Source organism: Cellulomonas sp. APG4, assembly GCF_009996735.1.
Lineage (GTDB): Bacteria > Actinomycetota > Actinomycetes > Actinomycetales > Cellulomonadaceae > Actinotalea.
Genome location: NZ_JAACYI010000011.1, coordinates 1 through 57,671 on the forward strand (window position 1 = coordinate 1; position 57,671 = coordinate 57,671).

General features: G+C 73.5%; 47 protein-coding genes and 1 pseudogene (1 of these 48 running past the window's edge). 26 read left to right on the top strand and 22 right to left on the bottom strand.

Going from position 1 to position 57,671, the window contains the following annotated elements; translation table 11 throughout:
* Positions 1–560: hypothetical protein (locus tag GXB85_RS09575; RefSeq protein ID WP_161917433.1), on the bottom strand; the 560-nt coding region annotated here is incomplete at its 3' end.
* Positions 561–663: 103 nt separating this feature from the next.
* Positions 664–1,455, bottom strand: a complete 792-nt coding sequence (locus GXB85_RS09580; protein WP_370524127.1) for an IclR family transcriptional regulator — start codon at positions 1,453–1,455, stop codon at positions 664–666.
* 83 nt (positions 1,456–1,538) lie between these two features.
* Here GXB85_RS09580 and GXB85_RS09585 point away from each other — a divergent pair, with 83 nt between their 5' ends.
* Both GXB85_RS09585 and GXB85_RS09590 read left to right on the top strand, forming a co-directional pair.
* Complete coding sequence (locus GXB85_RS09585; protein WP_161917434.1) at positions 1,539–2,348, top strand: alpha/beta fold hydrolase; 810 nt, start codon at positions 1,539–1,541, stop codon at positions 2,346–2,348.
* A 17-nt stretch (positions 2,349–2,365) separates the two neighbouring features.
* Positions 2,366–3,400 (top strand): LacI family DNA-binding transcriptional regulator, encoded by a 1,035-nt coding sequence (locus tag GXB85_RS09590; RefSeq protein ID WP_161917435.1) that lies wholly within the window; start codon positions 2,366–2,368, stop codon positions 3,398–3,400.
* A 100-nt stretch (positions 3,401–3,500) separates the two neighbouring features.
* Here the strand turns inward: GXB85_RS09590 and GXB85_RS09595 are convergent, their stop codons facing one another.
* The 4 genes from GXB85_RS09595 to GXB85_RS09610 all read right to left on the bottom strand — a co-directional run bounded on the left by GXB85_RS09595 (position 3,501) and on the right by GXB85_RS09610 (position 8,491).
* Positions 3,501–4,862, bottom strand: coding sequence for a Gfo/Idh/MocA family protein (locus GXB85_RS09595; RefSeq protein WP_370524128.1), 1,362 nt, complete (start codon positions 4,860–4,862; stop codon positions 3,501–3,503).
* 118 nt (positions 4,863–4,980) lie between these two features.
* Positions 4,981–6,330 (bottom strand): ABC transporter substrate-binding protein, encoded by a 1,350-nt coding sequence (locus GXB85_RS09600; RefSeq protein WP_202627792.1) that lies wholly within the window; start codon positions 6,328–6,330, stop codon positions 4,981–4,983.
* Between the two features lie 198 nt (positions 6,331–6,528).
* Positions 6,529–7,557, bottom strand: coding sequence for a carbohydrate ABC transporter permease (locus GXB85_RS09605; RefSeq protein WP_237728141.1), 1,029 nt, complete (start codon positions 7,555–7,557; stop codon positions 6,529–6,531).
* The gene (locus GXB85_RS09610) at positions 7,550–8,491 is read right to left on the bottom strand and encodes a carbohydrate ABC transporter permease (protein WP_370524146.1); all 942 of its coding nucleotides are present in this window, start codon (positions 8,489–8,491) and stop codon (positions 7,550–7,552) included. Before GXB85_RS09610 ends, GXB85_RS09605 begins: the two co-directional genes overlap by 8 nt.
* 282 nt (positions 8,492–8,773) lie before the next feature.
* Here GXB85_RS09610 and GXB85_RS09615 point away from each other — a divergent pair, with 282 nt between their 5' ends.
* Positions 8,774–11,035 (top strand): DUF6807 family protein, encoded by a 2,262-nt coding sequence (locus GXB85_RS09615; protein WP_370524129.1) that lies wholly within the window; start codon positions 8,774–8,776, stop codon positions 11,033–11,035.
* Positions 11,032–12,615 carry a UxaA family hydrolase gene (locus GXB85_RS09620; RefSeq protein ID WP_237728142.1) on the top strand — a complete coding sequence of 528 codons (1,584 nt, stop codon included), beginning with the start codon at positions 11,032–11,034 and terminating at the stop codon, positions 12,613–12,615. Before GXB85_RS09615 ends, GXB85_RS09620 begins: the two co-directional genes overlap by 4 nt.
* A gap of 270 nt (positions 12,616–12,885) precedes the next feature.
* Here the strand turns inward: GXB85_RS09620 and uxaC are convergent, their stop codons facing one another.
* Positions 12,886–14,328 carry a glucuronate isomerase gene (uxaC, locus tag GXB85_RS09625; protein ID WP_161917437.1) on the bottom strand — a complete coding sequence of 481 codons (1,443 nt, stop codon included), beginning with the start codon at positions 14,326–14,328 and terminating at the stop codon, positions 12,886–12,888.
* A gap of 175 nt (positions 14,329–14,503) precedes the next feature.
* Here uxaC and GXB85_RS09630 point away from each other — a divergent pair, with 175 nt between their 5' ends.
* From GXB85_RS09630 to GXB85_RS18210, 5 genes and pseudogenes are all read left to right on the top strand, one after another.
* The gene (locus GXB85_RS09630) at positions 14,504–15,520 is read left to right on the top strand and encodes a LacI family DNA-binding transcriptional regulator (RefSeq protein WP_161917438.1); all 1,017 of its coding nucleotides are present in this window, start codon (positions 14,504–14,506) and stop codon (positions 15,518–15,520) included.
* A 46-nt stretch (positions 15,521–15,566) separates the two neighbouring features.
* Positions 15,567–17,069 carry a mannitol dehydrogenase family protein gene (locus GXB85_RS09635; RefSeq protein ID WP_161917439.1) on the top strand — a complete coding sequence of 501 codons (1,503 nt, stop codon included), beginning with the start codon at positions 15,567–15,569 and terminating at the stop codon, positions 17,067–17,069.
* 156 nt (positions 17,070–17,225) lie between these two features.
* Positions 17,226–18,389 carry a Gfo/Idh/MocA family protein gene (locus GXB85_RS09640; RefSeq protein WP_161917440.1) on the top strand — a complete coding sequence of 388 codons (1,164 nt, stop codon included), beginning with the start codon at positions 17,226–17,228 and terminating at the stop codon, positions 18,387–18,389.
* Positions 18,386–19,324, top strand: a pseudogene (locus GXB85_RS09645) (sugar phosphate isomerase/epimerase family protein); the annotation flags it as partial. The gene GXB85_RS09640 and the pseudogene GXB85_RS09645, both read left to right, overlap by 4 nt.
* Positions 19,325–19,390: 66 nt before the next feature.
* A complete protein-coding gene (locus GXB85_RS18210; RefSeq protein WP_370524147.1) occupies positions 19,391–19,735 on the top strand; it encodes a VOC family protein in 345 nt (114 codons plus the stop codon).
* A 26-nt stretch (positions 19,736–19,761) separates the two neighbouring features.
* Here GXB85_RS18210 and GXB85_RS09650 read toward each other — a convergent pair whose 3' ends face one another.
* Positions 19,762–20,523 (bottom strand): deoxyribonuclease IV, encoded by a 762-nt coding sequence (locus tag GXB85_RS09650; RefSeq protein ID WP_202627793.1) that lies wholly within the window; start codon positions 20,521–20,523, stop codon positions 19,762–19,764.
* A 126-nt stretch (positions 20,524–20,649) separates the two neighbouring features.
* Between GXB85_RS09650 and GXB85_RS09655 the strand changes: the two genes are divergently transcribed.
* The gene (locus GXB85_RS09655) at positions 20,650–21,441 is read left to right on the top strand and encodes a hypothetical protein (protein WP_161917442.1); all 792 of its coding nucleotides are present in this window, start codon (positions 20,650–20,652) and stop codon (positions 21,439–21,441) included.
* Here GXB85_RS09655 and GXB85_RS09660 read toward each other — a convergent pair.
* Genes GXB85_RS09660 through GXB85_RS09670 form a run of 3 tightly spaced genes read right to left on the bottom strand, consistent with a single transcriptional unit; the run spans position 21,428 to position 25,657 of the window.
* Positions 21,428–22,621 carry a GDSL-type esterase/lipase family protein gene (locus GXB85_RS09660; protein ID WP_161917443.1) on the bottom strand — a complete coding sequence of 398 codons (1,194 nt, stop codon included), beginning with the start codon at positions 22,619–22,621 and terminating at the stop codon, positions 21,428–21,430. The two genes, GXB85_RS09655 and GXB85_RS09660, sit on opposite strands and share 14 nt — an antisense overlap.
* 49 nt (positions 22,622–22,670) lie before the next feature.
* The gene (locus tag GXB85_RS09665) at positions 22,671–24,824 is read right to left on the bottom strand and encodes an FAD-binding protein (RefSeq protein WP_161917444.1); all 2,154 of its coding nucleotides are present in this window, start codon (positions 24,822–24,824) and stop codon (positions 22,671–22,673) included.
* 41 nt (positions 24,825–24,865) lie between these two features.
* Positions 24,866–25,657: a 3-ketoacyl-ACP reductase gene (locus GXB85_RS09670; RefSeq protein ID WP_161917445.1), complete on the bottom strand. Its 792-nt coding sequence runs from the start codon at positions 25,655–25,657 to the stop codon at positions 24,866–24,868.
* A 146-nt stretch (positions 25,658–25,803) separates the two neighbouring features.
* Between GXB85_RS09670 and GXB85_RS09675 the strand changes: the two genes are divergently transcribed.
* The 8 genes from GXB85_RS09675 (at position 25,804) to GXB85_RS09710 (ending at position 36,450) form a co-directional block, all read left to right on the top strand.
* Positions 25,804–26,751 carry an AEC family transporter gene (locus GXB85_RS09675; RefSeq protein WP_161917446.1) on the top strand — a complete coding sequence of 316 codons (948 nt, stop codon included), beginning with the start codon at positions 25,804–25,806 and terminating at the stop codon, positions 26,749–26,751.
* 136 nt (positions 26,752–26,887) lie between these two features.
* Positions 26,888–28,876, top strand: a complete 1,989-nt coding sequence (locus tag GXB85_RS09680; RefSeq protein ID WP_161917447.1) for a DUF1349 domain-containing protein — start codon at positions 26,888–26,890, stop codon at positions 28,874–28,876.
* 160 nt (positions 28,877–29,036) lie between these two features.
* Positions 29,037–30,125 (top strand): LacI family DNA-binding transcriptional regulator, encoded by a 1,089-nt coding sequence (locus tag GXB85_RS09685; RefSeq protein ID WP_161917448.1) that lies wholly within the window; start codon positions 29,037–29,039, stop codon positions 30,123–30,125.
* A 54-nt stretch (positions 30,126–30,179) separates the two neighbouring features.
* Positions 30,180–31,805, top strand: coding sequence for an FAD-dependent oxidoreductase (locus GXB85_RS09690; RefSeq protein ID WP_370524130.1), 1,626 nt, complete (start codon positions 30,180–30,182; stop codon positions 31,803–31,805).
* 102 nt (positions 31,806–31,907) lie between these two features.
* Entirely contained in the window at positions 31,908–33,218 is a 1,311-nt protein-coding gene (locus GXB85_RS09695; RefSeq protein ID WP_161917449.1) for a sugar ABC transporter substrate-binding protein, read from the top strand.
* Positions 33,218–34,153 (top strand): carbohydrate ABC transporter permease, encoded by a 936-nt coding sequence (locus GXB85_RS09700; protein WP_161917450.1) that lies wholly within the window; start codon positions 33,218–33,220, stop codon positions 34,151–34,153. The genes GXB85_RS09695 and GXB85_RS09700 overlap by 1 nt, the downstream gene beginning before the upstream one ends.
* A complete protein-coding gene (locus tag GXB85_RS09705) occupies positions 34,143–35,087 on the top strand; it encodes a carbohydrate ABC transporter permease (RefSeq protein ID WP_161917451.1) in 945 nt (314 codons plus the stop codon). The genes GXB85_RS09700 and GXB85_RS09705 overlap by 11 nt, the downstream gene beginning before the upstream one ends.
* Positions 35,088–35,205: 118 nt before the next feature.
* Complete coding sequence (locus tag GXB85_RS09710) at positions 35,206–36,450, top strand: ATP-binding protein (protein ID WP_161917452.1); 1,245 nt, start codon at positions 35,206–35,208, stop codon at positions 36,448–36,450.
* A 22-nt stretch (positions 36,451–36,472) separates the two neighbouring features.
* On the opposite strand, the gene GXB85_RS09715 is transcribed toward GXB85_RS09710, so the two are convergent.
* The 4 genes from GXB85_RS09715 to GXB85_RS09730 form a co-directional block, all read right to left on the bottom strand.
* Positions 36,473–37,816 (bottom strand): Gfo/Idh/MocA family protein, encoded by a 1,344-nt coding sequence (locus GXB85_RS09715; protein ID WP_161917453.1) that lies wholly within the window; start codon positions 37,814–37,816, stop codon positions 36,473–36,475.
* A 114-nt stretch (positions 37,817–37,930) separates the two neighbouring features.
* Positions 37,931–40,207, bottom strand: a complete 2,277-nt coding sequence (locus GXB85_RS09720) for a hypothetical protein (RefSeq protein WP_161917454.1) — start codon at positions 40,205–40,207, stop codon at positions 37,931–37,933.
* A gap of 84 nt (positions 40,208–40,291) precedes the next feature.
* Entirely contained in the window at positions 40,292–41,641 is a 1,350-nt protein-coding gene (locus tag GXB85_RS09725) for an ABC transporter substrate-binding protein (RefSeq protein ID WP_161917455.1), read from the bottom strand.
* Positions 41,642–41,879: 238 nt separating this feature from the next.
* Complete coding sequence (locus GXB85_RS09730; protein ID WP_370524131.1) at positions 41,880–42,902, bottom strand: LacI family DNA-binding transcriptional regulator; 1,023 nt, start codon at positions 42,900–42,902, stop codon at positions 41,880–41,882.
* A 238-nt stretch (positions 42,903–43,140) separates the two neighbouring features.
* Here GXB85_RS09730 and GXB85_RS09735 point away from each other — a divergent pair, with 238 nt between their 5' ends.
* The 5 genes from GXB85_RS09735 (at position 43,141) to GXB85_RS09755 (ending at position 47,411) form a co-directional block, all read left to right on the top strand.
* Positions 43,141–44,523 (top strand): glycoside hydrolase family 5 protein, encoded by a 1,383-nt coding sequence (locus GXB85_RS09735; protein WP_161917456.1) that lies wholly within the window; start codon positions 43,141–43,143, stop codon positions 44,521–44,523.
* 293 nt (positions 44,524–44,816) lie between these two features.
* Positions 44,817–45,173, top strand: coding sequence for a PQ-loop repeat-containing protein (locus GXB85_RS09740; RefSeq protein ID WP_161917457.1), 357 nt, complete (start codon positions 44,817–44,819; stop codon positions 45,171–45,173).
* A gap of 147 nt (positions 45,174–45,320) precedes the next feature.
* A complete protein-coding gene (locus GXB85_RS09745) occupies positions 45,321–45,761 on the top strand; it encodes a hypothetical protein (RefSeq protein ID WP_161917458.1) in 441 nt (146 codons plus the stop codon).
* Positions 45,762–45,892: 131 nt separating this feature from the next.
* A complete protein-coding gene (locus tag GXB85_RS09750) occupies positions 45,893–46,675 on the top strand; it encodes a DUF899 family protein (protein ID WP_161917459.1) in 783 nt (260 codons plus the stop codon).
* Positions 46,676–46,850: 175 nt separating this feature from the next.
* A complete protein-coding gene (locus GXB85_RS09755) occupies positions 46,851–47,411 on the top strand; it encodes a DoxX family protein (protein WP_202627794.1) in 561 nt (186 codons plus the stop codon).
* 83 nt (positions 47,412–47,494) lie between these two features.
* On the opposite strand, the gene GXB85_RS09760 is transcribed toward GXB85_RS09755, so the two are convergent.
* Positions 47,495–48,136, bottom strand: a complete 642-nt coding sequence (locus GXB85_RS09760) for a hypothetical protein (protein ID WP_161917460.1) — start codon at positions 48,134–48,136, stop codon at positions 47,495–47,497.
* Positions 48,137–48,145: 9 nt separating this feature from the next.
* Complete coding sequence (locus tag GXB85_RS09765) at positions 48,146–49,117, bottom strand: NAD-dependent epimerase/dehydratase family protein (protein ID WP_161917461.1); 972 nt, start codon at positions 49,115–49,117, stop codon at positions 48,146–48,148.
* Between the two features lie 116 nt (positions 49,118–49,233).
* Between GXB85_RS09765 and GXB85_RS09770 the strand changes: the two genes are divergently transcribed.
* Positions 49,234–49,488, top strand: coding sequence for a hypothetical protein (locus tag GXB85_RS09770; protein ID WP_161917462.1), 255 nt, complete (start codon positions 49,234–49,236; stop codon positions 49,486–49,488).
* A gap of 21 nt (positions 49,489–49,509) precedes the next feature.
* On the opposite strand, the gene GXB85_RS09775 is transcribed toward GXB85_RS09770, so the two are convergent.
* The 3 genes from GXB85_RS09775 to rhaI are packed head-to-tail and all read right to left on the bottom strand — an operon-like array spanning position 49,510 to position 54,273.
* Positions 49,510–51,021, bottom strand: a complete 1,512-nt coding sequence (locus tag GXB85_RS09775; RefSeq protein ID WP_161917463.1) for a rhamnulokinase family protein — start codon at positions 51,019–51,021, stop codon at positions 49,510–49,512.
* Positions 51,021–53,075: a bifunctional aldolase/short-chain dehydrogenase gene (locus GXB85_RS09780; protein ID WP_161917464.1), complete on the bottom strand. Its 2,055-nt coding sequence runs from the start codon at positions 53,073–53,075 to the stop codon at positions 51,021–51,023. The genes GXB85_RS09775 and GXB85_RS09780 overlap by 1 nt, the downstream gene beginning before the upstream one ends.
* Before the next feature lie 4 nt (positions 53,076–53,079).
* A complete protein-coding gene (gene rhaI, locus GXB85_RS09785) occupies positions 53,080–54,273 on the bottom strand; it encodes an L-rhamnose isomerase (protein ID WP_370524132.1) in 1,194 nt (397 codons plus the stop codon).
* Positions 54,274–54,491: 218 nt separating this feature from the next.
* Between rhaI and GXB85_RS09790 the strand changes: the two genes are divergently transcribed.
* Positions 54,492–55,535 carry a LacI family DNA-binding transcriptional regulator gene (locus tag GXB85_RS09790; protein WP_161917465.1) on the top strand — a complete coding sequence of 348 codons (1,044 nt, stop codon included), beginning with the start codon at positions 54,492–54,494 and terminating at the stop codon, positions 55,533–55,535.
* Positions 55,532–56,566, top strand: a complete 1,035-nt coding sequence (locus GXB85_RS09795; RefSeq protein WP_202627795.1) for a hypothetical protein — start codon at positions 55,532–55,534, stop codon at positions 56,564–56,566. The genes GXB85_RS09790 and GXB85_RS09795 overlap by 4 nt, the downstream gene beginning before the upstream one ends.
* Here the strand turns inward: GXB85_RS09795 and GXB85_RS09800 are convergent.
* Both GXB85_RS09800 and GXB85_RS09805 read right to left on the bottom strand, forming a co-directional pair.
* Entirely contained in the window at positions 56,515–56,706 is a 192-nt protein-coding gene (locus GXB85_RS09800) for a hypothetical protein (RefSeq protein WP_161917466.1), read from the bottom strand. The genes GXB85_RS09795 and GXB85_RS09800 overlap by 52 nt on opposite strands.
* A gap of 108 nt (positions 56,707–56,814) precedes the next feature.
* Positions 56,815–57,671: the 3' portion of a Gfo/Idh/MocA family protein gene (locus GXB85_RS09805; RefSeq protein ID WP_161917467.1), read on the bottom strand. 268 nt of this gene lie beyond the right edge of the window; only the last 857 of its 1,125 coding nucleotides appear in the window; its start codon lies beyond the right edge, outside the window — the gene reads right to left on this strand; it ends in the stop codon at positions 56,815–56,817.

Genomic DNA, 57,671 nt, shown 5'->3' on the forward strand with positions numbered 1-57,671 from the left:
TCGAGGGCCTGGCTCACGTGGTCACGCAGCGCGACGACGGCGGGGGCGACCACCTGCTCGACCATCGCCTCCTCGAACGCGGCGACGGCCTCGTCGACGATCCCCAAGCCGGCCTGCACCCCGGGGGGTACGGTCGTGGGCGAGTGACGCTGCACCACCGCGCGGGCGGTCCGCCCGCCCCCGGGCACGGGCCCCACCCCGGGGACGTCCCGCAGCGGCGCCGTCGGCCACGCCGCGGCCTCCCGCACGACGAGTCGCACGACGTCGCGCACGCCGCCCAGGCCGGTGCGAGCCAGGGTCGAGGCCCGCGGGAGGGCGCCCGGGGCGGCGCTCAGCAGGGTGTCCACCGTCGACGGCGTGGCGGCGTCGACCTCCGTCGCGACCTCCCACGCGCGCTCGACGGCACGCGCGTCGTCGTCGAGCGCGTGCAGACCCAGCACCGTGGCCTCGGCGTCGTCGAGCCGGAACACGCGACCGAGCGTGCCCAGCAGCTCGACCGCGCGCACGCGGCACGCGGCATCGACCACCAGGGCCGTGGGTGAGGTCAGGGTGTAGGGCACACCGGGCTCCTCCCGCTCCGTCCACCGACCATAACCGGACGGATCGCCCACGTCGCCGCGGGTCACCCGCACGAGCGACAAGGCGACCCCGGGTCGCGCCGGTTCAGCCGGGCAGGGTGAGGCCGTCCGGCAGCAGCGGGGGCAGCACCCGGCGCATCACCGCGTGCAGCTCGTCGCGGCGTTCGGGCGTCATGCGCTCGGCGGGCGCCGTGACGCTCACCGCCGCGATCGCCGAGCCCGACCGGAGCAGGGGGACGGCGACGCAGCTGATGCCGCCCTCGTTCTCCTCGTCCTCCGTCGCGTAGCCCGTGGCGCGCGCGTGCTCGAGCACCGACCACACGTGCTCGCCGTCGACGGGCCGGTCCCCGACGGCGCCCACGTAGCCCGCGAGCATCGCGCGGTCCGTGCCGCGGTACGCGAGCAGGGCCCGCCCGAGCGCCGTCGTGACCGCCGGGCTGCGTCGACCGATCGCCGACCACACACGCACCGACCGCTCGGGCTCGACCTTGTCGAGGTAGACGACGTGGCCGCCGCTCAGCACGCCCAGGTGCACGAGCTCACCGGCCACCGCGCACAGCGCGACCAGGGCCGGGTGCAGCAGGACCGGAAGGTTCTCCTCGCCGAGGAAGTCGTCGGCGAGCCGGGTCGCGGCGCCTCCCAGCAGGTACGCGCCCGTCGTCGGGTCCTGCGCGACGAAGCCGCGGTGGCGCAGCGCCGCGAGCACGCGGTGCAGCGTCGTCTTGTGCAGGTCGAGCCTCGAGGCGAGCTCGGCGAGACCCATGCCGCGCGGACCGGCCGGTGCGAGCGCCTCGAGCACGAGCAGCGCGCGATCGACCGCCTCGATCGGCGAGCCCGCCGCTCGCGTCGTCTGCTCCGCCGTCGTCCGCTCCGCCACGGTGCCCAGCGTAGGCACCAGCGCCCGGGGGGGGGCGGGGACGCGCAGGTGGGCGCAGCGAGCCGCGCCTAGGCTGGGTGACCGTGAGCGACGCGCCCGTGACCCTGCACACGACCACGGTCGGCGACGACGACGCCGTCCCGACCGTCGTTTTCCTGCACGGCCTGTTCGGGCAGGGGCGCAACTTCACCCAGATCGCGAAGGCCCTCACCCCGCAGGCCCGTTCGCTGCTCGTCGACCTGCCGGACCACGGCCGCTCGGGCTGGACCGAGCGCTTCGACTACACCCGCGTCGCCGACCTGGTCGCGGCCGAGCTGCGCGAGGGGGTCGCGGCCGAGCGCCCCGTGCACGTCGTCGGGCACTCGATGGGCGGGAAGGTCGCGATGGTGCTCGCGCTGCGCCATCCCGACCTCGTCGACCGCCTCGTCGTGGCCGACATCGCGCCGGCCGCGGGCGGCTCGACGGGCGAGTTCGCGTACCTGCTCGACAGCCTCGCGGCCCTCGACCTCGAGAGCATCGCGCGCCGCTCCGACGCTGACGAGCAGCTCGCCGAGCGGGTCGACGACGCGCGCGTACGGGGCTTTCTGCTGCAGAACCTCCGGGCCGACGGCGACGCGTTCCGCTGGCAGGCGAACCTCGCGCTGCTGCGCCGCGACCTCGCGCAGATCGGCGACTTCCCCGACGTCGGCGACGCGACGTTCGACCACCCGGTGCTGTGGGTCGCCGGCGACCGCTCGGACTACATCCGTGACGAGCACGACCCGGTGATGCGGGGCCTCTTCCCGCGCACCACGCTCGTCACCATCAAGGGCGCAGGCCACTGGGTGCACTCCGAGCAGCCCGAGGCGTTCGTCTCGACGCTCCGCACGTTCCTCGGCCTGGGCGAGGGCTGAGGCCCTACCCTGGCGCCGTGCCCGCACGAGGTCCCGTCACCCTGAGCCAGGTCGCCCGCGAGGCGGGCGTGTCGCTCGCGACGGCGTCGCGTGCGATCAACGGCAGCGCGACCCGCACGGTGCGGGCCGACCTGCGCGACCGCGTGCTCGAGGCCGCCGAGCGCCTGCGCTACTCCCCCGACGCCAACGCCCAGGCGATGGCCCGCGGCCGGACGACGTCGCTCGGGCTCATCGTGCACGACATCGCCGACCCCTACTTCTCGTCGATCGCGTCGGGTGTGACCCTCGCGGCCGAGCGTGCGTCGCTCGTGGTCACGCTCGCGAGCACCCAGCACGACCCGTCGCGCGAGCCCGCGTTCGTCGAGCTGCTCCGCCGTCAGCGGGCCCGGGCCGTGATCGTCGCGGGCGGTCGGCGCGACGACGACGCGCTCAACGCCGAGATGCGCGCGGCCCTCGAGGACTTCGAGCGCTCGGGCGGGTCCGTCGCGGTGATCGGCCAGCCCCTGCTGGACGTCGACACCGTGGTGATCGCGAACCGCAGCGGCTCGGCCGCGCTCGCGCGGGCGCTGCACGGCCGCGGGTACCGGCGGTTCGGCGTGCTGGCCGGTCCCGTGGACCACCTGACGGCCCGCGACCGGCGCGAGGGCTTCGCCGAGGCGCTCGCCGAGCTCGGCTGCCCCGCGGCCCCGGACGCGTTCGTGACCTGCGGGTTCACGCGTGACGGCGGCTACGAGGGCATGACGCGTCTGCTCAAGGACGGCCCCGACGTCGAGGTGGTGTTCGCCGTCAACGACGTCATGGCCGTCGGCGCGATCGCGGCGGCACGCGACCTCGCACGGAGCGTCCCGCACGACGTCGGCGTCGCGGGCTTCGACGACATCACGACCCTGCGCGACGTCACCCCTGCCCTCACGACCGTCCGGATCCCGCTCGTCGACGTCGGCATCGCCGCGACCGAGCTCGCGCTCGCCCGCCCGGCCGACGAGCCCCGCCTGGTCCACGTCGAGGGCAGCGTCGTGCTCCGCGAGTCCACCCCGGGCCCGCACACCTGACCCCCCACCCCCCACCGCTGAGATCGCACTCCCGCGCCGAGATCGCACGTCCAGCAGTGCGATCTCGGCGCAGAAGTGCGATCTCGTCGATGCGGAGCGGTCAGGCGAGCCCCAGGCGGAGGTCGGCGGTGCGGACCGGGAGGCCCGTCTCGAGCGAGGTGTTGCCCGCGATCCCGACGACCACGGACCGGACGCCGTCGAGCAGGCCCGCCGCTCGGCCGAGCGGGTCGTGGCCCGGGCCGCGGAACACGTCCGCGAGCATCCTGTCGTCGCCGCCGCCGTGGGCGCCCGAGCCCTCGGGGATCTCGACCTCGCGCGCGGCGCCCCAGTGCTGCTGCACCACGAGCCGCTGCCCGCGCGGCCGCACCGCGTCGTCGTCGTCGGCCTCGACCAGGCTCGGGTCGAGCACCGGGCGACCGTCCTTGCCGAGCACGACGGCGCCCCGCTCGACCACCTCGAGCTCGGCCCGCCCCCCGGTGCCGTTGACGCTCACGCGGTAGCCCTCCCAGGGGCTGTGCGCGTTGAGCGAGTAGGTCAGGGTCGCGCCGCGCGCGTAGTCGACGACCACCGCGAGGTTGTCCTCGATCGTGATGCCGCTCGTGAACACGTCGCGGTCGCGCAGGTACCCGTCGTGCTCCTCGGCCTGGAGGTAGAGCCGCTCGAGCCGCGGGTCGTCGCGCAGGTCGAGCGAGAACGGGTCCGGCCTGCCCGTGCGGCCCGTGCCGCGCGCCGGCCTGCGGATGAGGCCACGACGGCGTGCGTTCGCGGCTCCGTAGAACCGCAGCGCGCCGCTCGCGTACACCCGTGAGGGGAGGTCCGCGAGCCACCAGTTCACGAGGTCGAAGTGGTGGCTCGCCTTGTGCACCAGGAGGCCGCCCGACAGGTCCTTGCGTCGGTGCCAGCGCCGGAAGTAGTCGGCGCCGTGCATCGTGTCCAGCACCCACTCGAAGTGCACCGACGTGACCTCGCCGATCTCACCCGACGCGATCACCTCCTTGAGGGCGCTGTTGCGCGGCGAGTACCGGTAGTTGAAGGTCAGCACGATCGAGCGCCCGGTGCGCTCGGCCGCGTCGACGATGCGCCGCGTACCCGCGAGATCGGTCGTCATGGGCTTCTCGAGCACGACGTCGGCCCCCGCCGCCATGGCACGCGCCACGACGTCGGCGTGCGTGTGGTCGGGGCTCGTGACCACCACGGTCTGCACACCCTCGACGTCGATCATCTTCTCGAGCTGGTCGGGCTCGTAGCGCGCGGGGGCGTCGGCACCCGGCCGGGCCGCCGCCACCAGCTCGTCGTAGTACGCGGCCCGCGCCGGGTTGGGCTCGCACCAGGCGGCGATCTCACCGACGTCGGCGTGCGGCCCGAGCAGTGCCTCGATGTACATCTGGGCGCGGTGGCCCGTCCCGACGACGGCGTACCGCCTCAGGTCCGTGCCGCCGGTTCCGCCCGTCGTGTGCGCCACGCGCGCTCCTTCGTCCGCGCGGGTCGTCGTCGACCCGCGACCGTGGTCCACATGCTGCCGTGCCGTGCGGCGGTCCCGCGGGGCCGGTCGTCCCGTGACCGGCCCCGCGGAGCCGCGCTCAGCCCTGCGTCGCCGTCTCGACCTCGGCGATGAACTGCTCGGCCGCGTCCATCGGGCTCAGGCGCCCGAACAGGACCTCGGCGTTGATGCGCCGCGTGATCTCGGCGACCTCACCCGCACCGACCGGCGGCACGGGGAGCCCGTCGACGATCTCGTCCTCGAGGTCCGTCAGGAACTCGGCCGAGTACTGGTCGACCTCGGCGAACTGGTCCTGCACCTCGGCGCGGACCTCGGTGTTGGCCGGCAGGCCGCGGTCGGACAGCAGCAGCTCGGCCGCGGCCGGGTCGTTGAGCAGGTAGTCCACGAGCGTCGCGGCCGCCTCGGGGTACTCGCTCGTCGCGGAGATCGAGTAGAACATCGCGGGCTTGAAGTACATGCCGGTGCGCTCGTGCTCGGACTCGCCCGGGTGGCGGAGCAGCACGAGGTCGCGGCCCGCCGCATTGGTGATCGCACCCAGCTGGTTGGTCCAGAAGAACGACATCGCGCCCTGGTTGAGGCCCACGAGCGACTGCTCGGGCCCACCCGCGTCGATCTCGACCGTCTCGGCCGCCGACGGCGTGCCCCCGGTCTCCTGGAGACGCAGCGAGATCTCCCACCACTCGGCGAGCGTCTCGGGGCTGAAGCCGAGCGAGCCGTCCTCGTTGTAGAGGGCCTCACCGCGCTGCCGCGCGAAGATCGCGAAGCCCGGCTCGTTGAAGCCGTAGTCCTGCGCGCCGTAGACGCCGTCGGGCGTGTTCGCCGAGATCTCCGCGGCGATCTCGACGTAGTCGTCCCAGGTCCACGTGGAGTCGTCGGGCATCTCGACGCCCGCGTCGGCGAACACCTGCGGGTCGGCGACGATCGCGTACGCGTTGATGCCGGTGGGCACGCCGTACTGGCCACCCTCCATCTGGCCCGAGGCGAGGATCGACTCGTCGATGTTGCTCAGGTCGAGGGTGTCGCCGAACTCGCTGAGGTCGGCGAGGACCCCGCGGGTGGCGTAGTCACGCAGGTAGCGCTCCTCCTGCGTGATCACGTCGGGGGCGTCGCCGCCCGCGACGGTGGTCGCGAGCTTGTCCCAGTAGCCGCCCCAGTCGGTGAAGTCGGGCACCACGGTGATGTCCGGGTGCTCCTCCATGAAGTTGTCGAGCACCTCCTGGGTGAGCTCGTGGCGGGTGTCCGAGCCCCACCACGAGAACTTGATGGTGGCCTCGCCCTCCTCGCCCTCGGCGGGCTGCTCGGCCTCGGGCGTGTTGTCCACGGGATCCTGCGCGCAGGCGGTCAGCGCCATGACTGCTGCGGCGCCGAGCGCGACCACGCGCAGCGTGCCGCGTGCGGGCCGGGAGTGGGTACGGGTGCGGTGAGTCATCGTGCTCCTCGATGGTGGGTCGACGGGGCGGTGACCCGCGGGCCGGCAGCCTGCGGGGTGGTGCGCCGACCTGGCCGGTGGTGCGGCCGGTCGGTCGTGCGGACGGGTGCGCTCGTCGGTGGGCGCTTCCCGGGGATGACGTCGGTCCTTTCCCTTCCGCGAGACCCGGGGGCCGCCGACGTCGTCGGCCCCCGGACCTCACTTGATGCCGGTGGTGGCGATGCCCTTGACCAGGTACTTCTGGCCGAAGAGGAAGACGAGGAAGATCGGGACGAGCGACACGATCGACATCGCGAAGAGCGAGCCCCACGAGCTCGCACCCGTCGAGTCGACGAACGTACGCAGCGCGACCGGGACCGTGTACATGTCCGGGTTGGTCAGGAAGATCAGCTGGCTGAAGAAGTCGTTCCACGTCCAGATGAACGTGAAGATCGCCGTCGTCGCCAGCGCGGGCGTCGCGAGCGGCAGCATGATGCGGAAGAAGATCCGCGCGTGGCCCGCGCCGTCGATGTGCGCGGCCTCGTCGAGCTCGCGCGGGATCCCGCGGAAGAACTGGACCATCAGGAACACGAAGAACGCGTCCGTGGCCAGCAGCTTGGGCACCACGAGCGGGAGGTAGGTGTTGATCCAGTCCAGCTGGGAGAACAGGATGTACTGCGGCACGATCACCACGTGGATCGGCAGCATGATCGACATCAGCATGATCGCGAACCACAGCTTGCGACCGCGGAAGTTGAGCCGCGCGAACGCGTACGCCGCCATCGAGCACGAGATCAGGTTCCCGAGCACCGCACCGGCCACGATGATGAACGAGTTCATCAGGTAGTGGCTGAACGGGTGCAGCAGCGCGTCCCAGCCCACGGTGTAGTTCGACAGGTCGATCTCGCTCGGGATGAGCGCGGGGTCGCGGAAGATCAGCGCATTCGGCTTGAACGAGCTCGCGAGCATCCAGAGCAGCGGGTACAGCATCACGAAGCCGACGGCGATGAGCATGCCGTGCTTGACCAGGCTGCGGGCCCGGCTCGCCCACGGCGACCGGCCGGCCGCACGGCGCGTGCCGCGACCGCCCGTGTCGTCCGCGGCCGGCGGGACGGGGACGGCCGGGGCCGCCGGGTCCTGGAGCGCGGCGACGGCGGACGGTGCCGGTGCGGGGCGCTGGTCGACGCCTGCGACGGAGCCGTCGCGGCCTGCGGAGGAGGGGCTCGTGCCCTCGGTGCGCTCAGTCATTGTAGAAGACCCAGTACTTGGAGAGCAGGAAGTTGACCGCGGTCATCGCCGCGACGATCGCCAGGAGCAGCCAGGCCATGCCCGAGGCGTACCCCATCCGGAAGTTCTCGAAGCCCTCCTTGTAGAGGTACAGCGTGTAGAACATCGTCGAGTCGACCGGCCCGCCGGTGCCGCCGCTGACGACGAACGCCTGGGTGAACGACTGGAACGCGCCGATCACCTGCAGCACCAGGTTGAAGAAGATGATCGGCGTGAGCAGCGGCACCGTGATGCTCACGAACTGCCGCAGCTTGCCCGCACCGTCGATCGACGCCGCCTCGTAGTACATGTCCGGGATCTGCCGCAGGCCCGCGAGGAAGATGATCATCGGGGAGCCGAAGGTCCACACGTTGAGGATCACGAGCGTCCCGAGGGCGTAGTCCGGGTGCGAGACCCAGCCCTGACCCTGGATGCCGAAGAACCCGAGCACCTGGTTGATGAGGCCGTCGGTGCCGAAGATCTGCCGCCACAGGATCGCGATCGCGACGCTGCCGCCGAGCAGCGACGGCAGGTAGTAGACCGAGCGGTAGATGGCGAGCCCTCGCAGCCCGCGGTCGAGCAGGAGCGCGAGCCCGAGCGCCGCGGCGAGCTGCAGCGGGACCGAGACGAAGACGTAGGTGAACGTCACGCGCAGCGAGTTGTGCAGCCGCGTGTCCCCGAGCATCCGCTCGTAGTTCTCGAAGCCGATCCAGTTGGGCGGCTGCAGCAGGCTGTAGTCGGTGAACGACAGGTAGAGCGAGGCGATGAGCGGGCCGGCCGTGATGAGGAAGAGGCCGATGAACCACGGCGCCATGAAGAACAGGGCCGCCTTGTTGTCACCCCGCTCGACGGGAGCAGGGGTCGCCTTGACGCCCTTGCTCCTGCGCAGGGACGCGAGCTCGCCGAGGGCGGCCACGGTCACCGCCCCCCGGAGGGTCGGGGTGGTGTCGCGCGTCCTGCCGCGACGTGCCTGCTGAAGGACATCCGGTGCTCCTCGTGATCGCCCTTGATCGGTGGTGGCTGCCGTGCCGCCAGAGTCCGGCCGGCGCGACCCTCGTCGCCGTTCCCGAGGACCGAGATCCCTGCGGCGCGAAGGTGGAAAGCGCTATCCATCTTCTGATACAACTTTGGTACCAGGCGCCGAGAAGTGATGTCAACCACATCGGCGCCCCGGAGCACCTCGAGGGAGCGGAGCACCGTGAGCAGCACAGGACCCGCGGACGACGTCGCGGCGCAGCCCCTACCGGGCGGGACGCCGGTCGCGTCGACCCCACCCACGATCGCCGTCGTCGGCGTGCACGGGCACGGCCGCACGCACCTGCGCAACGCGCTGCGCCTCGAGGCTCAGGGGCGTGCGCGCCTCGCCGCCGTCGTCGACCCGCGCTCCCTCGACGAGGCCGACCTGGCCTGGCTCGAGCGCGACCTGGGCACCCACGGCGCGGTGCCCGACGTCGCCGCGGCCCTCGCGCGCCTCGCGGAGGTACCGCACCACGGCGACCTCGCCGCCCTGCTCGCGACCCGCCCGCCGTCGGTCGTCGTGCTCAGCACCCCCATCCACACCCACCACGACCTCGCGGTCGAGGCGCTGCGCGCCGGCTGCGACGTGCTGCTCGAGAAGCCGCCGACGGCGTCCCTGACCGAGCTCGACCAGCTGCTCGCCGTCGAGGCCGCCTCCGCCGGAACCGTCCAGGTGGGCTTCCAGACGTTCGGCTCGGGCGCCCTCGACCGGATCGCCGAGGTGCTCGCCTCGGGTCGGCTGGGCGAGGTCACGGCCGTCGAGGCGCTCGGCACCTGGGTGCGCCCGGTCGGCTACTGGACGCGCTCGGCATGGGCCGGGCGCCGCACGCTCGGCGGCCGCGCGGTGGTCGACGGCGTCGTCACCAACCCGCTCGCGCACGCGGTCGCGACTGCCCTGCGCATCGCGGGGGCGCGGACCACGGACGACGTCGCGTCGGTCGAGCTCGACCAGTACCGCGTCAACGACATCGAGGCCGACGACACGTCCGTGGTGCGCGTGCGGACCGCCGACGGCGTGCCCGTCACGGCCGCCCTCACCCTGTGCGCCGCGACCCACGAGCTGCCCACCGTGACGGTGCGCGGCACGCGCGGCCACCTGGTGCTCGACTACTACGCGGACGCCGTCGAGGTGGTCACCGACGCCGGGACGGAGCGGCTCGCGGCCGATCGCACCGACCTGCTCGAGGACCTGCTCCGCCACCGCGCGGCGGGCACCCCGCTGCTCAGTCCCCTGCGGGAGGCCGGGGCCTTCACACGCGTGCTCGACGCAGTGCGCACCGCACCGGACCCGCGGCCCGTGGATCCAGCCCACGTGGACCGCGTGACCGACGACGCCGGGACCCACCTGGTGCTGCGCGGTGTCGAGGAGTGGTGCCGGCGCGCGGTCCGCGAGGGCCGGACGTTCGCCGAGCTCGGTGCGCCGTGGGCCACCACGTCCGCGTCGAGGGCGGCAGACCCGAGCACCGCGACAGTCGCCCCGCGCGACCGCGCCGTCCCCGATCCCCCGGTGAAGACCCCGCCGTGGGACCCCCGACCCGAGCGCGGCGAGCACGGGACCCTGCTGCGCGTCCAGCTGGGCAGCACCGAGGTGGCGCGCTACGTCGACGGCACGGGCAGTCCCGCCTTCGACAGCCCCCGACCGCACCTGCACCCGGTCACCACGTGCCGGGGGACGGTCGTGACCGCCGCGTCCCCCGCCGACCACACCTGGCACCTCGGCCTCGGCATCGGGGTGCAGGACGTCGCGGGGCACAACCTGTGGGGTGGGCGCACCTACCTGCGCGACGGCGGGTACACGTGGCGCCGCGACCACGGGCGCATCGAGCACCGCACCTGGACCACCCGCACGCCCGGCACCGTGCGGCACCGGCTCGCATGGCTCGGGTCGGGCGGCGAGGAGCTGCTGCGCGAGGAGCGCGAGCTCGCGTGGTCCGTGCTCGACGACGGGGCGTGGCGACTCGACCTCACCTTCACGCTCACCGTGCCCGACGACGTGCCAGACTGCCCAGACGTGCCGCTGGGCAGCCCGGGGTCGAACGGCCGCGAGGCAGGCGGCTACGGCGGGGCGTTCTGGCGCCTCGCGGACTGCGACGACGTCGACGTGCGCACACCGGTGGGCCGCGGCGAGGAAGCCGTGCACGGCAGCGTGCCGGCCGACGGCGCGGCCTGGCTCGCGTGGTCCGCGACGGCGCGCTCCGGGGATGACTTCACGATCGCCGTCGTGCCGGGGGATGCGCGCACCGCCAAGGACCCGTGGTTCGTGCGGGCCGCGGGGTACCCGGGCATCGGCTCGGCGCTCGCGTGGGACCGGCCGCTCGTGGTGCGACGAGGTCACCCCGAGCGACGCGCCCTCACCTGGGTGATCGCCGACGGCCGCTGGGAGGACGGGCGCGTGGCGTCGGCGGTCGAGGGCATGCTGGACGACGGGGAGGTGCGGGGATGAGCGTCGCGCGGAGGGGCACGCCGGGTACGGGCTCCGCGGGGACTGGCATGGCGCTCGCCGAGTGCACGCTGCGGCTGCGCGCGGACGACGACGTCGCGGTCGCGACGCGCGACCTGCAGTCCGGGACGGTGCTGCACACGGACGGCGCGGCGACGCTCGAGGTGACCCAGAGCGTGCCGCGCGGCCACAAGCTCGCCGTCCGCCCGGTCGCCGTCGGGCAGCCCGTGCGCAAGTACGGCCAGGTGATCGGGCGCGCGACGGTGCCGATCGCCGCGGGCGACCACGTGCACACGCACAACCTGGGCATGGACGACGTCGCGCACGACTACGAGTTCGGCACGGCGCGCGTGCGCCCGCCCGCGCCCGAGGGGCCGCGGCCCACGTTCCGCGGCTACCGCAGGGCGGACGGCCGGGTGGGCACGCGCAACTACGTCGCGATCCTGACGTCGGTGAACTGCTCGGCGAGCTCGGCCAAGCTCATCGCCGACCAGTTCCGCGGGCCCGTGCTCGACGCCTACCCGCACGTCGACGGCGTCGTCGCGCTCACGCACACGAGCGGCTGCGGCCTGGTACCCACGAGCGAGGGCGGGCAGATGCTGCTGCGCACGCTGCGCGGCTACGCGACCCACCCGAACGTCGCGGGCCTGCTGGTGCTGGGCCTGGGCTGCGAGATGATCCAGGTGGACCAGGTGCTGGACGGGCTCGAGCTGCCGGCCGACACGCTGCTCGAGCAGCTCACCGTGCAGGAGTCGGGTGGGATCCGGCGCACGGTGCGCGCGGGCGTCGAGGCGATCGAGCGGATGCTGCCTGCGATCGATGCGCGCCGCCGCGAGGAGTGCGACGTGAGCGAGCTGGTGCTCGGTCTCAACTGCGGCGGGTCGGACGGGTACTCGGGCATCACCGCCAACCCGGCCCTGGGGCATGCGTCGGACGCGCTGGTCGCCTACGGCGCGCGGTCCGTGCTCGCCGAGACGCCCGAGGTGTATGGCGCCGAGCACCTGCTCACCCGGCGGGCCGTGAGCCCCGAGGTGGGGCAGCGGCTCCTCGACCGGATCACGTGGTGGCGGCGCTACGCCGAGGAGGGGCAGGGCACCCTCGACAACAACCCGTCGCCGGGCAACAAGGCCGGCGGCCTCACGACGATCCTCGAGAAGTCGCTGGGTGCCGTCGCGAAGGGCGGCGCAGCCGAGCTCTCGGCGGTCTACCACTACGCCGAGCCCATCGACACGCCGGGCTTCGGGTTCATGGACACGCCGGGCTACGACCCGGTGTCGGTGACCGGGCTCATCGCGGGCGGAGCGAACGTCGTCGTCTTCACCACGGGTCGGGGCTCGGTGCTGGGCGGCAAGCCGACCCCGGTGATCAAGGTCGCGACCAACACGCCGATGTACCTGCGCATGGCGGAGGACATGGACCTCAACGCGGGCCGCATCGTCGACGGGGAGGCGACGCTCGAGCAGGTGGGCGAGGAGATCCTCACGAAGATCCTCGCCGTGGCGTCGGGCGAGCAGACCGTGAGCGAGGAGCTCGACCTGGGTCAGGACGAGTTCATCCCCTGGCAGCTCGGCACCGTCACCTGACCCGTCCCCGCCCCGTCCCCGGCCCAAACGTTCGAATGCGTACGTGTGCGCAGATGGGCTCGTCCAGTACGGCCCACTGCGCACGTGAGTTCGCATCTGGGCGACGCCCGGCTTCGCTCGACGGCCGGCTGCGACCAACGCCGCCGCAGACGCGAACCTCTGCGCGAAGATGGGCGTTCAGTACGTCCCAACATGTGCACATGTTCGCTTTCGAACGTTTGGGCCCCGCTGGGCCCTGCCCGGGCCCTGCCGGGCCTGCGGGGTGGCCCGTCAGCGGGGGGCGGGGTAGGCCGCCTTGGGGAGCTCGTAGGCGAGGTCGACGGCGGTCTCGACGGCCTCGTCGAGCGTGAGGCGGTGCTCGGCGACCAGTCGCGCGAGGTGGCCCGCGTCGATGCGGCGCGAGAGGTCGTGCCGCGCCGGGATCGAGAAGTACGCGCGCGTGTCGTCGACGAACCCCGTCGTGTTGTAGAAGCCCGCGGTGTCCGTCACCGCCTCGCGGAAGCGCCGCATGCCGTCGGGCGTGTCGAGGAACCACCACGGCGCACCGAGCTTCATCGCCGGGTAGACTCCCGCGAGCGGCGCGAGCTCACGGGAGAAGATCGTCTCGTCGACGGTGAACACGATGAACCGCAGGTCGGGGTGGTGGCCGAACGCCTCGAGCAGCGGCCGCAGCGAGCGCGTGTACTCGGTCGCCACGGGGATGTCGTAGCCGACGTCCGGGCCGCGCTGGGCGAACACGTCGGCGCTGTGGTTGCGCAGCACACCCGGGTGCAGCTGCATCGTCAGACCGTCCTGGGTGGACATGCGCGCCATCTCGAAGAGCATGTGCCCGCTGAACGCGCGCGCCTCATCCGTCGACGCCTCGCCACGCAGCGCCGCGGCGTAGATCCGCGCGGCCTCGTCCCGCCCGAGCGGCGTGGTGTCCGCGCTCAGGTGCCCGTGGTCGGTGGCCCGCGCGCCCGCCGCCACGAACGTGCGCCGTCGGGCCTCGAGCGCCGCGACGAAGCCGTCGTACGTATCCGTCGCGACATCGGCGCGCTCGGCCAGCAGCGCGACGTCGTCCACCCAGCCGTCGCGGTCCACGTGCAGCAGCGCGTCCGGCCGGAACGTCGGGACCACGCGCTCGCCCCAGCCGCGCGCGGCGAGCGCGGCATGGTGCTCGAGCGTGTCCGTGGCGGCGTCGGTGGTCGCGAGGATCTCGAGGCCGAAGCGCTCGAACAGCGCGAGCGGCCGGTACTCGTCGGTCGCGAGGCGGGCCGAGATCTCGTCGAACAGCTGGTCGGCGGTCTCGGCCGACGGCTGCACGGTCAGCCCGAGCTCGGCGACGAACACGTGCTCGAGCCAGTAGCGCGTCGGTGTGCCGCGGAACAGCTTCCAGTGCGCGCAGAACGTGCGCCACACCTCGCGCGGGTCGGTCTCGACCGGCCCGCCGTCACGGCGCGGGACCCCGAGCGCGCCGTGCGGCACGCCCTGGGACACGAGCATGCGGACGAGGTAGTGGTCGGGCACGACGAACAGCTGCGCCGGGTCGGGGAAGGGAGCATCGGCGGCGAGCATCCCGACGTCGACGTGACCGTGCATCGAGACCACCGGCAGGTCGCGGGTCGCGCCGTACACCGCGCGGGCGATCTCGCGGGTTTCCGGATCCGCCGGGAGCGCCCGGTCGGGGTGCAGCGTCCAGGGGCGACCGTCGCTGCTCGCCGGCTCACTCATCGATGTACCTCCGTGTGAAACAGATGAAACGCACGTCTCCGCACATGGTCGCGTCCGGGCGCGCTCGTGGCAAGCGCGTTCCACATCACGACAACCCCCACCCGACCCCCTTGATGAATCACGATGAGACGTGGTGCAATGCGATCCCCCGTCTCAGCAACGTGAGAGGCCAGCCATGGTCACCCTGCGCGACGTCGCACGCGCCGCCGGCGTCTCCCCCGCGACCGCGTCGCGGGCCCTCGCCCAACCCGCCCGCGTGAGCCCCGAGCGGCGCCGGCGGGTCGAGCGGGCAGCGGTCGAGCTCGGCTACTCGCCGACGACGGCGTCGGCCGAGCCGGTCGCCGGCCGCACGATCGGGCTCGTGGTCCCGGACATGCAGAACCCGTTCTTCGCGGGCATCGCCAAGGGGGTGCAGCACCGTGCCCGCTCGGCCGGGATCTCGGTGGTGGTCGCGGACTCGGACGAGGACCCGAGGCTCGAGAACGAGATCCTCCACCAGATGACCGCGCAGGTGAGCGGGATCGTGCTGTGCTCGGCCCGCATGTCCGACCAGGCGCTCGCCGCACTGCTCGAGACCCCGGAGATCGTGCTCGTCAACCGCGAGTCCGAGCACCTGCGCTCGGTGATCATCGACAACGACGACGGTGTGCGCCAGGCCGTGACCCACCTGCACGCGCTGGGCCACCGCCGCATCGCCTACGCCGGCGGCCAGTGGGGCTCGTGGTCCGACCGCGAGCGGCGTCGCGGCCTCGAGGCCGCCGCGCACGCGCTGCCCGACGTCGAGCTGGTCCAGCTGGGCCACTTCCCCACGATCTTCGCGGGCGGTGTGGCCGCCGCCGATCTCGTCTCCGCGAGCGGTGCGACCGCGGTGATCGCCCACAACGACCTCATCGCCCTGGGCATCCTCGACCGCCTCCGGGCACGGGGCACGCGCGTGCCCGACGACGTCTCGGTGGTGGGCTTCGACGACATCCCGGGCGCCACCCACGTGAGCCCCACGCTGACGACGGTCTCGGTGCCGCTGCGCCTCCTGGGACGCACGGCCGTGGACCTGCTGCTCGACCCCGAGCACCTGGTGCCCGAACCACCGGCCGCCGCCGTCGGCCTCGACGAGGACGACGAGGTGCCGCGCACGCAGACGATGCCGGTCTCGCTCGTGGTGCGCGACTCGACCGGTCCCGCCCCCACCTGACCCGACCCACCCCCGGCCGAAGCCGCCGTCCGACCGAAGGAAGCCGATGTCCGTGCCTCGCCTGTCCCTGCAGACCCTCGACCAGCGGGGCGCGGAGGTACGCGGTCCGGCGGTCGACCCGCGCGAGACCCAGGTCGGCATCGTCCACCTGGGCGTCGGGGCGTTCCACCGCGCGCACCAGGCCGTCTTCACCGAGGACGCCGCGGGCGCGACGGGCGAGACGCGCTGGGGGATCCTCGGCGTGACCCAGCGCAGCCCGCGCGTCGCCGAGCAGCTGCGCCCGCAGGACGGCCTGTACGGCGTGCTGACCAAGGGGCGTGACGCCACGTCGCTGCGCGTGATCGGGTCGATGCGCGGCGCGGCGTTCCTGCGCGTGGACGTGGACGTGCTCGAGGCGATCGCGGCACCGACCACGCACGTGGTCAGCTCGACGGTCTCCGAGAAGGGGTACCGGCGCACGTCGTCGGGCAGGCCAGACCTGGGTGACGACGACCTCTCGGCCGACGTCGCGACCCTGTGGCGCGAGCTCGACGGCGACCGTCCCGAGGACGCGCCCGCGCGGACGCCCGTCGGCGCCCTCGCACGCGGGCTGTTCCGGCGTCGGCGCGCCCACGGTGCCCCGCTGACCGTCGTCTGCTGCGACAACATGGTCGACAACGGCCGGGTGGTGGCTGCCCTGCTCGACGACGTGCTCGAGGCCGTGGGCACGAGGGCCGACGCGCTGCGCGCCTGGGTCGAGCAGAGCGTGCGGTTCCCCGTGACGATGGTCGACCGCATCACGCCCGCCACGACCGACGCGCACCGTGCCGAGGCCCAGGCGCTGCTCGGGCTGCGCGACGACGCGCTCGTGGTGGCCGAGCCGTTCTCCCAGTGGGTGATCGAGGACGACTTCGCGGGGCCGCGGCCGGCGTGGGAGCGCGCGGGCGCGACGCTGACCGCCGACGTCGCGCCGTGGGAGCGGGCGAAGCTGCGCATGCTCAACGGCGCGCACTCGACGGTCGCGTACCTCGGGGCGTTGCGCGGTCATCGGATGATCGACCAGGCGGTCACCGACCCGGCGATCGAGGCGGTGGTGCGCCGCCTCATGGACGACGAGGTGGCGCCCACCCTCACGCCGCCGCCGGGCCTCGACCTCGCGGTCTACCGCGACTCGGTGATCGAGCGTTTCGCCAACCCCGCCACCGGCTACACGACGCTCCAGGTGGCCGGCGACGGGTCGCAGAAGCTGCCGATCCGCCTGCTCGGCACGGTCGCGGACAGGCTCGCGGCGGGCGCGGTCCCCGAGGCCGCGACGCTCGCGACGGCGGCCTGGATGGTGTTCGTGGCGCGTGGCCAGGACGCCCGCGGTGACGCGCTGCCGCTCGACGACCCGCTCGCCGACCGGCTGCGTCGCGCCGCCGACGGCCCCGAGGCCTCGCTCGTGGACCGCATGCTCGACGTGCACGAGGTCTTCGCCGAGCCGCTGCGCGAGCACGACGGCTTCCGCACGCGCCTGCGCGCCGACGTCGCGCAGCTCCTCGCGGAGGTGGGCGCGCGCGCGACGGTCTGAGCGCCTGCCGGACCGGTGGCGTCCGACGCGCCGCTCGTCGGTGCGACTCGTTCGCGTGCGGCGAGGCGGCCCTCACCGCGCGCACGCGTCCTTGACGGCGACGTCGGGCCTCCGTACGCTCGCGGAAAGCGCTTCCCCACTACTTCAGGAGTCCGCATGGCGCCCCAGGTCCTCCGCATCGCGATGAACGGCATCACCGGACGCATGGGGTACCGCCAGCACCTCGTCCGCTCGATCCTGCCCATCCGCGACGCGGGCGGCGTCGAGCTCGAGGACGGCACGCGCGTGCAGGTCGAGCCAGTGCTCGTCGGCCGTCGCGAGGCCGCGGTGCGGGAGATCGCCGAGCGGCACGGCGTCGAGCACTGGACCACGGACGCGGAGTCGGTGCTGACCGACCCGTCGATCGACGTCTACTTCGACGCGCAGGTCACCTCGCGACGCGCCGCCGCGCTCACGGCCGCGATGAAGGCCGGCAAGCACGTCTACACCGAGAAGCCGACGGCCGAGACGCTGACCGAGGCCGTCGAGCTCGCCCGCATCGCGCGCGACGCCGGCATCACCGCGGGCGTGGTGCACGACAAGCTCTACCTGCCGGGCCTGGTCAAGCTGCGGCGACTCGTCGACGAGGGCTTCTTCGGCCGGATCCTGTCGCTGCGCGGCGAGTTCGGCTACTGGGTGTTCGAGGGCGACGTGCAGCCCGCCCAGCGCCCCTCGTGGAACTACCGGTCCGAGGACGGCGGCGGCATCACCGTCGACATGTTCTGCCACTGGAACTACGTGCTCGAGGGGGTCCTGGGCACCGTCCGCACCGTCAACGCGCAGGTCGCGACCCACATCCCGACGCGGTGGGACGAGCAGGGCCGCGAGTACCGCGCGACCGCCGACGACGCCGCGTACGGGATCTTCGAGATCGAGACGCCCGACGGCGACCCGGTGGTCGCGCAGATCAACTCCTCCTGGGCGGTGCGGGTGTACCGCGACGAGCTGGTCGAGTTCCAGGTGGACGGCACGCACGGCTCGGCCGTCGCAGGGCTCAACACGTGCGTCGCGCAGCAGCGCGCCCACACGCCCAAGCCCGTGTGGAACCCTGATCTGCCGGTCACCGAGTCGTTCCGCGACCAGTGGCTCGAGGTCCCCGCCAACGCCGACCTCGACAACGGCTTCAAGCTCCAGTGGGAGGACTACGTGCGCGACGTCGTCGCGGGGCGCGAGCACCGCTACGGGCTGCTGTCGGCCGCGCGCGGGGTCCAGCTCGCGGAGCTCGGCCTGCGCTCCTCGGCCGAGGGCCGCCGGCTCGAGGTCCCCGAGATCTCGCTGTGACCGCCTGCACGCCCGACCCCGCGGCGCCGTCGCCGTCGGACCTCGCGCGGCTGTCGCTCAACACCGCGACCACCAAGGCGTGGACGCTGCGCGAGGCGGTCGAGGGTGCCGTGCGCGCCGGCATCCCGGCGATCGGCCTGTGGCGCGACCGCGTGCACGAGGCCGGGCTCGACGAGTCCGCGCGGATCGTGCGCGAGGCCGGCCTGCGTGTCTCGTCGCTGTGCCGCGGCGGCTTCCTCACGGCCGACGACGCCGCGGGGGTCGCGGCCGCGCTCGAGGACAACCGGGCCGCGATCGTCGAGGCCGCGACGCTCGGCACGCGCGAGCTGGTGCTCGTGGTCGGCGGCCTGCCCGCCGCGAGCGCGCCGGGCGGGCCGGCCCTCCCGTACCCGGGTGCGCCGTCGGGCGCCGAGGGCCTGCGCGACCCGGCACGGGACGTCGTCGCAACGCGGCAGCGCGTGGCCGACCGGCTGGGCGAGCTCGCGCCGTTCGCGGCCGAGCACGACGTGCGGCTCGTGCTCGAGCCGCTGCACCCGATCTTCGCGGCCGACCGCGCGGTGATCTCGACGCTCGGCCAGGCGCTCGACCTCGCAGCGCCGTTCCCGGCCGAGACGGTGGGCGTCGTCATCGACACGTACCACGTGTGGTGGGACCCGGACCTCGAGCGCCAGATCGCGCGCGCGGGCGCGGAGGGGCGGATCGCCGGCTACCAGGTGTGCGACTGGGTGCTGCCGCTCGCGGCCGACCCGCTGCTGTCCCGCGGGCACGTGGGCGACGGCTACGTCGACGTCGCGACGATCACCCGCTGGGTGGCGCAGGCCGGGTACACCGGCGACGTCGAGGTCGAGATCTTCAACCGGCAGATCTGGGACACCCCGGGCGACGAGACCCTCGCGACGCTCCGCGACCGCTACCTCCGCCACGTCCTCCCGTTCCTCGCAGCCGGCGGCACCCCGAGCGCGTCAGGGCGCACGTCGCCCCGGCCGATCGGCCACCTCGACATCGCCTCGACGGACCCCGGAACCACGTCGAGGTTCTTCCGCGAGCTGCTGGGCTGGGAGATCGCCGAGCGGGCGAACGGCTACACCTCGTTCACGGACGGCAGGCTCACGGGCGGCTTCCCGGACCTCGTGCACGGCTTCGCGCCGGTCCGCAGGGTGCTGGCCGCGGGCGACGTCGTCCCCTACGTCGAGACCGACGACCTCGATGACGCGCTGGTGCGCGCACGCGGGCTCGGCGGCGAGGTGCTGCTCGCCCCCACCGAGGCCGCACCCGGCCACTGGCTCGCCGTCGTCCGCGCTCCGGGGGGCGCGAAGCTCGCCCTCACCCGGATCGAGCGTCCCTGACCTGCCGCCCCGCCGTGCGGGGGAGGTCAACCTGCGAGGGCCGCCCGCAGGAAGGCGATGTCCTCCGACTGACGCTCGGCCGGGGTCTCGACCACCGCGTCGCAGCCCGCCTCGCGGACCACGTGCGCGATGAGCTCGGGCGGGATGGTGCCCGTGGCGAAGCTCGCGTGCCGATCGCGGCTCGACCCTGCCTCGTCGCGCGAGCTGTTGGCGTGCACCAGGTCGATCCGCCCGGTGATCGCGCGAACCCGCTCGACGATCGTCTCGAGGTCCTCCCCCGCGGCCCACGCGTGACACGTGTCGAGGCAGAAGCCGACGTCGTACTCACCGATCACGTCCCACAGCATCGCGATCCCGTCGAGCGTGCGCGCGCACGCGTTCTCGCCGCCCGCGGTGTTCTCGACCAGCACGGGCACCGGGAAGGTCGCGCGCTCGAACGTCTTGCGCCAGTTGTCGAAGCCCACGGCGATGTCGTCGCCGTCGCCCACGTGGCCGCCGTGCACGATCAGCCCCTTGCCGCCCAGCGCCGCCGCAGCGGACGCGTGCTCGGCGATCATCTTGCGGCTCGGGATGCGGATCTTGTTGTTGGTCGAGGCGACGTTCACCAGGTACGGCGCGTGCGCGTACACGCCCAGCCCGGAGCCGACGACGGCGTCCGCGTCCTCGCGAGGGACGGGCTTCTTCCAGCCCTGCGGGTTCGCGAGGAAGATCTGCACCGCCTCGGCGCCCACCGCGGCCGCCGCGGCCACCGGGTCGTCGTCACGGACGTGCGCACCGATCAGCACCATGGGCCCACGGTACCCACGCGCCCGGACACCGCGCGGCGCCGTCGTCCGCCCCTCGGATCACCCCTGGGCGCGCCGCGCCCGCGCCGCTACGTTCGCGGCGGCAGCCACGACCAGCAGGGGGAGCACGTGCGCACCGACATCCGCGGAGCCGTCGAGGGGCTCACCCTCTTCCCGTCGCCCGACGACGTCTTCGTGCCCGACCAGGCGGGTCTCGCCCGCTATCTCGACCCGCTCGTCACGATCGACCTGGCGCTCGTGAACCCCGAGTGGACCGGCCGCGTGCACGTGCTCAGCCCGGTCGAGCCGGTCGACGGCCACGTGGGCGAGGACGCCGACGAGCACTGGACGGACCTCGTGCGCGAGAACTGGCTCGGCTTCGCCGTCGAGGGCGACCGCTACCGCTTCCTCGCCGCACCCGAGTACTTCCGCCACGCTCGCCTCGCCGCCGACCCGCGCGTGCAGGCGTTCCCCGACATGCAGAACCCGCCTCCGCGCGAGGCGGTGCGCGAGTTCCACCAGGCGCGCCGCCTGCACGAGGCCTGGACCGAGCTCGAGGAGCACTACGCGGCCGAGCGCGAGTCGTTCGCGCAGGCGAAGGCCCACCACACCGAGCACGGGACGCTCTGCATGGTGCCGCTGCGCGAGCCGCACACGCACCAGGACCTCCCGGTGATCGAGCAGCTGGGCGGCACCGCGTCGGCGCGCGAGAACTGGGTCGAGGCCGTGGACTTCCCCGTCGAGATCGACGAGGACGCGGGCGACGACGGCGCGGCCTGGCCGATCGGCCCCGACGGCGAGCGCTTCGAGCTCGTGGCCGCGGTCCCCGGCTACCACTACCGGCGCACCGGCGCCGGCTCGATCCTGCTCTTCTTCGAGCCCACCACCAGCACCGTGCTGCTCACGTTCAACTGGTCCTGACGACCAGTCGCGGGAGCGCAGCGGCGAACCGCTCGCCCATGAGTCGCTGCCCACGGGCCTCGGGGTGCAGCAGGTCGGGCATCGGCAGCGCCGTCCAGTCCGCCTCGCCGTAGAGCTCGCGGCCATCGAGGTAGGTCAGGTGGGCGTCGCCCGCGGCGCGGCGCCGCTCGACGACGGCGGCGAGCACCTCGCGCACCACGCCGAGGCTCAGCTTGTCGCGCTCAAGCTCCTCGGGCGTGCCGAGGGTGCGGAACACCGGCTGCGCGGAGTCGGCAGTCTCCGGGTCGATCTCGGTGGGCCCGGGGCGGTCCTCGACCATCGGGCACAGGATCGGCGAGACGAGAACCACGGGCGTGGTCGGGTGGCCCTCGCGGATCGTGTCGAGGAAACCCTCGACGGCGGGCCCGAAGGTGCGCCGCCGCAGGCAGTCGTGGTTGACCACGTTGATGCCGAGCTTGAGGGAGATGAGGTCCGCCGGGAGGTCACGGATGGCCCGGGCCACGAACGGGTCGAGCACCGCGTTGCCCGAGTACCCGAGGTTCACCAGGTCGAGCCCCGCCTGACGCGCCGCGACCACGGGCCACGTGCCGGTGGGCGAGTCGGCGTTGCCGCCGTGGCTGATCGAGCTGCCGTGGTGCACCCAGCGCGCCGCGCCCTGCGTGCCCGACGGCGCGCGCACCATGCCGTCGGCCCGGAGCGCGACCAGGCGCACGATCTCCGCGTACGGGAGCCAGACCTCGACCTCGGCGTCGCGTCCCGGCAGGCCGTCGAGCACCACGGTGCTCACCGGGGCTGAGTCGACGACGGCGCACCGCGTCCGGAAGTCGAGGCGGTAGGCGCCGGCCTCGGGTGCGGTGCCCTGCAGGTGCAGCAGGCCGTCGACGACGACGTCGTACGGCTGGGCGGGCGGCATCGGCCCGTCGAGGCCGGTGGGCGGCCGGTTCGCGGAGACCGTGCGGAGGGTGCGGACGTCGAGCTCGAGCCGGCGCGCATCCGTGCGGAACGCGAGCCGCATTCCGGCGGACTGGAGCGCCGTCATGCGCAGGAAGTCGTCGGGCGCCTGCGCGCGGGCCGCCGCGGGCAGCCGGTGCGGGACGACGCCGTCGTCGGTCACCTCGACCTCGACCGCACCCCGGATCTCGACCGGCCCGCCCACCAGCGGCACCTCGACCATCCCCATGCGTCCTCCTCGTCCGACGACGTCCTGCGCAGCCTGCCGGCCCGAGACGTCAGTGGGTGTTGCCGTGGGCGCGGAACTCGCGCCAGACGTTCTCGAAGAAGTCGTCGTCCTCGGGGATCGGCCGGCGGGGGCGCCAGCGGAACACGGGCCGCCCGGCCGGGTCGTCGGCGTCGCGCGGCTCGACCTCCGCCCAACCGGCCGGCGGCCCGTCGGCCCCCGGTGCCAGCCACGCGGCCTCCTGCACCTCGTCGTCGAGCGCGCCGCGGTCGAGGGTGAACCGGAACAGCTCGGGCAGGTCGAGCTCGCGCTCGGTGTGCTCGCCGTACCCGACCCGCGGCAGCCCGCCGTCGGGGTCGGTGTAGAGCACCGAGCCGCGCGAGCGCCCGCCGTGCGCCACGTAGTCGGCCATCGCCGACAGGTACACGTAGGCCGTCGTGAGGATGTCGCGCACCAGGAAGGTCCGGTTGACCGCGCGCCGCGAGCCGCCGTCGGCCGAGATCGTCGCCTCGTACTCCGCGAGCCACGCGTGCACCTGGACCAGCGCCTCGTGGATCGACGCCGCGGAGCGCACCGGGCCGGCCTTGGCGCTCATCAGCACGCCGACGTCGCGCAGCAGGTCGCCCGTGTTGTCGGGCACGCCCGACGACGCGCGTCCGGTCGCCGCGGCCACGAGGTCGAGCGCACCCGTCAGCACGGGGCCGGCCGCCGCGGTGAACTCCTCGACGGGCACCGGGGCGTGACCCCGCCGGGCCGCGATGAGCTGCGCCGCACGCGTGGCGCCCACCTGCCCGCTGTTGAGCGCCGCCCCGCCCGGCCGGTACACACCGTGCGCGCCACCGGCCTCGCCCACCGGGAAGAAGCCCGCGACGTTCGACTGCCACCACGTGTCGACGAGCAGCCCGCCGTTGTTGTGCTGCGCGCACACGTCGACCTCGAGCATCTCCCGCTCGAGGTCCACGTACGGGTTCTTGTCCAGGTAGAACTGGTACGCGGGCTCGTTCATGCGCCGCAGGCGCTCGATCGGCGTCCCGAAGAGGACGTCCGCGCGCTCGAGGTAGTCGTGCGCCTCGGGGCTCAGCAGGCTCGGGTCGAAACGCTCCTGCACCGGGTTGCGGCGGAAGTCGACGAACACCCGCCGTCCGCGCAGCACCGTCTCGCGGTAGACCAGCAGGTCCACCAGCGACGAGCCGTCGAGCGCCTTCCGGATGTCGAACGGCCACTGGTAGCCCTTGAGGAAGACGAGCGACATGAGGCGGCCAGGGTCCGGGATCGCCTCGGTGAGGAACTCGCGCTCGTCGCCGCCGTCCCCGTCGGTCGACACGAACCGCGGGATCACCTGCATGTACGTGCCCGAGACGTTCCACCGCGGCTTGATCGACGCGAGCCCGAACTGCCACTCGGTGAGGTTCTTGCCGTGCACGCCCGCGCGGTACGCCGCCCCCGAGGCGCCCCACTGGCCGTTCGGGAACACGCGCGTCGCGTAGATGCCCGCGGGCCCGCCGGTCGCGTAGACCAGGTTGGTGCAGCGGAACAGCAGGAACGGCGACTCGACGCCGTCGTGCGGCACGTCGGTGCGCAGCACGAGCAGCCCCGCGACCTCGGTCGCACGTGCCTCGTCCCCTGTCACCGGGGGCACGCCGTCGTCGGCGGGGAGGTCGCGACGAGGACGCGTGATCACGTCGACCACCCGGCACTCGTCGAAGACGCGCGTGCCGTTGCGGCCCACCTTCTTCTCGAGCTGCTCGACCATGGACCGGCTCGTGTAGGGACCGACGGACGTGGCGCGGCGGCGCGGGTCGTGGTCGGTCTTGTAGCCGATGAACTCGCCGTAGCGGTTCTGCGGGAACGGCACGCCCAGGTCGCACAGGTGCAGGAAGGCCCGGGCCGAGAGCGCGGCCTCGGCCAGCGCGTTGTCGCCGTCCATGGCCCCGCCGGCGTAGAGCGTCTGCGCCATCTCGCGCACCGAGTCGCCGTCGCCGCCCGAGAGCGTGAGCTTGTAGTACGTCTGCTTGTCCGAGCCCGCGTTGCGGCTCGCGCCCGCGTGCACCTTGTCGGCGACCATGACGACGTCGTCGTGCCCGAGCTCCCAGAGCCTGTCGGCCGCGCAGAACCCCGCCGAGCCGGTGCCGACGACGACGGTCGTGGCCGTGACGACGGGCACCTCGCGGCCCGCGATCCGCAGCACCTCGGGCTCGTGAGTCATCTGTCTCCTTCGTCCTGCGCTCGCCCCGGCCGGCGGCGGGGTCAGAGGGTGGGGATGTGCATGCCGCCGTCGACGTGGAAGACCTCGCCCGTCGAGTAGGGGGTCGCGCTCGTGGCGAGCATGACGACGGCGGCGCCGACGTCGGCCGGGCGGCCCCAGCGCGCGATCGGCGCGAGCCCGCCCGCGAGCAGGGCGTCGTACTTCTCGGTGACGCCCGCGGTCATGTCCGTCGCGATGACGCCGGGCCGGACCTCGTGGACGACGATGCCCTCGGGCGCGAGGCGCGCGGCCCACAGCTGCGTGGCCATCGCGACGCCGGCCTTGGAGACGCAGTAGTCGCCGCGGTTGGTCGAGACGGTGGTCGCGGAGATCGAGGACACGTTGACCACGGTCGCGACCGGGCCCGACGGCGGCTCGGGCAGGGCCTCGAGCGGGCCGCGCAGGTCGATCACGCGACGCGCGAACTCCTGGGTGAGGAAGTACGGGCCGCGCAGGTTGATGCCGAGCACGCGGTCGAAGCTCTCGGTGGTGGCCTCGAGCAGGTCCGCCCGCACGCTCGGCGCGACGCCCGCGTTGTTGACGAGCAGGTCGAGGCGGCCCCACGCGTCGACCGCGTCGGTCACGTAGCGCTCGTGGTCGGCGGGCTCGGCGACGCTCCCGCGCACGTAGCGGACCCGCGACGGGTCGCCCGCGACCTCGCGCAGCTCCTCGAGCACCTCGACCGGCTCCTCGCGCGTCGCGAGGATCGAGACCGCGAACCCCTCCTCGACCAGCCGCCGGCTGATGCCGAGCCCGATCCCCCGGTTGCCGCCCGTGACGAGCGCGACGCGCATGGCCTGCCTCCTCGGTTGCCTCGGGCGATCCTTCCACGCGCCCGCCGGTCCGGGCAAGCGCTTTCCCGCTCCGCGGCGTGCCCGACGGCGGCTCGCGCGGGCGCCTGGGAGGATCGGCCCGTGCACCCGCGTCCCCGCCGCCGCGCATGACCGCGGTCCTCACGGCCCTCGGCACCCTCGCCGCCGTGGCCGCGCTCGGCTGGGTGCTCGCGCGGCTCCAGGTGCTGGGCCCCGGCTCGGAGTCGGTGCTCGCGCGGATCGTGTTCGTGGTCGCGGCCCCCGCGCTGCTCGCCGTCACCATCGCCGAGGCCGACCTCGGCCTGGTCCTCTCGCGCGGTGCCCTCGTGACCGCGGCGAGCACGGCCGTCGTGGCGCTCACGGCCGCCGTCGTGCTGCGGGGGCTGTGGCGCCGCCCGGCAGCCGAGGCGACCGTCGGCACCCTCGCGGCCTCGTACCTCAACGCGGGCCACCTCGGCATCCCGATCGCCGTCTACCTGCTCGGCTCGGCGGTCGCCGTCGTGCCCGTGCTGCTCTTCCAGCTGCTCGTGCTCGCGCCGGTCGCGTTCACGGTGCTCGACGCGGCCGTGAGCGAACGCACCGACCGCACCACGGGCGAGCGCGTGGTCGCGGTCGCGAGCCGCACGCTGCGCAACCCGATCATCGTCGCGGCGCTCACGGGCCTCGCTCTCGCCGCGCTCCCGTGGGACCTGCCCGTCCCGGTGGCCGACCTGCTGCACCTCGTGGGCGGCACGGCCGCGCCCCTCGCCCTCATCGCGTTCGGCATGTCGCTCGCGCGGGCGCGGACCCGCGGCGAGGACGGCGGCACGCGGTTCACGCGCGAGCTGCTGCTCGCCGTGGTGCTGCGCGCCGTGGTGCATCCCGCGCTCGCGTGGGCCATCGGCACGGCCCTGGGCCTCGAGGGCCGTGCGCTGCTCGCGGTGGTCACGATGGCCGCGCTGCCCACGGCCCAGAACGTGCTCGTCTACGCGCTGCACTACGGCCGCGGCGGGGCGGTCGCGCGCGACGCAGGCCTCGTGACGACGCTCGCAGCCCTGCCGGTGCTGCTCGTGGTGACCGCGCTGCTGGGCCCCTGACGCGGCCCCCGAGCAGGCCGGTAATAATGCGCATCATCCCTTTGACCTGCGCGCTCGCGGCTCAGAAGACTGCCTGAGCCGGCCCGGCCGGCGTCCGGCACGACGACGTGCCGGACGGCTCCCGACGGAGGTCACCGTGATCCCTCGACACCGACGACGACGCACCCTCGGCCTGGGCGCCGCCCTCGCGGCGCTCCTCGCCGTCCCCCTCGCCGTGCCCGCCGCGGCCGCACCACCGACCCCGGCACGAGCCGCCCCGGCGGCGGCCACGGCCGACGAGCCCGAGCTCCCCGAGTTCGCGTTCGCGGGACAGGTCATCGACAAGGACGAGATGATCTACAACCCGACCGACGAGTTCATCTTCCCGAGCATCTTCCACGCGGGCGCGCACCTGAGCGACCCGCTCGGCGAGTGGTACCTCTACTACGCCCCCCACGACTCACCGGGCGGCATCTCGCTCATGTACGCGGACACCCTCGACGGCCCGTGGACCGAGTACGCCGCCAACCCGCTGATCAGCAACGAGTGGCCGCCGCACTACACGCGCGTCTCGCACGTCTCGTCGCCCGACGCGGTGTGGGACGAGGTCACCGGCCAGGTGCTCCTGTACTTCCACGGCGAGAACTCGACCACGCGCTGGGCGAGCTCGGCCGACGGCGTGACCTTCGACGACTCGGGCGTCGCGGTCACCAACGCCGACGGCGGTGCGGGCACCACCGAGACCTCGTACGCGCGCGTCTTCGCGCACCCCGACCCGGACTCGCCGTACCGCTGGGGCATGTTCTACATGCAGAACAGGACGGACGACATCCGCCGCATCAAGGTCGCGGAGTCGGTCGACGGCAAGGCGTGGGACGTGCGACCCGACCCCGTCGTGGTGCCGGACTCGGAGACCGGTCGCAACGTCTCGGGCGGCAACCTGCTGACCTGGGAGGGGCAGAACTTCGTCGTCTACCACGGCTCGTCGGGCGTCTCCTACGCCCGCGAGATCGACCCGACGCTCACCGAGACAGGCCCGCAGCGCGTGCTGCACCGCTCGTCGGGCGTGGGTGACGACGTCGGCCGGGTCGCCGCACCCGAGGTCGTCTCGGACGGCGAGGAGACCTACCTCTTCTACGAGTCGGGCGACCGCCTGGGCGCCACGATCGCCTACGCGACGCGCGTCGAGCCCACCCCGCCCGATCCCGATCCCCTGCGCGAGCAGTGCAGCGGCGCCGGGTCCGACGAGCTCGACGGCGATGCCCTCGACCCCGCGCTGTGGACCGTGGTGAACCCTGCTGGCGCGCGGCACACCGTCGCGGACGGCGCCCTCCGCATCCCGACCTACGGGACCGGCGTGGCCGGGGCGCCCTTCCCCGTGCAGGCCGTGCCCGACGGCGCGTGGGAGGTCACCACCCAGGTCGACCTCGAACCCACCGCCCGCTACCAGCAGGCCGGGCTGATCCTGCACACCTCGGGTGACACCTACGCCAAGGTCGACTACGGGTACGGCTCCAACGGACTGCGCTTCTCGTACATCTGGCGTCAGGCGGGATCCGAGCGCAACGCGTCGATCGACACGCCTCCCGTGCCCGCGGGCACCGGCACCACCGTGTGGCTGCGGCTCACGAGCGACGGCACCGACGTGCGGGCCGCCGCCTCGGTCGACGGGCAGGAGTTCGCGACCATCGGCAGGCCCGTGCCGCTCGCGGAGCTCGCCCCCACCGGGATCGGCGTCTCCGCCCTGCGCGGCGCGACGTCGGCGCCCGAGATCACGGCGACGTTCGACTGGTTCCGCTGGACGCCGTCGGCCGCGGAGGCCGAGGCGTGCGCCGCGCCGGCCGTGCCCGCGTGGGACGCCGGTGCGACCTACACGCAGGGTGACCAGGTGACGCACGGGGCGAGCACCTGGACCGCCTTGTGGTGGACCCGCGGCCAGGAGCCCGGCGCGAGCGCCTACGGCCCGTGGGCCGAGGCCGGCACGACGACGGCGTGCGGCACGGCGTGGACCGCGAGCGCGGTGCACGTCGCGGGCGACGTGGTGGTGCACGACGGCCGTCGTTGGGAGGCGGCGTGGTGGACCCGCGACCAGGAGCCCGGGGCCTCGCCGTGGGGCCCCTGGCAGGACGCGGGCGCCTGCGCCTGACCTGCACCTCGACGCAGCACCAAGGGCCCCCGGCCGTCACCTGACGGCCGGGGGCCCTTGCCGTGGGCGTCGATAATAATGCGCATAATCCCCTTGTTGCGGTGCTCGGCCCCTCGGCAGACTCGCGGTCACGTCGACGACGACGGACGGAGGAGGGACAGTGCCCAGGCGCCGCATCACCCAGGCAGACGTGGCCGCGATGGCCGGCGTCAGCCAGGCCACCGTCTCGTTCGTCCTCAACGACCGCGTGCCTGAGGGCGTGCACATCTCCGCGGACACCCGCCAGCGCGTGCGGGACGCGATCCGCATCACCGGCTACTCGGCCAACCCCGTGGCGCAGCGCCTCGCCGGCGGCCGGAACCAGATCATCGGTGTCTTCACCTACGAGGCGACGTTCCCGGGTGGCGGCCGCGACTTCTACGGCCCGTTCCTGGTGGGCATCGAGCACGCTGCCGAGCAGCTGGGCATCGACATCTTGCTGTTCACGAGCGCGCGTGTGGTCGAGGGCCGCCGGCGGCTCACGCGCGACGGCTGGCAGCGCCTCGGGATCGCCGACGGCTGCCTGCTGCTCGGCCAGCACGAGGACCGCAGCGAGCTCCAGCACCTGCTGGACACCAACTACCCGTTCGCGTTCATCGGCAAGCGCGCGAGCGAGGGCGGGCGGCTGCCCTACGTGGGCGCCGACTACGTCACCGCCACGCGACGCGCGGTCGAGCGGCTCGTCGCCCTGGGCCACCGCCGCATCGGCTACGTGGGTGAGCTCGGCACGGACCAGCCGACGCTCGACCGCCTCGAGGGCTACCGCGCGACCGTGCAGCAGGCCGGTCTCTCGGCGCGCCTGGTGACCGAGGAGGACCCGGCCGCGACGGCGGCCGCCGTCGTCGACCAGGGCCTGACGGCGCTCGTCGTCGCCCCCGAGCGCGACGCCGAGGAGCTCTCGGACGCGCTGCTCGCCCGCGACGTGCGCGTGCCGCGCGACGTGTCCGTGCTGCTGCTCGGGCAGCCGCACCGGCGCCTGCGCCGACCGCAGGAGTGGTCCGGCTTCGCGATCCCGCGCGAGGAGATGGGCGCCCGTGCGCTGCTCATGCTCTCGCGGCTGGTCGCCAACGACGACGTCCCCGAGACCGAGCTCCACCAGCTCCTCGAGTGCCCCGAGGTGGAGGGCGCGACCGCGGCTCCCCCGCCCGGGGCCCCTGCGCCCGGCGGCCAGGGACCCGCCGATCCCACCGAGCTCGCCACCGCTCCCTGACCCGCGTCCCACCCGACGCCCGCCCGCCATCCACCCAGAGACAGGACCCGCACCGTGCCCAGCACCACCGACCTGACCACCGACGTGCTCGTCGTCGGCGCCGGCCTCGGCGGCATCGCCGCGGCGATCGCGGCGGCCGAGCGCGGCGCGCGCGTCGTCCTCACCGAGGAGTTCCCGTGGATCGGCGGCCAGCTGACCTCGCAGGCCGTGCCACCCGACGAGCACCCCTGGATCGAGCGCTTCGGCGCCACGGCCCGCTACCGCGCGCTGCGCGAGGGGATCCGCGACGTCTACCGCCGCCGGTACCCGCTCACGGCCGCCGCCCGGACCCGCCCCGACCTCAACCCGGGCGCCGGCTGGGTGTCCAAGCTCTGCCACGAGCCGCGGGTCGCGCTCGGCGTGCTCGAGGAGATGCTCGCGCCGGCGCGCGCCGCCGGTCGCGTGACGCTCCTCGAGCGCATGCGGCCCGTCGCGGCCGAGACCGATGGCGACGTGGTGCGCGCCGTCGTCCTCGAGCACGTGCTCGATGGCACGCGCACCACCGTGACGGCCCCGTTCGTCATCGACGCGACCGAGACGGGCGAGCTGCTCCCGCTCACCGGCACCGAGTACGTCACGGGCTTCGAGTCCGCCGCCGAGACGGGCGAGCCGAGCGCACCCGACGCAGCGCAGCCCGACAACGTCCAGGCGCTCAGCGTGTGCTTCGTGCTCGAGCACGTGGACGGCGACCACACCATCGACCGGCCCGAGCGCTACGACTTCTGGCGCTCGTTCACACCGGGGCCCTGGAACGGCCGCCCGATGCTGTCGTGGCACGCACCGAACCCGCGGACGCTCGCCATGGACGTGCGCTCGTTCACGCCCAACCCGGGGGACGACGCCCTCGCGGTCGACGCGGACCAGTCGCGCGACCCGGGCGACGGCAACCTGTGGACGTTCCGACGGATCCTCGCGCGCGACCTGCACGCGCCCGGCTGGTTCCCGAGCGACCTGTGCCTGGTGAACTGGCCGAGCATCGACTACTTCCTCGCACCGGTGCTCGACGTGCCGCGTGAGGTCGAGCTTGCCCGGATCGAGGACGCGCGTCAGCTCAGCCTGTCGATGCTGCACTGGATGCAGACCGAGGCGCCCCGGGCCGACGGCGGCACGGGGTTCCCGGGCCTGCGGCTGCGGCCCGACGTCATGGGCACCGACGACGGGCTCGCCCAGGCCGCGTACCACCGCGAGTCGCGTCGCATCCGGGCCCTGACCACGGTCACCGAGAACGACGTGTCGTACGCCGTGCGCGGCGAGCACGGGGCGACGCGCTACGAGGACAGCGTGGGCATCGGCATGTACCGGATCGACCTGCACCCCTCGACCGGCGGCGACACGTACATCGACGTGCCGTCGACCCCGTTCGAGATCCCGCTCGGTGCGCTCGTGCCGCAGCGCACCGTCAACCTGCTCGCGGCCAACAAGAACATCGGCACCACGCACATCACCAACGGCTGCTACCGCCTGCACCCCGTCGAGTGGAACGTGGGCGAGGTCGCGGGCCACCTCGCGGCCTACTGCCTCGAGCGCGGCGCCCTGCCGCGCGACGTCCACGCCAAGCCCGACCTGCTCGGGGACCTGCAGGACGAGCTCGTCGCCACCGGCGTCGAGCTGCACTGGCCCGCCGGGGCCCACCCCTACTGATCCGACCCGGACTCACCCGACCCGCACCGACCCCGACCCGATCCGCACCGACCGTTCGCCCCGCTCAGCACGGCCCGTCCCACTCAGTCCGAAGGAGCACTGATGACCCCCCACCACCACCGCCGCCGCGGGTTCGCCGCGGGCCTCGCGGCCGCGACCGCCCTGGGCCTGACCGCCTGCGCGGCCGACGAGCAGCAGGTCGCCGGCGAGCCCGGAACCCCGGCCGAGCCCGTCACGCTCACCATGACGGTCTGGACGGCCGACGAGTCCCAGCTCGCGCTGTTCGACGAGATCGCCGACGCCTACGTGGCCGAGAACCCGGACCTCGTCTCTGACGTCGAGTTCGAGGCGATCCCCTTCGAGGACTACACGACCTCGCTCACCACGCGGCTCGCGGGCGGCAACCCGCCCGACCTCGCGTGGATCCTCGAGAGCTACGCGCCCGAGTTCGTCCGCAGCGGCGCCCTGGTCGACGTGCGCCCGGCCCTCGAGGCGACCGAGGGGTACGAGGTGGACGACCTGCTCGACAGCTCGCTCGCCCTCTGGGAGGACGGCGACGGCCTGTACGCCTACCCGTTCTCCAACAGCCCGTTCGCGATGTTCGTCAACACCGACCAGATCGCGGCGGCCGGGCAGCCCTCACCCGCCGATCTCGTCGCCTCGGGCGACTGGACCTACGACGCGGCACGCGACATCGCGGCCGCCACCGCGGCGTCGTCGGGCAAGCAGGGCCTGGTGGTGCGCGACTTCGAGTACAAGGTCTGGGAGAACCTCTCGACCGTCTGGGAGGGCTGGGGCGCCGCGCCGTGGAGCGAGGACGGCACCCAGTGCACCTTCACCGACCCGGCGATGGTCGACGCGATGACGTGGATCCACGACGCGACGTTCGACGACGGCGCGCTGCCGGGCCCGGGCACCACCGCCGACTTCTTCGCCGGTGACGCGGCCATGACGATCACGCAGATCTCGCGGGCCTCCGCACTCGACGAGAGCTTCGCGTGGGACGTGGTCCCGCTCCCCGCGGGTCCCGAGGGCCGGCAGAACGTGATCGGCCAGGCGGGCATCGGGGTCTTCGCGCAGGGTGAGCACCCCGACGTCGCCGCAGACTTCCTCGCGTTCTTCACCAACCCCGAGAACGCCGAGAAGCTCGCGACCTACTTCCCGCCGCCGCGCGAGCAGCTGCTCACCGCCGAGGTGCTGGGTGCAGCCAACCCGCTGCTGAGCGAGGAGCAGCTGCAGGCCGTGGTGGTCGAGGGCATCCAGGACGCCGTGACCAAGCCTGCGCACCCGAGCTTCGCACGCCTGCAGGAGGCCGTGCGCGCCGAGCTCGACGCGCTGTGGACCGCGGATGCCGACGTCGAGGCCGTGCTCGCCGACGTGTGCGCCGCGATCGAGCCGGTGCTCGCGGACTGATGTCGACCCCGCTCGCCACCACCGCGGAGCCGCTGCGGCGCACCACGCGCCGCCGCGGCTCCGTGGACCGGCGCGACCGCTGGGTGGGCGTGGCCATGGTCACGCCCCAGGTGCTGGGTGCGCTGGCCTTCGTCATCGCCCCGCTCGTCACGGTCGTCCGGTACTCGCTGCACGAGTGGAACGTGCTCTCGGGCAGCTTCGTGTTCGCCGGGGCGGACAACTACGACCGCATGCTGGCCGACCCGGGGCTGAGGGAGTCGCTGCTCGCGAGCCTGTACTTCTCGCTCGGGCTCGTGGTGCTCAACGTCTCGCTCGCGCTGCTGCTCGCGGTGCTGCTCAACCAGAAGCTGCCGGGCACGACGACGTTCCGCACGTTCTTCTTCTCGCCGGTCGTGGTCTCGCTGGTCGCGTGGACGATCGTCTGGAGCTTCCTGCTCCAGGACGACGGCGGCATCAACGGGTTCCTCGCGGGGCTCGGCGTCGACGGCCCCAACTGGCTGCGCGGCGAGGGCACCGCGATGCTCGCCGTGATCGTGGTCCAGGTGTTCAAGAACGTGGGTCTGAACATGATCCTGTTCCTCGCGGCGCTGCAGAGCGTGCCCGAGGAGGTCCAGGAGGCTGCCCGGATCGACGGCGCCGGGGCGTGGCGCAGGTTCCGCGCGATCACGCTGCCGCTGATCAGCCCCACGATCCTGCTGGTCTCGATCCTCACGATCGTGGGCTCGCTCGAGGTGTTCGCCCAGATCGCGGTGCTCACCGGCGGCGGGCCCGGGAACTCGACCACGGTGCTCGTCTACTACCTGTACCAGCAGGCGTTCCGGTTCAACGACTTCGGCTACGCGAGCGCGATCTCGGTGCTGCTGTTCGTGATCGTGCTGGTGCTCACCCTGATCCAGTGGCAGACGCGGAAGAGGTGGGTCTTCGATGAGGTCTGACGTGCACCCTGCCCCCGTCGTCGCACCGACGCCCGAGTCCCCGGCCGACGACGACGTACGCCCCGTGCGGCCCGCACGCACCCGGCCGGGCACCACACGCCGTCGTCGGCGGCTGGTGCGCGGCCTGCTGGTCGCGCTGCTCGCGGTGCTCGCGGTCCCGTTCGTCTTCCCCACCTGGTGGATGGCGAGCTCGAGCCTCAAGCCGATGAGCGAGATCCTGCGGATCCCGCCCACGGTGCTGCCCGAGGCCGTCTCGTGGCAGGCGTACGCCGACGTGTTCCGGCTCCAGCCGTTCGCGCAGCAGTACTGGAACAGCCTCTACATCGCCGTGCTCGTGACCCTCGGCACGATCCTGGTGGCGTCCATGGCGGGCTACGCGTTCGCGCGGGTCCGGTTCCCCGGGGCCAACGCGCTGTTCGTGCTCGTGCTCGTGGGGCTGCTGGTTCCGGCCGAGGTGACGATCGTGCCGCTGTTCCGCATGGTCAACCAGCTCGGGCTGATCGACACGCACTGGCCGCTGGTCGTGGTGCCGATCTTCGGGGCGCCCAGCGTGCTCGCGACGTTCATCATGCGGCAGTTCTTCCTCGGCCTGCCGCGCGAGCTCGAGGAGGCCGGACGCATGGACGGGCTGGGCCGCTGGGGCATCTTCTGGCGCATCGCGTTCCCGCTCGCGCGCCCGGCCGTGGCCGCCGTCGCGATCTTCACGTTCCTCAAGTCGTGGAACCTGTACCTCGAGCCCATCGTGTACCTGTCGAGCCGCGAGAACTTCACGCTGCCGCAGGCGCTGACCCAGTACGTCGACGCGTACGGCGGGCCCATGTGGAACGTCCAGCTCGCCGCGACCACGCTCACCGTGCTTCCGGTGCTGGCCGTGTTCCTCGTGGCTCAGCGCCAGTTCGTCCAGGGCCTCGCGCACTCGGGCCTCAAGGGCTGACCCGCCGAGGGGCCCGGGTCGCGGAGAGGCCGAGCAGCGGCACTCCACCCGCGGCGCGCGCCGTGGCGAATATTATTGGTAGTCAAGTGCCACTAATATCGGCCACGGAGGCCACGCGATGCCTGAGTACCGCCCCCGTCTCGTCGACGCCCAGCTCGCGCGCGGGCTCCGCTCCGCGGGCGCCGTCCTCCTCGAGGGCCCGAAGGCGTGCGGGAAGACGTCCACCGCCCGCCAGCAGGCCGTGTCCTCCGTGCGGCTGGACGCGTCCCCGCAGGTACGAGCCGTGGGCGAGGCGGATCCGAACCTCCTGCTCGACGGCGAGACCCCCCGCCTGATCGATGAGTGGCAGCTCGTCCCAGGCGTCTGGAACGCCGTGCGGTACCAGGTCGACGAGCGCCAGCAGGACGGCCAGTTCATCCTGACGGGCTCGGCGACCCCTGCGGACGACGTCACCCGCCACACGGGTGCCGGGCGGATCGCACGGGTGCAGATGTCCCCGATGACCTTGCACGAGGCGGGGCACGGCACCGGCGCCGTGTCCCTCGCAGGCTTGTTCGACGGCGCCAAGCCCTCCTCGTTCGCATCCGAGGCGGACCTGATGACGATCGCCGAGCTCCTGTGCCGTGGTGGGTGGCCGGGGAACCTGCACCGTGAGCTCGGGGACGCGATGAACGCGAACCGTGACTACCTCACGACCATCGCCGCCGCGGACATCATCACGGTCGACGGAGTGCGCCGTGACCCTCGCAAGGTCACCGCGCTCCTGTACGCCCTCGCGCGCTCGAACGGCACCTACGTGACCGACAAGACCCTGCAGGCGGACGTCAACGGTCGTGGAGAGACGCTCGCACCGAAGACCCTCGCGTCGTACCTGGGCGCGCTGTGCCGGTTGTGGATCGCCGTCGAGCAGCCGGCGTGGGGTCAGCACATGCGGTCCGCCGCGCAGGTCCGCAAGGCCCCGAAGCGCCACCTGGTCGACCCGTCCCTCGCGGTCGCTGCCGTGGGAGCTTCGCCCAAGGCGCTGCTCGCAGACCCGGAGGCGTTCGGGCAGCACTTCGAGAGCCTGGCGTTCCGCGACCTGTCGGTGTACGCCCGAGCGTTCGGCGGGTCGGTTCACGCCTACCAGGACGCATCCGGCGCGGAGATCGACGCGGTCGTGGTCCGCGACGACCAGTGGATCGGCATCGAGGTCAAGCTCGGGGCGCGCCCCGAGATCGTCGACGGTGCCGCAGAAGGCCTGCTCCGGATCGCCACGCACATGCGCACACGCCCGGCCGCTCTCGCCGTGGTCACAGCAACGGGCGCGTCCTACCAGCGACCTGACGGCGTGAACGTCATCTCGATCCTCGACCTCGCGCCCTGACGCGGCGTGAGGTGGCGGGCCGTCAGAGGGGGAGGTCGAGCGAGGCGACGTCGACGCGCTCGCGGGCGCGCATGGACTCGTTGAGGGCGAGACCCACGGCCACCGAGGCCAGCCCGTCGCGGTAGCCGGCGCGCTTGCCGAGCGGGTCGGGGGCTGTGCCGCGGAACACGTCGTGCAGCAGCAGCGCGTCACCGCCGCCGTGACCCCCGTCGGAGTTCACGATCGACACCAGCTCGGCCTTCTCCCAGTGCCGCTGCACCGTGAGCCGCTCGCCGCGCCGGCGCACGTCGTCGTCCGCGGTGTCGTCGACCACCGAGCTCGCGTCGAGCACCAGGCGACCGTCCGGCCCCGGGAGCACCGCGGCGCGCTCGACGACCTCGAGCTCGGCGCGGCCCTCGGTGCCGTTGACGCTCACCCGGTAGCCCTCCCACGGGCTGTGCGCGTTGAGCGAGTACGTCATCACGGCCCCGCGCTCGTAGCCGACCATCGCCGCGAGGGTGTCCTCGATCGTGATGCCGGGCGCGAAGACGTCGCGGTCGCGCAGGTAGCCGTCGTGCTGCTCGGCGTCCCAGTACAGGCCCTTGAGCTTGGGGTCGGTGCGCAGGTCGAGCGCGAACGGGTCCGTCGACGGCGGGTCCACGGTGCCGCGCCCCGGGCGCTCGCCCAGGCCGCGCGCCCGCGCGTTCGCGTCGCCGTAGAAGTTCAGGCCACCCGTCGCGAACACCCACGACGGCGTGTCCGCGAGCCACCAGTTCATGAGGTCGAAGTGGTGGGTCGCCTTGTGCACCGCGAGCCCTGCCGAGTGCTCCTTCTCGCGGTGCCAGCGGCGGAAGTAGTCGGCGCCGTGCATCGTGTCGAGCACCCACTCGAAGTGGACGGCCGTGACCTCGCCGATCCGGCCCGAGGCGATGACCTCCTTGAGGGCGCTGTTGCGCGGCGAGTAGCGGTAGTTGAACGTCAGCACCACCGAGCGCCCGGTCTCCTGGGCCGCCCGGGTGATCGTGCGGCAGCCCTCGGCGTCCGTGGTGAGCGGCTTCTCGAGCACGACGTCGACCCCGGCGTGCAGCGCGCGCGACGTCATCTCGGCATGGGTCCAGTCGGGGCTCGTGACGACGACGGCGTCGAGCTGCTGCTCGTCGACCATGCGCTCGAGCTGGTCCGGGGTGTACCGCGCGGGCGGGGTGCCGCCGTGCCCGCGCACGAGCGCGTCGTAGTGGTCGGCGCGCGCCGGGTTGGGCTCGCACCACGCGGCGAGCTCACCCACCTCGGCGTGGTCGGTCAGCAGCGCCTCGACGTACATCTGCGACCGTGCTCCGGTGCCGACGACCCCGTAGCGCCGTCGTCGGTCGGTGGCCTGCTCAGTCATGGTGCTCCTCGTGGTGTGGTGCGCGCGCCGGGCGGCGCGTCGGACGTGCGGTTCGACGTGGTGCGGACGGTGGGGCGGGACGGCGACGGTCGCGTCGCGGGCGGTGCAGCGCGGTCACGGCGCCCGGACGAACCCCTCGTGCCTGGCCACCCAGGTGCCGTCGTCGGGAAGGCCTGGCGGGGCGCCGTCGGTCGCGGGCGTGCCGTCCCATCCGCCCACCATGAGCGCGAGGGCCGCGAGCAGCCCGCCGTTGCCGGGCAGGTAGACGGGGAGCTCATCGGTCTGGTGGTTGTGGCCGTTGGGCAGGTGCGTGTTCTTGGCGACGGGCAGCAGCAGCGCGTCGACGGCGGTGGCCGGCTCGCCCAGCCGGGCCGCGGTCATCGCGAGGGCCGGGTAGTCCCAGCCCCACGTGCTCGGCCAGTCCCAGTCGGCGAGCACGTCGTGCAGCGTCGCGCGCACCACCTCGCGGTCGAGCAGCCCCGTCTCGGGGATCACGCCGAGGCCGTAGACCATCGACGGGTGGTCGTGCCGCAGGGTCCACGGCTCGACGCCGACCGCGGCGTAGCGCCCGTCGCGCACGGTCGGCGGGACGAGACCGGCGCGCACCTCGTCCCAGCGCGGCTCACGCGGCAGGCCCGCCCGCTCGCGCCACTGCTGCGCGACGTCGAGGGCCCACGCCCAGGCCGCGAGCTCGAACGGTGGGTCCACCACGCGGTCGCGGATCTCGACGTAGGACTCCTGCGCCGGGATCAGCGGCGGACCGAGCCCGTAGCGCCCGTCGGCCCGCGGCTCGACCACGTCGGCCATGAACCGCGCCGTCTGCTCGACCAGCGGGGCGTGGTGCGCGACGTCGAGGCCCGCGCGCCGGAGCAGCTCGGCGAGGTGGATCACGTGCGGCTGCTGCCACAGCAGGAACGGGCCGATGTCGCTCGGGCTCTCGCGCCCGTCGGGCCCCACCTGCTTGGGCCAGCGCGCGCCGTCGTAGCCCTGCAGCCGCGCCGTCTGCTGCGCGAGCGGGAGCACGCGGTGGTACCAGCCCATGCTGCGCTCGAGCAGCTCCGGCCGCCCCCACAGCGCGAAGTGCGCGGCGTGCCACCAGTGCATCTCGAGGTGGAACCGGCCGCGCCAGCTGTTGCACGTGAGCCCGGTCTCCTGCGGCGGCAGCGAGCCCGCGCACTGGATCGCGGTGAGGTACTGCGACAGCACGGCCCGGCGCTCGAGCTCGGGCGCGCGCGGGTCGCTCGAGCCCGAGAGGTCGAGCGCGGCGCCGCTGCGCCAGAACGCGGGCCAGTGCGCGCGGCTCGCCGCGAGCACGTCGTCGACCGACGGCGGCGCGAGCGGGTCGGTGCGCACGTCGCGGGGGGCGACGTCGCCGTCGGGCCCGGGCGAGAACGCGAGCACCAGGTCCAGGCGCGTCCCGGTCGGCACGACGGCGACCTCGTGGGCACCCGTGCGCTCGACACGCGCGTCGGTGCGCAGGCCGACCACGTAGGTGGGTGTGGGCGCACCGTCGAGCACGCGGTGCACGACGGCGCCGTCGGGCACCGCCTCGAGGCGGGTCTCGTGCCGCTCGGGGGACGACCAGTCGGCCGCGTTGCCCCAGGCCTGCGACCCGTAGGGGAAGGCGAGACGCACGACGACGTCGTCCTGGGCACGCGGTGCGCCGTCGCGGGCACCGAGCCCCGCCTCGGAGTCACCGTCCGCCGAGGCACCGACGGCGGGCGTCGGGGCCGTCGCGGTGGCGGTGGCGAGCGGGAGGCCGTCGCGCGCCTCGATGCGCACCGCGATCGCGTCGAGCTGCGGGTGGCACGCCGTCGTGACCGCAAGGGCGCGACCCGCGAGCTCGAAGCGGCTCTCGACGATGCCCGTCCAGGGGTCGAGCACCTGGTCCACCGCCCGCAGCTCGGACGGCGAGGGTGCCCGCAGGGGCCCGGAGCCGCCACGTGCACCCCCGCCGTCGGGGCCCTCACCGCGACCGGCCGCGGCCCGGGTCACCAGCCCGGCCCGCACCAGGTCGAGCCGGTGAGGGTTCGCACGCAGCCAGCGGTGCGCCTCGTCGAGTGCGGAGTCGTCCGACCCGTCCTGGCGCGCGGCGTCGACGTAGCGCACCTCACCCCGCGACGTGCGGTACGGGCGCCGGCAGGCGTCCAGGTCCGCACCCTCGGGGCGCGGCACGGTGTGCCAACCCCACTGCGACTGCGTGCTGAGCGACGTCCCGGCCGCACCACCGGCCGGATCCGCCACCCGGTACTGCTCCGGGAAGGTCTGCAGGCCCGTCGCGTCGACGGTCGCGCAGAGCTCCCCGTTGCCGACCGAGAGGAACGCCGTGGGGTCGAGCGAGCTCACCGCGACGCGGTGCCGCCGGACCACGGCCTCACGGTCCACCTGCATCCTGCCCCACCTCCCCACGGATGTCCGTCGCACTCCTGTGCGACGGCCCGCGCGGCGCCGTCGGGCACCACGCGGGCCGGCGCGTCAGGAGATCGCCGTCGTGACCTCGACGACCAGCTGCTCGGCCGCGTCCTCGGGTGTGAGCTGGCCGAACAGCACGGACTCGTTGAGCCGCTTGAGGATGTCCGGCGTCTCCGTGGAGCCCGTGGGGCCCACCACGAAGTCGCCGTCGACGAGCGGGCCGATCCGGTCGATGAACGCGTACTCGGCCTCGCGCACGGGGTCCAGGCCCTTGCCGATGAGGTACTCACGGATGTCGGAGTTCGCGGGGATGCCGCGGTCGGCACCGATGTGGTCGGCCGCGGCCTCGGCCGAGACGAGGAAGTCGACGAGCTTCGCCGCGGCCTCCGGGTGCTCGGTGTCCGCGCTGATCGTGTACAGCTGCGAGGCCTGGAGCCACATGGCCGGGCCCTCGTGGTTGGTCTCCCCCGGCGGGCGCAGCATGCCGAGCTCGACGCCCGCGGGCTCGCTAAAGGCGGTGAGCATGTTGGACCAGCCGAAGTGCATCGCGGCCTTGCCCTGGCCCAGCAGCAACTGCTCGGGCGCGCCCTGCGCGGTCAGCTCGACCGTGAGGCTCGCGGGCGGCGTCGCCCCGCTCTCCATGAGCCCCGTCGTCATCTCCCACCAGTCGGTCGCGACCTCGGCGTCGAGGTTGAGCTCGCCGTCCGCCGTGTAGAGGCCCTGGCCGGTCATCTGGTTCGTGTAGAGGTCGAGCGTCTCGGCGACCGTCGGGTCGTTGAGCGCGTAGCTGCCCTCGGGGAGGTTCGCGCTGAGCTCGTTCGCCACCTCGACGAAGTCGGGCCAGTCCCAGCTGTCGTCGTCGGGCACCTCGACGCCGGCCTGCTCGAACAGCTCGGGGTTGTAGATGAGGCCGTAGGTGTTGACGCCGGTCGGCACGCCGTACTGCGTGTCGTCGAAGTAACCGTTGGAGAGCGCGCCCTCGTCGAGCTTCGACAGGTCGAGGTGCTCGGAGACCGTGCTCAGGTCGAGCAGCGCGCCGCGCGCCCCGTACTCGCGCGGGTAGGCGCCGCCCATGGTGATGACGTCGGGCTCGTCGCCGGCCGCGACCGAGGTCGAGATGCGGTCGAAGTACGCCTCGAAGTCCGCGAACTCGGTCTCGACCGTGATGTTCGGGTTCTCGGCCATGAAGGCGTCGACGGCGGCGTTCGTGATGGCGGCGCGGTCCTCGTTGCCCCACCAGGCGAACCGGATGGTGACCTCCTCGTCGCCTCCGCCGTCGCCCGCGGGCTCGTCGGCCTCGGCGTCGCCGCCGCCGCACGCCGCGGTCAGCAGCAGGGCCGCCGCCAGAGCTCCGGCGCCCAGGGTGCTGCGGGTGCGTCGGCCGCGGGTGGCCGTCCCTCGTTCGGATCGCATGTGCTGTCCTCCCTGCCGCGTCGTTGCGGCTGTCGCCCATCCCACCTGATGAATCGATTCACCCGCTCGACCGACGCGGGCTGGGGCCGTCGTCGACAAGGGGGGTCTTCGTGCTTTACACCGGTGTAAGTGGAGCATACGGACGGGGGTGTGGTCAATGCCCCAGGACCAGGGAAGGCGCGCTCCGGCCACCTGCGCGCCGACTCCCCGATCGGGCCGGCCAGCGGACGGAGTTGCCTCAGCCGGGGCGAGTCGAGGACGCGCGGACGCGGAGCACGCAGTCGGCGACCACCTCGGGTGCCGGCTGGTCGGCGGGAACAGGGCCGTTGCGCAGCCGGTCGACCAGCAGGTCGACCGCCGTCCGCGCGATGAGCTCACGGTCCGGGTCCACGGTCGTGAGGCTCGGCCGCGTGAAGCGCCCCTCCTCGATGTCGTCGAAACCCGTGACCGCGACGTCGTCCGGCACGCGCAGGCCGCGGTCGTGCAGCACGCTCATCGCGCCGAGCGCGAGCACGTCGTTGAGCGCGACCACGCCGTCCACCTCGAGCCCGCGGTCGAGCACCGCACGCATGGCCTCCGCGCCCGTCGCGCGCGTCCACGCGAGCGCCTCGCCCGTACGGTGCGGGTCGTGCTCGAGGCCCGCACCCTCGAGGGCCTCGAGGAACCCGCGCGTGCGCAGCGCCCCCGCACCCACGCCCTCGCGGTCGAAGGTGCCGATGAGCGCGAGCCTGCGCCGGCCCAGACCGAGCAGGTGCTCTGTCGCGGCGCGCGCCCCGTCGACGTTGGCCATCGCGACGTGCGGCACGCGCCCGTGCAGCGCGCGCTCACCGAGCAGCACCATCGGGAAGTCGACCTCGAGCACAGGGGCGTCACCCGCGCGCAGGCCGAGCGGCGAGAGGATCAGCCCGTCGGTCATGCGTCGGCGCGCGCTCGTGAGGACCTCGAGCTCGCGATCGCGGCTGCCGCCGGTCTGCTCGATCAGCACGGTGTAGCCCTGCGCACCCGCGGCGTCGATCACGGCGTCGGAGAGCTCGGCGAAGTACGGCAGGCGCAGCTCGGGCACCGCGAGCGTGATCATCCCGGTGCGCCCCAGGCTCAGGCTGCGGGCGGTGAAGTTCATCTGGTACCCGAGCTCGTCGATCGCCGCCCGCACACGCTCGCGCGTCGTGGGGCTGACGTGCGCGAAGTCGTTGACGACATTGGAGACGGTCTTGACCGAGACCCCCGCGACCCGGGCGACGTCGCGCATCGTGACGGGCACGCGAGCCTCCTCGTCCGGACGGCCCGGGCCCGCCCGGCGCGGGACCGCTCAGGCTCCGGTGCCGGTCACTATCCCACCGCCGTGGGCCCGACGGCGCGTGCGGCACGCGGCCTGGACACGCCTCACCCGCCCTGCCTAGGCTCTCTGGTAACCGGTTACCACTCGCACTCGCATGGCCGACGCGGGAAGCACCGGCCACACTCGACGGCGCAGCGCTGCGCCGAGCCCAGGAGGACCGATGGACTGGATCCGCGTCGACGGCGACCGGCTCGTGGACGAGGCAGGCCGCACCGTGCTGCTGCGCGGCGTCGGCCTCGGCGGCTGGATGACGATGGAGAACTTCATCACCGGCCACCCCGCGACCGAGTCGCAGATGCGGCGCGCGACCCGCCGCGTGCTGGGCGACGAGGCCTACGAGGCGTTCTTCGAGACCTTCCTGACCGAGTTCTTCGCGGACGCCGACGCCGCCCATCTCGCGTCGCTCGGCGTCAACGCCGTCCGCGTGCCGTTCAGCTACTTCCACCTCGAGGACGACGACGCCCCGTTCGTGATCAAGGAGGAGGGGTTCCGGCACCTCGACCGCGTGGTGCGCACGCTCGCCGCGCACGGGATCTACGCGATCCTCGACCTGCACGCGGCACCCGGCTGGCAGAACCAGCACTGGCACAGCGACAACCCGAACGGCTGGGCGTCGTTCTGGCGCCACCCGCACTTCCAGGACCGCGTGGTCCACCTGTGGGAGGCGATCGCCGACAGGTACCGCGACGAGCCCGCCGTGGCCGGCTACAACCCCCTCAACGAGCCCTCCGACCACACGGGCGAGGTGATCGGCCCGTTCTACACCCGCCTCGAGGCCGCGATCCGGCGCATCGACCCACGCCACGTGCTGTTCCTCGACGGGAACCGGTACTCGACCGACTTCTCGATGTTCGACCGGCCGTTCGACAACGCCGTCTGGACAGCGCACGACTACGCGTTGCCGGGCATCGCGAACCCGAGCCGCTACCCGGGCGAGACGCGTGGCAAGCACTTCGACGCCGCCGTCGTCGAGCAGACCTACCTGGCCCGCACCGAGGTGATGCGACGCACGGGGACACCGGTGTGGGTGGGCGAGTTCGGGCCGACGTACGTGGGCGACGCCGAGCGCGTCGAGGGCGCGTACCGGCTTCTCGACGACCAGCTCGACGTCTACCGGCGGCACGGCGCGAGCTGGAGCCTGTGGACCTACAAGGACATCGGGGCGCAGGGACTCGTCACCGTCGACCCCGCGAGCCCCTACCTCGAGCGCATCCGGCCGGCGCTCGAGAAGAAGGAGCGCCTGGGCGCCGACTCGTGGGGCGGCTCGGAGGCTCACACGCGCCACGTGCTCGAGCCGGTCGAGCAGCTGCTCGCGACCGAGTTCCCGGACTTCGACCCCTACCCGTGGGGCGCCAAGCCGTGGCTCAACGTGCTGGTGCGGCACATCCTGCTCGCGGAGCCGCTCGTCGACGAGTTCGCCGCCACCTTCCGCGGCCTCGACGCCGACGGCGCGGCCGAGCTCGCGCGCTCGTTCGCCTTCGACAGGTGCGTCGAGCGGACCCGGCTCTCGGCGCTGCTGCGCCGCCACCTGGCCCACGACTGACCGAGCCTTGACACGCCGTTGACGGGACGAAGCCCCAGGTCAAGACCGTATTTCGCGGCCAGCCCCTGCGTGACGCACGTCACCCGGGCGGCTGATCAACCTGGGGCCACGCGTGGCCGAAGATGTGGGTGCCGCGGTCGCCGACGACGCGACGCGGCACCCCCGCCGTTCCCCCTCGCTGTGCCCTGCCTTCCCGCAGTACCCACCCGCAGTACCACCCCCACCGTTCCACCTGCACCCGGCGATCCCGGGTCCGTCCGGGGCGCCCGCGCGCCCCACCGCCCGGAGCACCCATGCACGCGCTCACCGAGATCCTCGGCCTGCTCGCCTCCCTCACCTCGTTCATCCTCTGGGTGCCCCAGGGCCTGCGCGTCTGGCGCGCGCGGCGCGCCCCGGCGTCGCTCACGGGGCTGGCGGTGAGCACCCAGGTGATCTCGCTGATCGGCAACGTGCTGTGGGCCGCCTACGGCGTGCTCATCGGCTCGTTCTGGGTGGGTGCGCCCGTCGTGGTCAACGTCCCGATCCTGCTCATGACGATCGTCGTGCTGAGGCGCGCGCGCCGCGCCGCCGCGCTCCCGACGACGAGCGAGCCCGGTCCCCTCGACGGCGCCACGACCCCCGAGGTCCCCGAGGTCGCCCTCGCCGCCTGACCCCGGCGAGCCGTTCGCTCTCCCCCACCCCACCCCCGCGAGTTCGCACTGCCGCACCGAGGTCGCACGGCCGACGGTGCGAACTCGGTGCGCGGGTGCGAACTCGGCGGGAGAAGTGAGTGACGGCCACGACGGCCGGGGTGGGCGGTGCTCGCCGAGATCACGCGCTACCCGATCGAGCAGCAGGCCGAGCGCACCGAACGGTTCGCCGCACAGCTGCTCGCCTGGCGCTGGTACTTCAGCCAGTCCGTCGAGAAGGACAGCCGCTACCTCGAGGCGCTCGCGCTGAGCAAGGTCGTGCTGTTCGCGTGCCGGCTCGTGCTCAACGCGAACGCGACGCTCTACCCTTTCCACAAGTGGCTGCTGCGGGTGACCGAGGGCGTCGACCACCGGCCGGCGGACCTGACGGACCGCCTCGACACGCTCCTCGCCGCGCCGTCGCAGGAGCAGGTCGATTCCCTCGTCGAGGACCTCTTCGCCTTCTACGACATCGACCGGGCGGCGACCGACGCCGTGTGGCCCACGCGGTTCATGAAGGACACCGAGCTCGCCTGGCAGTCCGGGCACCCCCCGATCGACGACCTGTAGGCCCTCCGCGGCGGCGTCCGCCACGAGCCTCCGGACGGCGTGCGCGCAGGGCGATGACTTCCGGCGCGCCGACGGGTCTGTGGTGGTGAGGGCACCACCACAGGTGATCCCGCGAGACGACGGAGGGACCCATGAGCACGACCCGCGACGACACCCAGCCCGCCCACCGGGGCCGACCCCCCGTGGTCGACCACGCCACGTGGCAGGCCGCGCGCGACGAGCTCCTGGTGCGCGAGAAGGCACACACCCGAGCGGGCGACGCTCTGGCCGCCGAGCGCCGCCGGCTGCCGATGGTCGAGCTCGACCCGCGCGTCGAGGTGGTGGGCGCCCACGGCTCCGTGCCCTTCCTCGACCTGTTCGAGGGCCGCGACGAGCTGCTGGTCTACAAGCACATGTGGCACGACGGCGCGCCGCACCAGGGGCAGTGCGAGGGCTGCACGACGACGGCCTGGCACCTGCGCGACGCCGCCTACCTCAACGTGGCCGGCGTCTCGTTCGCCGTCCTCACCGAAGGGCCCTGGGACGAGGTCGCGCCGTACCTCGACTTCATGGGGTACACGCAGCCCTGGTACTCGGTGCGGGGACTCGACGAGCCCGTGGGTGGCGAGATGGGCACGCTCACGTGCTTCCTGCGCGACGGCGACCGCGCCTTCCTCACGTACGCGACGACGGGCCGCGGCAACGAGGTGACGAGTCCCGCGTTCGCCCTGCTCGACATGACGCCCTACGGACGCCGCGAGTCGTGGCAGGACGTCCCCGACGGCTGGCCCGAGGGCCACCCGCCGTGCTGGTACTGGCGCACCGACCACGACGGCGTCGCGGGCTGGGCCGAGTCGTCCCGCCCCACGCCGCAGTGGACCCGGCCGGGCGCAGGTCCGGTGCAGACGCTCGGTCGTCGCAGCCACCACCACTGAGGCGCGCGGCCGAGTCCTGCCACCGTCGCCTCAGACAGCCGAATAGGCCCTACGTCCGCCGGACTTAAGACTCATTCGCGCGGCGGCCCCGGCGCGGACTCTGGAACCAGGGCTCGAACGGGCCCTCCGCGCGGGAAGCGAACCCGTCGCGGCACATCCTGGGGGAGGTCCCATCATGGCAACGACGCACAGCACGAGCACCACCCCGAGCAAGGGCCACGCCGTCCCGGTGGTCTACCAGGAGCAGGTCGTCACGAGCGCGTTCGCGCGCAGGGTGCTGGCCGTCGCCCGCATCGTCATCGGCTTCACGTTCTTCTGGGCCTTCATCGACAAGACCTTCGGCCTCGGCTACGCGACGCCCACCGAGCGCGCGTGGATCAACGGCGGCACGCCGGCGCAGGGGTTCATCAAGGGCATCGAGGGCCCGTTCCACGACGCCTTCCAGGTGTTCGCCAACCCGTTCGGAGACGTCCTGTTCATGGTCGGCCTGCTCGGCATCGGCGTCGCGCTGATCGCCGGCGCCGGGCTGCGCATCGCGGCGGTCACCGGCACGCTGCTCATGCTCTTCATGTACCTCGCCGAGTTCCCGCTCGCCCTGGGCGGCAACAACCCGATCGTCGAGTCGCACTGGCACGAGGCGCTGCTGCTGATCATCGCCGCGGTGACCCTCTCGGGCGACACGTGGGGTGCCGGGAAGATCTGGGGCCGGATCGTCGGCAACAGCTGGCTGCGCTGACCCGCTCGTCGCAGCGGCCCGCCCCGCTCGGGTGGGCCGCTGCGGCGCCTCACGGGGCCCGCCGTCGGCGCGCGGGGCCCGGCCTACGCGGGTGCGGGCTCGAGGTGATCGTGGGCGGCCAGCACGGCCCGATCCGCGACGGCACGCTCGTGACTCGGCGTCCCCGGCCTCGGGAGCGAGAACACGCCGTCGTCGGAGCCGTCGGCCTGGACCTTGCGCGCCATCAGCCGCCAGTAGCTCGTGCGCGCGAGGCCGAGCCCGGCCCAGTCCACCTCGTCGAGGAGCGCGCGGCGAACGCGCACCTGGCGTGCGTCGTCGAGGACGATGCCGCCCGTCGGCACCCCTGTGATGCTGACCTCGCCCTCGAACCGCGTGAGGTCCAGCACGGGCGGCCGGGCCGCGACCGGGCCGCCGTCCGGTCTGATCCACAGCATGCGTGGCCGGTGCCCCACGAGCGTCACGCCCTCGAGCGTGGCCCCCGCGCTCACGTGCAGCGCGTCCCCGCAGTCGAGGTCCACGAAGGTGACGTCACGCAGCGTCGCCCACGCGTCGATGAAGAATCCGCTCTCGGTGCGGCACCGCTCAAACGTCGTGCGCTCGATCGTCCACGGGCGGCTCGGCGCGCCGGGCAGGAGCGTGGGAAAGGTCTCGTCCGCGTAGTCACGCCCGGCCAGCACGGCTCGGCCCTCGGCGTCGACGACGGCGTCCGCGCTCAGGTCCCTCACGCCGGGAGCCTAGCGAGGCACGTCGGCGACCCGTGCGAGCGCGGACGGCGGCTCAGGGTGGTCGAGGCCTGCCTCGCGCTGCCACGCCCATGTCGCCGTGACCGTCTCGTCGATCGGGCGGGTCGGCAGGCCGAGCTCGCGTGCGCGGGCCGTCCCCACCTGCCAAGCCGTGCGCGCGACGTCGTCGGGCAGCCAGAACGGGAGGTCGCGCCACGGCTCGACCCCGGCCGCGAGCAGCACATCGTCGGGCACGGGACGCAGCGCGCCGGCACGTCCCTCGGTGCGGACGACGGCGTCGTGGCACGCCTCGAGCAGCCCGCCGAAGGTCGTCATGCCCTCGGGTCCGGTCGCGTTGACCGGCCCCGACCACGTCTCCTCCGCCAACGTGACCAGCCACGACGCCAGGTCGCGCACGTCGACCACGGCGATCGGGAGGTCGGCGGCCTCCGGCACCACGACCACGTCATCGGTCGCGAAGCGGTGCAGCCAGGTGGTGAGGCGACGGGTCCGGTCCCCCGGGCCGACGATCAGCCCGGCCCGCGCGTGCAGCACGCGCTCGCCGAACGCCGCGGTGAGCACGCGCTCGCTCTCGGCCTTCATCGGCCCGTACTCGGCGGTGTCGGCGTCCGGCCCGAAGGTGGGGGCCGACTCGTCGGGCACGGGCCCGGGCGGCCAGCCCGCGTACGCGCTGATCGAGCTCACGTAGACGTACCGCGGCACGTCCGCGAGCGCTGCCGCGGCTGCGCGGGCACCGGCGACGGTGAAGCCGCAGCAGTCGACGACGGCGTCCGGTACGGGCCGACCGGCGAGCACGGCACCCAGGGCACCCGCGTCGTCGCGGTCGGCGTGCAGCACGGTGACGCCGGGCACGGCCGGCGTCCCGGTGCGGGTCACCGTCGCGACCCGGTGCCCGCGCCCGACGGCGGCCTCCACCACCGCGCCGCTGAGGAACCCGGACCCGCCGAGCACGAGGATCTCCATCCCCCGAGCCTGTCGGCGGCATCGGCCCCGGTCCAGCGTGTCCGCCATGGGCGGACATGGGTGGTTCTCGGCGCGCCGCCCACCACGGCGACCCCGACGTGGGCAGGATCACCCACGTGAACGCTCACACGGCCGCCGTCCCCAGCCGATGGGATGGCATGTCCGCGATGACGGTGACCGAGCCCGAGGCCCGCACGGGTCTCGCCCTCGTGCCGCCCACCGCCCCCGAGATCGTGGTCCCGTGCGCCGCACGCCCCTCGACCCGGTACGTGCACCGCGACGGCCCGTGCCGCTGCTTCACCGGCGGCCCGGCACCCGAGTTCCCCGCGTCGACGGATCCGAGCCGACCGTCGCTCACGGTCGCCCGCTGACCGACCGCTGAGCGGACGGGCTCAGCCCCCGAGCAGGTGCTCCGCCGCGCGCCACCCGGCCTCGCCGACGGCGCCCGGCCCGTCCGGCTCGTAGCGCTCGAGATCGGCCCCGCGGGCTCCGACGGACCGCAACGCCGCCAGGTCACCGTCGAGCACGCCGGCGGCGCGGGCCTGGACGAGGAGGTTCCCGAGGGCTGCGGACTCGACCGGGCCGGCGAGCACCGGGACGCCCACCGCCTGCGCGGTCATGCGGCACAGCAGCGCGTTGCGCGCGCCCCCACCCACGAGATGCACGACGTCGACCTCGCGCCCCGAGAGCTCGGCCGCCTGCCGCAGTGCACGCCGGTGCGCGAGCGCGAGCGAGTCCACGACGCAGCGCACGACGGCGGCGCGCGAGGCGGGCTCGGGCTGCCCCGTGCGTCGCGCGGCGTCGGCGATCCGTGCGGGCATGTCGCCCGGCGGGACGAAGGCGTCGTCGTCCACGTCCACCACGGTCGTCAGCGCGGGAAGGGCCGCGGCCTCGGCGAGCAGGGCGGTCAGGTCCGGTGCGACGCCGTCGGCGGCCTCCCACGTGCGTAGCGACTCCTGGAGCACCCACAGCCCAGTGACGTTGCGCAGGTAGCGCACGGTGCCGTCGACGCCCAGCTCGTTGGTGAAGTTCGCGGCCCGGCTCGCCTCGGTGAGCACGGGCTCGTCGAGCTCGAGCCCGACGAGCGACCACGTCCCGGTCGCGACGTACGCGGCCCGGGGGGACGCGAGCGGCACACCGACCACGGCCGACGCCGTGTCGTGCGAGCCGACGGCGATCACGGGCAGCGGGCCGTCGTGGCCGATCTCCGTCAGCACGTCGTCGCGCACGTCGCCGATCACCGTGCCCGGCTCACGCAGGGGCGGCAGCAGACCGGTGTCGATCGCGAGGCGGTCCGCGAGGTCCGTGGCCCACGCGCGCGTGCGGGCGTCGAGCAGGCCCGTGGTCGAGGCGTTGGTGACCTCGGCACCCAGCCGACCGGTGAGCCAGTACGCGATCAGGTCCGGGACCGGCAGCATCGTGCGGGCGTGAGCGGTCTGGGCGTCGTCGGCCGCGGCGATCAGCTGGAACACGGTGTTGAACGACTGCACCTGCAGGCCGGTGCGCGCGTAGAGCTCGTCGGCGGGCACCGTCGCGAACGCGCGAGCGGGCACGCCGTCGGTGCGCGCGTCGCGGTAGTGCACCGGGGTGCCCAGCAGCGCTCCGTCGGCGTCGAGCATCCCGACGTCCACGGCCCACGAGTCGATGCCCACGCCGTCGAGCCGTCCGTGCGCGCGCACCGCGGCCCGGAGCCCGTCGAGCACCCCGCGGTACAGCCCGACGACGTCCCAGTGCAGCCGCGAGCCGCGCGCCGTCGGCAGCGTGACCGGCCGGTTCGGGAACCGGTGCACCTCGTGCAGCTCGATCCCCTCGGCGCCCGGCTCACCCGTGACCACCCCGACGATCACGCGCCCGCTCGAGGCCCCCAGGTCGACGGCCGCGAACACGCCGCGCCGCGTGGGCATCAGCGGAGGAAGGCGGCGGCGACGCCCGAGTCGACCGGGACGTGCAGGCCCGTGGTCTGCACGAGGTCCGGGCCCGTGAGCGCGAAGACCGCGGCCGCGACGTGCTCGGGCAGCACCTCCCTCTTCAGGAGCGTGCGCTGCGCGTAGTACTCGCCCAGCTTCTCCTCCGGGACGCCGTAGGTCGCGGCGCGCTGCGCACCCCAGCCGCCCGCGAAGATGCCCGAGCCGCGGACCACGCCGTCGGGGTTGACCCCGTTGACGCGGATGCCGTGCGCGCCGAGCTCGGCCGCGAGCAGCCGCACCTGGTGCGCCTGGTCGGCCTTGGTCGCGGAGTACGCGATGTTGTTGGGCCCCGCGAACAGCGAGTTCTTGGACGCGATGTAGACGACGTCGCCGCCCATGCCCTGCGCGATCATCGCCCGGGCCGCCTCGCGCGCCACGAGGAACGAGCCGCGCGCCATGACGTCGTGCTGGAGGTCCCAGTCCTGCGCCGTGGTCTCGAGCAGCGGCTTGGAGATCGACAGCCCGGCGTTGTTGACCACCAGGTCCACCCCGCCGAACGCGAGCGCGGCGGCGTCGACCATGGCGCGCACGTCGTCCTCCGAGGTGACGTCCGCGCGGACGGCGATCGCGCGGTCGGGGCCGCCGAGCGCGTCCGCGACCTCCTGCGCACCCTCGAGGTTCAGGTCCGCGACCACGACGCACGCACCCTCGGCCGCGAGGCGTTCGGCGATCGCGCGGCCGATGCCCGAGCCCGCACCCGTGACGAGCGCGACCCGCGTCGCGAGGGCCTTGGGCGCCGGCATGCGCCGGAGCTTGGCCTCCTCGAGGGCCCAGTACTCGATGCGGAACTTCTCGGCCTCGTCGATCGGCGCGTAGGTGCTGATCGCCTCGGCCCCGCGCATCACGTTGATCGCGTTGACGTAGAACTCGCCGGCCACGCGCGCGGTCTGCTTGTCCTTGCCGAAGCTGAACATGCCGACGCCGGGCACGAGCACGATCAGCGGGTCCGCGCCGCGCATCGGCGGGCTGCCCGGCGTCGCGTGCCGCTCGTAGTAGGCCGCGTAGTCGGCCCGGTAGGCCGCGTGCAGCTCGCCGAGCCGCGCGACGACGTCCTCGACGGGCGCATCCGCGGGAAGGTCGACCACCAGGGGCTTCACCTTGGTGCGCAGGAAGTGGTCGGGGCACGAGGTCCCGAGGGCCGCGAGGCGCTCGAGCTGCTCGCGCGCCAGCAGGTCGAGCACGACGTCGTCGTCGGTCCAGTGCCCCACCTGCGGACGGTCGGTGCTCGCGAGGCCGCGGATCACGGGGGCGAGCGCCGCGGCGCGGGCGCGGCGCGCGGCCTCGGGCAGCGGCTCGCGTCCGGGCACGACGGCGCCGAAGGGGTGCGCCCCGCGCGCCGCGAGCTCCGCGGTGCGCCCCGCGATGAACTCCTCGGCGGTGCGGACGATCTCGAGCGAGCGCTCCTGCGCCTCCTGGCTCGTGTCACCCCACGCCGTGATGCCGTGCCCGCCCAGCACGCAGCCGATCGCCTGCGGGTTCGCCGCCTTGATCGCCGCGATGTCGAGGCCGAGCTGGAAACCCGGACGTCGCCACGGCACCCAGACCACGCGGTCGCCGAACACCTCACGCGTGAGGGCCTCGCCGTCGGCCGCGGTCGCGAGCGCGATCCCCGAATCGGGGTGCAGGTGGTCCACGTGCGCGGCGTCCACGAGCCCGTGCATCGCGGTGTCGATCGACGGCGCGGCGCCGCCCTTGCCGTGCAGGCAGTAGTCGAAGGCCGCGACCATCTCGTCCTCGCGGTCCACGCCCGGGTACACGTCCACGAGGGCGCGCAGCCGGTCCAGGCGCAGCACCGCGAGGTTCTTCTCGGTGAGCGTGCCGAGGTCGCCACCCGAGCCCTTGACCCACAGCAGCTCGACCGGCTGCCCGGTCACCGGATCGGTCTCGGTGCCCTTGGCCGAGGTGTTGCCCCCGGCGTAGTTCGTGGTGCGCGGGTCTGCGCCCAGCAGGTTGGACCGCGCGATCAGCTCGGTGACGGCAGGGTTGGTCATCGGCTCAGGCTCCCCATCCGGCCTGCGCGCCACCCACGCGCTCGGCCACGATCGTCTCGGCCCAGCCCGACGCCGCGTAGGCGCGCATCGGGTCGGGGTCCAGCCCGTGCGACGCGCGCAGCTCGGCGAGCAGCGGCCGCACGTCGGTGTTGTAGGCGTCCATGAGCACGCCGTTCGCGCCCAGCACGTCGCCCGCCTGCTGGGCCGCCGCCAGGGCGTCCCGGTCCACGAGCAGCGCCTTGGCCGTGGCCTCCTGGACGTTCATCACCGAGCGGATCTGCCCCGGGATCTTGGGCTCGATGTTGTGGCACTGGTCGAGCATGAAGTTGACGCCCGAGTCCGGCCGCAGGGCGTCGGCACCCACGATCTCGTGCATGATCCGGAACAGCTGGAACGGGTCCGCCGCGCCCACCATCAGGTCGTCGTCGGCGTAGAAGCGCGAGTTGAAGTCGAACGCACCCAGCCGCCCCTGGCGCAGCAGCTGCGCGACGATGAACTCGATGTTGGTGCCGGGTGCGTGGTGGCCCGTGTCGAGGACGACGGTCGCTCGCTCGCCCAGGGCGAGGCAGTGCAGCAGCGAGGTGCCCCAGTCCGGGACGTCGGTCGCGTAGAAGGCGGGCTCGAAGAACTTGTACTCGAGCAGGATCCGGTGGGCCGGGTCGAGCGCGGCGTAGATCTCCGCGAGCCCCTCGGCGAGCCGGTCCTGGCGCGCACGCAGGTCGTCCTGGCCGGGGTAGTTGAGGCCGTCGGGCAGCCAGATCTTGAGGTCGGTCGACCCGGTGGCGCGCATGACGTCGATGCACTGCACGTGGTGCGCCACGGCCTTGGCCCGCACCCGCGCATCGGGGTGGGTGAGCGAGCCGAGCATGTAGTCGTCGTCCTGGAAGACGTTCGAGTTGATCGCCCCGATGCGCACCCCGTGCTCGGTGGCGTGCGCGGCGAGGGCGCCGAAGTCGTCCACGAGGTCCCACGGGATGTGCAGCGAGACCCGCGGGGCGACACCGGTGAACCGGTGCACCTGGGCGGCGTCGGCGATCTTCTCGAACGGGTCGCGCGGCACGCCCTGCTGCGCGAAGACCTTGAAGCGCGTGCCGGAGTTGCCGAACGCCCAGCTGGGCAGCTCGATGGTCTGCGCCGCGAGCGCGGCCAGGGCCGCCTCCCTGCGCGCCTGCTGCGACGACGTCGTCCCGGTGCTCACCTGGCGGCCCTTCGTGTGTGCTGAGTGCTGCGCGACCCGGCCGAGCGAGGCGCTGGGTCGTCTCGACGCTGAAACGTTTCAAGGAACTCTAGCCACGGCTTTCACCCCCGGTCAACCCGCCCGGCCCGCACGCACCGCGCCTCGTGAATCGGTTCACCGGGCATGATGGTGCCGAGGCAGGGCGGCCCGTCCCGCCCGTACCGGACGGAGGGACACGCGTGAGGTCGGACGCCAGGCGCGGCACGCACCGCGCGAGCATCGCCGACGTCGCGCGTCAGGCCGGCGTCTCGCTCGGCACGGTGTCCAACGTGCTCAACCGCCCCGAGCGGGTGGCCCCGGGCACGCGCCAGCGCGTCCTCGACGCGATCGAGGAGCTCGCGTTCGTCCCCAACGGACGTGCACGGCAGCTGCGGGCGGGCACGCTGACCACGGTGGGCGCGATCCTGCTCGACATCGGCAACCCGTTCTTCACCGAGGTGGCCCGCGGCATCGAGGACCGCCTCGCGCAGGACGACCACACCCTCATGCTCGCGAGCTCGGACGAGGACCCGGAGCGCGAGGCCCGCTACCTGCGCCTCTTCGAGGAGCACGGGGTGCTCGGCGTGCTCGTGACGCCCGCGAGCCAGGACCTCGAGCACCTGCTCGAGCTGCGCGGGCGCGGTCTCGAGATCGTGCTCCTCGACCGGACCTCCCCCGACCCGGACGTCTCGTCCGTCGCTGTCGACGACGTCGCGGGCGCCGCCATGGCCGTGGCCCACCTGCTCGAGCAGGGCCACCGTCGCATCGCGTTCCTCAACGGGCCCGACACGATCAAGCAGTGCGTCGACCGCCGTGCGGGGGCCGTGCGCGCACTCGCCGACGCGGGCCTGGACCCCGACGAGGCCCTGCACGAGGTCGTGGTCCCGTCCCTCAACGCGACGGGGGGCGAGCAGGGGGTCGAGCGGCTGCTCGCCGAGCTCCCCGCCCCGCCCACGGCCCTGTTCTGCGTCAACGACCTCACGGCCATGGGCGCGATGCGCGTGCTGCGCTGGACGCACGGCCTCGACATCCCGCGCGACGTGGCGGTGGTGGGCTACGACGACGTGAGCTTCGCCGAGATGCTCACCACTCCCCTCACCTCGGTGCGCCAGCCCATGCGCCGCCTCGGCAGCGTCGCGGCCGACCTGCTGCTGCGCGCGACCGGGCCCGACGACGCCCCGGCCGAGCAGGTGGTCTTCCAGCCCGAGCTCGTGGTGCGCGCCTCCTCGAGCACACGCGCGTGACGGCCGCCGCCTCGGTCCGGACGCTCCCGGCGCCGCTGTTCCGCGACCCGATCCACGACGGCGCCACAGACCCGACCCTCGTGCGGCACGACGACGGGACGTGGTGGCTCTTCTACACCCAGCGCCGCGCGCAGGACCCTGCGCTCGGGGTCGCGTGGGTGCACGGCACGGACATCGGCGTCGCGGTGAGCGAGGACGGCGTCACGTTCACCTACCGCGGCACGCTCGCGCTGGGGGACGGCTGGGGCCGCGACACGTGGTGGGCTCCCGAAGTGGTGCGCGCGGACGACGGCTGGCACATGTTCGTCTCGGTCATCCAGGGTGTGCCGACCCGCTGGGCCGGCCACGAACGCCACGTCGAGCACCACGTGAGCACCGACCTGGTCCGCTGGACGCGCGTCGGCCGCGTCCCGCTCAGCAGCGACCGCGTGATCGACGCGTGCGTCGCGCGCCTGCCCGCGCCCACGCCCGACGGCGACGTGTGGCGCATGTGGTTCAAGGACGAGGCGCGCGACTCGACCACCTGGGCGGCCGACAGTCCCGACCTGCACGCGTGGCACGTCGTCGGGCCCGCGGTCGAGGGGCGCCCGCACGAGGGGCCGAACGTGTTCACCGTCGGCGGGTGGCACTGGATGCTCACCGACGAGTGGCGAGGCCAGGCGGTGCACCGCTCACGCGACATGACCACGTGGGAACGCGCGGGGCTCGTGCTGGACGCGCCGGGGCCCCGGCCCGACGACGGCGCGATCGGCCTGCACGCCGACGTCGTGCCGCTGACCGAGGACGAGGCGATGGTCGTCTACTTCACGCACCCCGGGCGCACCGAGACCTACGTCGACGGCGAGGTCACGCCGGGCCCCATGGAGACTCCCGACGAGCGGCGCTCGTCGATCCAGGCGGCGCTGCTGCGCGTCGAGGACGAGCGCCTGCTGTGCGACCGCGACACACCCCCGCCGGCTCTGCCGGTCGGGGCGTGGGCTCAGGAGGGTGGCGTGCTCGGGTCTCCCAGCTCGGCGACCACGGACTCGTAGATGGGCGCGGCGCCGTCGGGCTCGGCGCCGCTGGTGTCTGCCGCAAGCGCATCGGGCGCATCGGTGTGCGCGGGCTGCTGGGGGGCGTCGTCCTGCGGGGCGTCCTCGCCCGGGGCGACGGCGTCGGCGGTGCTCATCATGGTCACTCCTGGCTCGTGCTCCCCCGAAGCGTCCCGCGCGGGCCGGGAACGCGCATCTTGAGCGCTCCGACCTGGCTCGGCACCGCACGCGCCCGGCCCGGCCCCGCGTCAGGGCTTGAGCGGGGGCCAGGGGGCGCCGTCGCCGTCGTTGCGTGTGTAGAACGGATGCCCCGGACCGATCTCGCCGCGCTCGACGGGTCGGCCCGTGAACGCCGAGGCGTAGACGGCGGCCACGAGCTCCATCGTGTCGCGCGCCTCGGCCAGCGGCACCGGGAGGGGCGAGCCCGTGTCGAGTGCGTCGAGCAGCACGCCGAGCTGCGCGGAGTGCCCGCTCGGGGCGCCGTCGAGCCCGCCGGCCCAGACGTCGGCGAGCCCCTCGTGCCCCGGGGCCGGCGTGAAGCGCCAGGCGTCGTCGCCGTAGCCGTAGAGGTGCTCGAGCTCGAGCGTCGCGTGGTCGGCGTCGACGCGGATCGTCGAGGTCTCGCGCGGGGACAGCAGCGAGTTCATCATCGTGGCGATCGTGCCGCGCTCGAAGCGCAGCACGGCGGCCGAGACGTCCTCGGTGTCGGTGGTCCGGGCCTGCCGCGCGGCCATCGCGCTGACCTGCTGCCACGGGCCGAGCAGCGCGAGCAGCAGGTCGAACTGGTGGATGCCGTGGCCGAGCGTCGGGCCGCCACCCTCGACCTCCCAGAGCCCACGCCACGGCACCGCGAAGTACGGCTCGGGCCGGAACCAGAGCGTGTCGCACACCGCGACGTGCGCCCGGCCGATCCCCGAGCCGTCGGCCCCCTCGGCGAGCAGCCGCCGTGCGAGGCGGCCGGCCCCGCCGAACCGGTGCTGGAAGACCACCGCGACGGGCACCCCGGTGCGCTCCGACGCGGCGATCAGCTGATCCACCTCGGCGAGGCTCAGCGCGGGCGGCTTCTCGAGCAGCACCGGGACGCCCGCCTCGAGGCACTGGACCG

What these genes read in the sequence shown, in the direction of transcription:
- uxaC (WP_161917437.1), bottom strand. Translation starts at nt 14,328, where the DNA reads ATGAGTGAGCCGGCGAGCAGCGACGGTCGCCCCTGGACGCTGCACCCC.
- GXB85_RS09765 (WP_161917461.1), bottom strand. Translation starts at nt 49,117, where the DNA reads ATGGAGATCCTCGTGCTCGGCGGGTCCGGGTTCCTCAGCGGCGCGGTG.
- GXB85_RS09755 (WP_202627794.1), top strand. Translation starts at nt 46,851, where the DNA reads ATGGCAACGACGCACAGCACGAGCACCACCCCGAGCAAGGGCCACGCC.
- GXB85_RS09650 (WP_202627793.1), bottom strand. Translation starts at nt 20,523, where the DNA reads ATGGTGCTGATCGGTGCGCACGTCCGTGACGACGACCCGGTGGCCGCG.
- GXB85_RS09800 (WP_161917466.1), bottom strand. Translation starts at nt 56,706, where the DNA reads ATGATGAGCACCGCCGACGCCGTCGCCCCGGGCGAGGACGCCCCGCAG.
- GXB85_RS09605 (WP_237728141.1), bottom strand. Translation starts at nt 7,557, where the DNA reads ATGACTGAGCGCACCGAGGGCACGAGCCCCTCCTCCGCAGGCCGCGAC.
- GXB85_RS09600 (WP_202627792.1), bottom strand. Translation starts at nt 6,330, where the DNA reads ATGACTCACCGCACCCGTACCCACTCCCGGCCCGCACGCGGCACGCTG.
- GXB85_RS09735 (WP_161917456.1), top strand. Translation starts at nt 43,141, where the DNA reads ATGGACTGGATCCGCGTCGACGGCGACCGGCTCGTGGACGAGGCAGGC.
- GXB85_RS09775 (WP_161917463.1), bottom strand. Translation starts at nt 51,021, where the DNA reads ATGCCCACGCGGCGCGGCGTGTTCGCGGCCGTCGACCTGGGGGCCTCG.
- GXB85_RS09670 (WP_161917445.1), bottom strand. Translation starts at nt 25,657, where the DNA reads ATGCGCGTCGCGCTCGTCACGGGCGGCAACCGGGGGATCGGGCTCGGC.
- GXB85_RS09720 (WP_161917454.1), bottom strand. Translation starts at nt 40,207, where the DNA reads ATGCAGGTGGACCGTGAGGCCGTGGTCCGGCGGCACCGCGTCGCGGTG.
- GXB85_RS09710 (WP_161917452.1), top strand. Translation starts at nt 35,206, where the DNA reads ATGCCTGAGTACCGCCCCCGTCTCGTCGACGCCCAGCTCGCGCGCGGG.
- GXB85_RS09750 (WP_161917459.1), top strand. Translation starts at nt 45,893, where the DNA reads ATGAGCACGACCCGCGACGACACCCAGCCCGCCCACCGGGGCCGACCC.
- GXB85_RS09630 (WP_161917438.1), top strand. Translation starts at nt 14,504, where the DNA reads ATGGTCACCCTGCGCGACGTCGCACGCGCCGCCGGCGTCTCCCCCGCG.
- GXB85_RS09635 (WP_161917439.1), top strand. Translation starts at nt 15,567, where the DNA reads ATGTCCGTGCCTCGCCTGTCCCTGCAGACCCTCGACCAGCGGGGCGCG.
- GXB85_RS09620 (WP_237728142.1), top strand. Translation starts at nt 11,032, where the DNA reads ATGAGCGTCGCGCGGAGGGGCACGCCGGGTACGGGCTCCGCGGGGACT.
- GXB85_RS09660 (WP_161917443.1), bottom strand. Translation starts at nt 22,621, where the DNA reads ATGGGGATGGTCGAGGTGCCGCTGGTGGGCGGGCCGGTCGAGATCCGG.
- GXB85_RS09740 (WP_161917457.1), top strand. Translation starts at nt 44,817, where the DNA reads ATGCACGCGCTCACCGAGATCCTCGGCCTGCTCGCCTCCCTCACCTCG.
- GXB85_RS09725 (WP_161917455.1), bottom strand. Translation starts at nt 41,641, where the DNA reads ATGCGATCCGAACGAGGGACGGCCACCCGCGGCCGACGCACCCGCAGC.
- GXB85_RS09705 (WP_161917451.1), top strand. Translation starts at nt 34,143, where the DNA reads ATGAGGTCTGACGTGCACCCTGCCCCCGTCGTCGCACCGACGCCCGAG.
- GXB85_RS09665 (WP_161917444.1), bottom strand. Translation starts at nt 24,824, where the DNA reads ATGACTCACGAGCCCGAGGTGCTGCGGATCGCGGGCCGCGAGGTGCCC.
- GXB85_RS09700 (WP_161917450.1), top strand. Translation starts at nt 33,218, where the DNA reads ATGTCGACCCCGCTCGCCACCACCGCGGAGCCGCTGCGGCGCACCACG.
- GXB85_RS09675 (WP_161917446.1), top strand. Translation starts at nt 25,804, where the DNA reads ATGACCGCGGTCCTCACGGCCCTCGGCACCCTCGCCGCCGTGGCCGCG.
- GXB85_RS09780 (WP_161917464.1), bottom strand. Translation starts at nt 53,075, where the DNA reads ATGACCAACCCTGCCGTCACCGAGCTGATCGCGCGGTCCAACCTGCTG.
- GXB85_RS09640 (WP_161917440.1), top strand. Translation starts at nt 17,226, where the DNA reads ATGGCGCCCCAGGTCCTCCGCATCGCGATGAACGGCATCACCGGACGC.
- GXB85_RS09715 (WP_161917453.1), bottom strand. Translation starts at nt 37,816, where the DNA reads ATGACTGAGCAGGCCACCGACCGACGACGGCGCTACGGGGTCGTCGGC.
- GXB85_RS09695 (WP_161917449.1), top strand. Translation starts at nt 31,908, where the DNA reads ATGACCCCCCACCACCACCGCCGCCGCGGGTTCGCCGCGGGCCTCGCG.